The sequence below is a fragment of the Ruminococcus flavefaciens genome, from assembly GCF_900108555.1.
GTDB lineage: Bacteria > Bacillota > Clostridia > Oscillospirales > Ruminococcaceae > Ruminococcus > Ruminococcus flavefaciens_P.
This window is the reverse complement of the sequence record NZ_FNWV01000001.1, coordinates 173,014-230,236: the sequence shown is the minus strand read 5'-3', so window position 1 is coordinate 230,236 and position 57,223 is coordinate 173,014. Positions and strand designations below refer to the sequence as shown.

Annotated in this window: 58 protein-coding genes (2 of these 58 running past the window's edge); 47 read left to right on the top strand and 11 right to left on the bottom strand. The window is 42.3% G+C overall.

Annotated elements, in window-relative coordinates:
• From BLW60_RS00980 to BLW60_RS17080, 3 genes are all read right to left on the bottom strand, one after another.
• Positions 1-383, bottom strand: the 5' portion of a protein-coding gene (locus tag BLW60_RS00980) for a hypothetical protein (protein ID WP_074714043.1). It extends 52 nt beyond the left edge of the window; only the first 383 of its 435 coding nucleotides appear in the window; the start codon lies at positions 381-383; its stop codon lies off the left edge, out of view.
• Positions 384-451: 68 nt separating this feature from the next.
• Positions 452-916 (bottom strand): hypothetical protein, encoded by a 465-nt coding sequence (locus tag BLW60_RS00975; RefSeq protein WP_074714042.1) that lies wholly within the window; start codon positions 914-916, stop codon positions 452-454.
• A gap of 381 nt (positions 917-1,297) precedes the next feature.
• Positions 1,298-1,951, bottom strand: a complete 654-nt coding sequence (locus tag BLW60_RS17080) for a hypothetical protein (RefSeq protein ID WP_242872798.1) — start codon at positions 1,949-1,951, stop codon at positions 1,298-1,300.
• A 426-nt stretch (positions 1,952-2,377) separates the two neighbouring features.
• Here BLW60_RS17080 and BLW60_RS00965 point away from each other — a divergent pair, with 426 nt between their 5' ends.
• From BLW60_RS00965 to BLW60_RS00860, 23 genes are all read left to right on the top strand, one after another.
• Positions 2,378-2,626 (top strand): TM1266 family iron-only hydrogenase system putative regulator, encoded by a 249-nt coding sequence (locus BLW60_RS00965; protein WP_074714041.1) that lies wholly within the window; start codon positions 2,378-2,380, stop codon positions 2,624-2,626.
• A gap of 14 nt (positions 2,627-2,640) precedes the next feature.
• Complete coding sequence (locus tag BLW60_RS00960) at positions 2,641-3,108, top strand: pyridoxamine 5'-phosphate oxidase family protein (protein ID WP_074714040.1); 468 nt, start codon at positions 2,641-2,643, stop codon at positions 3,106-3,108.
• A 17-nt stretch (positions 3,109-3,125) separates the two neighbouring features.
• On the top strand, positions 3,126-4,577 hold the full coding sequence (gene hydG, locus BLW60_RS00955) for a [FeFe] hydrogenase H-cluster radical SAM maturase HydG (protein ID WP_074714039.1): 1,452 nt from the start codon (positions 3,126-3,128) through the stop codon (positions 4,575-4,577).
• 100 nt (positions 4,578-4,677) lie between these two features.
• The gene (locus tag BLW60_RS16365) at positions 4,678-4,845 is read left to right on the top strand and encodes an LPXTG cell wall anchor domain-containing protein (RefSeq protein ID WP_139283346.1); all 168 of its coding nucleotides are present in this window, start codon (positions 4,678-4,680) and stop codon (positions 4,843-4,845) included.
• Positions 4,838-5,845, top strand: a complete 1,008-nt coding sequence (locus BLW60_RS00950) for a leucine-rich repeat protein (RefSeq protein WP_207645899.1) — start codon at positions 4,838-4,840, stop codon at positions 5,843-5,845. The genes BLW60_RS16365 and BLW60_RS00950 overlap by 8 nt, the downstream gene beginning before the upstream one ends.
• Positions 5,846-5,884: 39 nt before the next feature.
• Positions 5,885-6,184 carry a YlmC/YmxH family sporulation protein gene (locus BLW60_RS00945; RefSeq protein ID WP_074714037.1) on the top strand — a complete coding sequence of 100 codons (300 nt, stop codon included), beginning with the start codon at positions 5,885-5,887 and terminating at the stop codon, positions 6,182-6,184.
• A 160-nt stretch (positions 6,185-6,344) separates the two neighbouring features.
• Positions 6,345-7,094, top strand: coding sequence for a 30S ribosomal protein S2 (gene rpsB, locus BLW60_RS00940; protein ID WP_074714036.1), 750 nt, complete (start codon positions 6,345-6,347; stop codon positions 7,092-7,094).
• A 170-nt stretch (positions 7,095-7,264) separates the two neighbouring features.
• Complete coding sequence (gene tsf, locus BLW60_RS00935) at positions 7,265-8,182, top strand: translation elongation factor Ts (protein WP_074714035.1); 918 nt, start codon at positions 7,265-7,267, stop codon at positions 8,180-8,182.
• A 65-nt stretch (positions 8,183-8,247) separates the two neighbouring features.
• Positions 8,248-8,940, top strand: coding sequence for a DUF6709 family protein (locus BLW60_RS00930; RefSeq protein WP_207645898.1), 693 nt, complete (start codon positions 8,248-8,250; stop codon positions 8,938-8,940).
• A 303-nt stretch (positions 8,941-9,243) separates the two neighbouring features.
• A complete protein-coding gene (locus BLW60_RS00925; protein WP_074714033.1) occupies positions 9,244-10,179 on the top strand; it encodes an AAA family ATPase in 936 nt (311 codons plus the stop codon).
• Positions 10,179-11,351, top strand: a complete 1,173-nt coding sequence (locus BLW60_RS00920) for a DUF58 domain-containing protein (protein WP_074714032.1) — start codon at positions 10,179-10,181, stop codon at positions 11,349-11,351. The genes BLW60_RS00925 and BLW60_RS00920 overlap by 1 nt, the downstream gene beginning before the upstream one ends.
• 2 nt (positions 11,352-11,353) lie before the next feature.
• Positions 11,354-13,663: a transglutaminase family protein gene (locus BLW60_RS00915; protein WP_074714031.1), complete on the top strand. Its 2,310-nt coding sequence runs from the start codon at positions 11,354-11,356 to the stop codon at positions 13,661-13,663.
• Positions 13,664-13,683: 20 nt separating this feature from the next.
• Positions 13,684-14,931, top strand: a complete 1,248-nt coding sequence (locus BLW60_RS00910; protein ID WP_074714030.1) for a dockerin type I repeat-containing protein — start codon at positions 13,684-13,686, stop codon at positions 14,929-14,931.
• 15 nt (positions 14,932-14,946) lie between these two features.
• Positions 14,947-15,912, top strand: coding sequence for a 50S ribosomal protein L11 methyltransferase (gene prmA / locus BLW60_RS00905; RefSeq protein ID WP_074714029.1), 966 nt, complete (start codon positions 14,947-14,949; stop codon positions 15,910-15,912).
• Positions 15,913-15,959: 47 nt separating this feature from the next.
• Positions 15,960-17,156, top strand: a complete 1,197-nt coding sequence (locus BLW60_RS00900) for a DUF6348 family protein (protein WP_074714028.1) — start codon at positions 15,960-15,962, stop codon at positions 17,154-17,156.
• A 177-nt stretch (positions 17,157-17,333) separates the two neighbouring features.
• Positions 17,334-17,645 carry a 50S ribosomal protein L21 gene (gene rplU / locus BLW60_RS00895; protein WP_028516473.1) on the top strand — a complete coding sequence of 104 codons (312 nt, stop codon included), beginning with the start codon at positions 17,334-17,336 and terminating at the stop codon, positions 17,643-17,645.
• A 2-nt stretch (positions 17,646-17,647) separates the two neighbouring features.
• Positions 17,648-17,959 (top strand): ribosomal-processing cysteine protease Prp, encoded by a 312-nt coding sequence (locus tag BLW60_RS00890; RefSeq protein ID WP_074714027.1) that lies wholly within the window; start codon positions 17,648-17,650, stop codon positions 17,957-17,959.
• 2 nt (positions 17,960-17,961) lie between these two features.
• Entirely contained in the window at positions 17,962-18,246 is a 285-nt protein-coding gene (rpmA, locus tag BLW60_RS00885; RefSeq protein WP_019678572.1) for a 50S ribosomal protein L27, read from the top strand.
• 67 nt (positions 18,247-18,313) lie between these two features.
• A complete protein-coding gene (obgE, locus tag BLW60_RS00880; protein WP_074714026.1) occupies positions 18,314-19,591 on the top strand; it encodes a GTPase ObgE in 1,278 nt (425 codons plus the stop codon).
• Between the two features lies 1 nt (position 19,592).
• A complete protein-coding gene (locus BLW60_RS00875) occupies positions 19,593-19,997 on the top strand; it encodes a Mini-ribonuclease 3 (protein ID WP_074714441.1) in 405 nt (134 codons plus the stop codon).
• A gap of 17 nt (positions 19,998-20,014) precedes the next feature.
• Positions 20,015-20,749: a YebC/PmpR family DNA-binding transcriptional regulator gene (locus BLW60_RS00870; RefSeq protein ID WP_028516477.1), complete on the top strand. Its 735-nt coding sequence runs from the start codon at positions 20,015-20,017 to the stop codon at positions 20,747-20,749.
• A gap of 62 nt (positions 20,750-20,811) precedes the next feature.
• The gene (locus BLW60_RS00865) at positions 20,812-21,312 is read left to right on the top strand and encodes a GNAT family N-acetyltransferase (RefSeq protein ID WP_074714025.1); all 501 of its coding nucleotides are present in this window, start codon (positions 20,812-20,814) and stop codon (positions 21,310-21,312) included.
• 230 nt (positions 21,313-21,542) lie between these two features.
• Entirely contained in the window at positions 21,543-22,112 is a 570-nt protein-coding gene (locus tag BLW60_RS00860; protein WP_074714024.1) for a manganese efflux pump MntP, read from the top strand.
• Positions 22,113-22,146: 34 nt separating this feature from the next.
• On the opposite strand, the gene BLW60_RS16635 is transcribed toward BLW60_RS00860, so the two are convergent.
• A complete protein-coding gene (locus tag BLW60_RS16635; protein ID WP_074714023.1) occupies positions 22,147-24,246 on the bottom strand; it encodes a dockerin type I repeat-containing protein in 2,100 nt (699 codons plus the stop codon).
• Between the two features lie 54 nt (positions 24,247-24,300).
• Positions 24,301-24,477, bottom strand: coding sequence for a DUF4250 domain-containing protein (locus tag BLW60_RS00850; RefSeq protein WP_074714022.1), 177 nt, complete (start codon positions 24,475-24,477; stop codon positions 24,301-24,303).
• 602 nt (positions 24,478-25,079) lie between these two features.
• Between BLW60_RS00850 and BLW60_RS00845 the strand changes: the two genes are divergently transcribed.
• The 5 genes from BLW60_RS00845 to BLW60_RS00825 all read left to right on the top strand — a co-directional run bounded on the left by BLW60_RS00845 (position 25,080) and on the right by BLW60_RS00825 (position 30,323).
• On the top strand, positions 25,080-25,574 hold the full coding sequence (locus tag BLW60_RS00845) for an NADH-quinone oxidoreductase subunit NuoE family protein (RefSeq protein ID WP_019678580.1): 495 nt from the start codon (positions 25,080-25,082) through the stop codon (positions 25,572-25,574).
• A gap of 70 nt (positions 25,575-25,644) precedes the next feature.
• A complete protein-coding gene (locus BLW60_RS00840) occupies positions 25,645-27,507 on the top strand; it encodes an NADH-quinone oxidoreductase subunit NuoF (protein ID WP_074714440.1) in 1,863 nt (620 codons plus the stop codon).
• A gap of 14 nt (positions 27,508-27,521) precedes the next feature.
• Positions 27,522-29,270, top strand: a complete 1,749-nt coding sequence (locus BLW60_RS00835; protein ID WP_074714021.1) for an NADH-dependent [FeFe] hydrogenase, group A6 — start codon at positions 27,522-27,524, stop codon at positions 29,268-29,270.
• Between the two features lie 118 nt (positions 29,271-29,388).
• Positions 29,389-29,610, top strand: a complete 222-nt coding sequence (locus BLW60_RS00830) for a hypothetical protein (RefSeq protein ID WP_074714020.1) — start codon at positions 29,389-29,391, stop codon at positions 29,608-29,610.
• A 95-nt stretch (positions 29,611-29,705) separates the two neighbouring features.
• Entirely contained in the window at positions 29,706-30,323 is a 618-nt protein-coding gene (locus BLW60_RS00825; RefSeq protein WP_074714019.1) for a rubrerythrin family protein, read from the top strand.
• 72 nt (positions 30,324-30,395) lie between these two features.
• Here the strand turns inward: BLW60_RS00825 and BLW60_RS00820 are convergent, their stop codons facing one another.
• Both BLW60_RS00820 and BLW60_RS00815 read right to left on the bottom strand, forming a co-directional pair.
• On the bottom strand, positions 30,396-31,757 hold the full coding sequence (locus BLW60_RS00820; protein WP_074714018.1) for an MATE family efflux transporter: 1,362 nt from the start codon (positions 31,755-31,757) through the stop codon (positions 30,396-30,398).
• Positions 31,758-31,829: 72 nt separating this feature from the next.
• The gene (locus BLW60_RS00815; RefSeq protein WP_074714017.1) at positions 31,830-32,465 is read right to left on the bottom strand and encodes a glycerol-3-phosphate acyltransferase; all 636 of its coding nucleotides are present in this window, start codon (positions 32,463-32,465) and stop codon (positions 31,830-31,832) included.
• Between the two features lie 569 nt (positions 32,466-33,034).
• Here BLW60_RS00815 and BLW60_RS00810 point away from each other — a divergent pair.
• The 6 genes from BLW60_RS00810 (at position 33,035) to BLW60_RS00785 (ending at position 39,295) form a co-directional block, all read left to right on the top strand.
• On the top strand, positions 33,035-33,595 hold the full coding sequence (locus BLW60_RS00810; RefSeq protein WP_074714016.1) for an RNA polymerase sigma factor: 561 nt from the start codon (positions 33,035-33,037) through the stop codon (positions 33,593-33,595).
• 13 nt (positions 33,596-33,608) lie between these two features.
• Positions 33,609-35,576, top strand: coding sequence for a hypothetical protein (locus tag BLW60_RS00805; protein WP_074714015.1), 1,968 nt, complete (start codon positions 33,609-33,611; stop codon positions 35,574-35,576).
• A gap of 278 nt (positions 35,577-35,854) precedes the next feature.
• Positions 35,855-37,252 (top strand): pyruvate carboxylase subunit B, encoded by a 1,398-nt coding sequence (locus BLW60_RS00800; protein WP_074714014.1) that lies wholly within the window; start codon positions 35,855-35,857, stop codon positions 37,250-37,252.
• 12 nt (positions 37,253-37,264) lie between these two features.
• On the top strand, positions 37,265-37,657 hold the full coding sequence (locus tag BLW60_RS00795; protein ID WP_074714013.1) for an OadG family transporter subunit: 393 nt from the start codon (positions 37,265-37,267) through the stop codon (positions 37,655-37,657).
• Positions 37,658-37,659: 2 nt separating this feature from the next.
• A complete protein-coding gene (locus tag BLW60_RS00790) occupies positions 37,660-38,064 on the top strand; it encodes a biotin/lipoyl-containing protein (RefSeq protein ID WP_074714012.1) in 405 nt (134 codons plus the stop codon).
• A gap of 13 nt (positions 38,065-38,077) precedes the next feature.
• A complete protein-coding gene (locus BLW60_RS00785) occupies positions 38,078-39,295 on the top strand; it encodes a sodium ion-translocating decarboxylase subunit beta (RefSeq protein WP_074714011.1) in 1,218 nt (405 codons plus the stop codon).
• Between the two features lie 49 nt (positions 39,296-39,344).
• On the opposite strand, the gene BLW60_RS00780 is transcribed toward BLW60_RS00785, so the two are convergent.
• The gene (locus BLW60_RS00780) at positions 39,345-40,004 is read right to left on the bottom strand and encodes a DNA alkylation repair protein (protein WP_074714010.1); all 660 of its coding nucleotides are present in this window, start codon (positions 40,002-40,004) and stop codon (positions 39,345-39,347) included.
• Between the two features lie 286 nt (positions 40,005-40,290).
• Between BLW60_RS00780 and BLW60_RS00775 the strand changes: the two genes are divergently transcribed.
• The 8 genes from BLW60_RS00775 to BLW60_RS00740 all read left to right on the top strand — a co-directional run bounded on the left by BLW60_RS00775 (position 40,291) and on the right by BLW60_RS00740 (position 46,535).
• Complete coding sequence (locus BLW60_RS00775; protein ID WP_074714009.1) at positions 40,291-41,511, top strand: phosphoglycerate kinase; 1,221 nt, start codon at positions 40,291-40,293, stop codon at positions 41,509-41,511.
• 62 nt (positions 41,512-41,573) lie between these two features.
• A complete protein-coding gene (locus tag BLW60_RS00770; protein ID WP_074714008.1) occupies positions 41,574-41,804 on the top strand; it encodes a hypothetical protein in 231 nt (76 codons plus the stop codon).
• A gap of 17 nt (positions 41,805-41,821) precedes the next feature.
• On the top strand, positions 41,822-42,598 hold the full coding sequence (gene tpiA, locus BLW60_RS00765) for a triose-phosphate isomerase (protein WP_074714007.1): 777 nt from the start codon (positions 41,822-41,824) through the stop codon (positions 42,596-42,598).
• Between the two features lie 52 nt (positions 42,599-42,650).
• A complete protein-coding gene (gene gpmI / locus BLW60_RS00760) occupies positions 42,651-44,171 on the top strand; it encodes a 2,3-bisphosphoglycerate-independent phosphoglycerate mutase (RefSeq protein WP_074714006.1) in 1,521 nt (506 codons plus the stop codon).
• Between the two features lie 198 nt (positions 44,172-44,369).
• The gene (locus BLW60_RS00755; RefSeq protein ID WP_074714005.1) at positions 44,370-45,419 is read left to right on the top strand and encodes an FAD:protein FMN transferase; all 1,050 of its coding nucleotides are present in this window, start codon (positions 44,370-44,372) and stop codon (positions 45,417-45,419) included.
• The gene (locus tag BLW60_RS00750; protein ID WP_074714004.1) at positions 45,412-45,768 is read left to right on the top strand and encodes a NusG domain II-containing protein; all 357 of its coding nucleotides are present in this window, start codon (positions 45,412-45,414) and stop codon (positions 45,766-45,768) included. The genes BLW60_RS00755 and BLW60_RS00750 overlap by 8 nt, the downstream gene beginning before the upstream one ends.
• A 1-nt stretch (position 45,769) precedes the next feature.
• Positions 45,770-46,282 (top strand): Gx transporter family protein, encoded by a 513-nt coding sequence (locus tag BLW60_RS00745; RefSeq protein WP_074714003.1) that lies wholly within the window; start codon positions 45,770-45,772, stop codon positions 46,280-46,282.
• Positions 46,283-46,313: 31 nt separating this feature from the next.
• The gene (locus BLW60_RS00740) at positions 46,314-46,535 is read left to right on the top strand and encodes a hypothetical protein (RefSeq protein WP_074714002.1); all 222 of its coding nucleotides are present in this window, start codon (positions 46,314-46,316) and stop codon (positions 46,533-46,535) included.
• A 27-nt stretch (positions 46,536-46,562) separates the two neighbouring features.
• Here BLW60_RS00740 and BLW60_RS00735 read toward each other — a convergent pair whose 3' ends face one another.
• A complete protein-coding gene (locus BLW60_RS00735) occupies positions 46,563-47,078 on the bottom strand; it encodes a cob(I)yrinic acid a,c-diamide adenosyltransferase (RefSeq protein WP_074714001.1) in 516 nt (171 codons plus the stop codon).
• 113 nt (positions 47,079-47,191) lie between these two features.
• On the opposite strand from BLW60_RS00735, the gene BLW60_RS00730 reads away from it, so the two are divergent.
• Positions 47,192-47,980: an HAD family hydrolase gene (locus BLW60_RS00730; RefSeq protein ID WP_074714000.1), complete on the top strand. Its 789-nt coding sequence runs from the start codon at positions 47,192-47,194 to the stop codon at positions 47,978-47,980.
• A 190-nt stretch (positions 47,981-48,170) separates the two neighbouring features.
• Complete coding sequence (locus BLW60_RS00725; RefSeq protein WP_074713999.1) at positions 48,171-49,388, top strand: 6-phosphofructokinase; 1,218 nt, start codon at positions 48,171-48,173, stop codon at positions 49,386-49,388.
• Positions 49,389-49,468: 80 nt separating this feature from the next.
• Here BLW60_RS00725 and BLW60_RS00720 read toward each other — a convergent pair whose 3' ends face one another.
• A complete protein-coding gene (locus BLW60_RS00720) occupies positions 49,469-52,366 on the bottom strand; it encodes a glycoside hydrolase family 9 protein (protein WP_074713998.1) in 2,898 nt (965 codons plus the stop codon).
• Between the two features lie 78 nt (positions 52,367-52,444).
• Positions 52,445-52,747: a YerC/YecD family TrpR-related protein gene (locus tag BLW60_RS00715; protein ID WP_019678660.1), complete on the bottom strand. Its 303-nt coding sequence runs from the start codon at positions 52,745-52,747 to the stop codon at positions 52,445-52,447.
• 456 nt (positions 52,748-53,203) lie between these two features.
• Here BLW60_RS00715 and lon point away from each other — a divergent pair, with 456 nt between their 5' ends.
• The 3 genes in view from lon to lysA are tightly spaced (at most 28 nt apart) and all read left to right on the top strand, a layout consistent with a single transcriptional unit that may run on beyond the window.
• Positions 53,204-55,546: an endopeptidase La gene (gene lon / locus BLW60_RS00710; RefSeq protein ID WP_074713997.1), complete on the top strand. Its 2,343-nt coding sequence runs from the start codon at positions 53,204-53,206 to the stop codon at positions 55,544-55,546.
• A gap of 28 nt (positions 55,547-55,574) precedes the next feature.
• A complete protein-coding gene (gene yihA, locus BLW60_RS00705; RefSeq protein WP_074714439.1) occupies positions 55,575-56,177 on the top strand; it encodes a ribosome biogenesis GTP-binding protein YihA/YsxC in 603 nt (200 codons plus the stop codon).
• Positions 56,178-56,201: 24 nt separating this feature from the next.
• On the top strand, positions 56,202-57,223 hold the 5' portion of the coding sequence (gene lysA, locus BLW60_RS00700; protein WP_074713996.1) for a diaminopimelate decarboxylase. 277 nt of this gene lie beyond the right edge of the window; the window shows 1,022 of its 1,299 coding nt (coding positions 1-1,022); its start codon is at positions 56,202-56,204; its stop codon lies beyond the right edge, outside the window.

Genomic DNA, 57,223 nt, shown 5'->3' with positions numbered 1-57,223 from the left:
ATGGTGCTTCCGAGTAGATGTTTATACGTTCTATGATAATACTCTGCAAGTGATTCTTTTTTCTTTGGGTGATTAGCTTTAAACATAACTATGTATTTAGTATAAGAACCTTTCAGTAAAGACATAAAGAAAACAGCTTCATTCAAGGTACGAATTTTAGCGCTTGGGACGTTACCTGTTTCTGTCCAAGTGTATCTTTTACATTCAATAACTATTTTAGATTCTTTATTTACAATATCGAAAAAATGATTCTTTTCAGGGCTACCAATTGGAAGTCCAACTTCCATTTCAAAACTACCTTTATACTCAGGCTTTGATGCGAACCATTCACAAACTGCTTCTTGAAATTCCTTTCCGCGAGGAGTATTATCACTATTGCTCATTTTAATCCTCCAATGACGTAGCGCAAACGAAATTAGGTGCGTATGCCAATTTCACCACACCCGCATTATTATTTATCGCAATAAATTATTGCTTGTTTTACATAGCTGTATATATAATTTTCTCCATTGACAACACAATGTGCCCAACGTGGGGAAGTAAAGTCATAACCGCTTATTTTTACTTTTTTATCAGTTTCATTAAGCATAGCCTCAACAAGTTCTCTAACCTTTTCAGATATACTTTTTTTGCAAACTACACCGAAATTTATGACATCTAACTGATCTGTTGGATCTTTGTAAAGGTCAAAGACAATGCAATTTTTTGCGTGATTACCATATACTAATATATCTCCTTTATTGCAAGGTGTATTGTTATATATGGAATTTATTTCTTTTATATCAATAGTTAATCCAAGGATTTCCATGATTTTTTTAAGATTAGGATTTATATCTGATGGATATGGGTAACCATACAATATTATCCAAATAGGAGATGCAATTCCAAATGTACATATTTTATTAATACCAAACATATGAATCTACCATTACAAAAGCAATTAAAATCCAAGGATTATGCCAATAATTCATATTAATGCATAAATTATTGATTTGGAAGGAAGCGGCATATCATTATTAATCCATATTTTCGAAATTGTTTGATAGTTTTCATTTCCTCATAATTTTACTGATACAGCTCCTTGATATTCCATTGTACACTGTCAATTTTCTAATATCTGGAGATTGTATTGAAGTACGGAAAATGTTCAGCTGTCAAGACGTTATTTTTTCTGCTGACTATGAACTTTGTCCTTTTAGCGGACAAATAATATTATAACCTGTAAACCGGATTTTGTCAAGTAAAAAAGGAAAATAAAAAAGAGGAGTACAATAAGCACTCCTCTTAATATACATAATTATTTCTTCTGCATTGTCTGCTGAGCTTGCTGTGCAGCTTGTTGAGCTGCCTGCTGAGCTGCCTGAAGTGCAGTCTGCGGAGCCTGTGGCGTTGGCTGAGGCTGAGCCTGCGGCTTAGGAGCTTGTGCAGGAGCAGATGCTTCCTTCTTTTCATTATTTGGAGCAGCTTTTTCCTCTTCCTTCTTGGCAGGCTGTTCATTGTTTTCAGCAGGGGAAGCTGCTGGCTTTTCAGCATTCTGAGGCTTTGGAGACTCTGGCTGCTTAGCCGGTTCATTGTTCTTAGCAGGCTCTGCTTTCTTTTCAGGTTCAGCCTGTTTAGCAGGAGCAGTCTGTTTCTTGTCGTTTTTGGACTTATCGTCCTTTGCAGTCTGCTTTTCTGCTTCTTCCTTTTCAGTGCGATCGCCCTTTGACTCTATGTAAAGGTCATCATCAGCGATGCTTCCGACAAATCTAAGCTGTTTAACAGGTATTCTCTTTAACGGAGAATAGATGAAAGCTTTACATGAATAGTTCTGTTCAACGAGACCCCTTTTTTCACAGAGGACTCTGTTTCCGTCCTTTGTTCTTTTTCCGTACGTACAGTAATCGCATTTAGGGTCGATCTTTTTATCGAAATATTTAGCTCCACCCTGGAAAAATGAGAATAAACCCATTAATAATCACCTCAAAAATAAATCTATAAATAAGTATATCACAAATAAAAGAATTTGTCCAGTGATTTTTGAAAAATTATATATTTTTTTGAAATAATACTGTTTTGATTGTTTGAAATGCACAATAATAGGCTATAGCAGTACATATGAAGAAAATATCAATAAATATAAAGCATAAACCACGGATATCAACACTTAGGTCGTGCTAACAAAGTAACATTGACAATAATGTAACAATGTGATAAGATATAAATAGCGGAAGGCAGGATTTATTCTGGTTTTGGCTGTAAAATTTTATTGTTTTCGGGCATCAGGGTGAAAACTCTGTTATCGGATGGCAGTTTGTATAATACTATGCAGATATTCTCCGTCCATGCTGGGCGGATTTTTTATTGACTGCTTTTCCAGCCTTTAAAGGAGGAGAGAATGGAAAACAAACGTATAGCGGTAACGGCGATAGTTATTGATGAACAGTCGGCGGCAGTGGAAGTCAATAACGTACTTCACGACTACAGCGATATAATTATCGGTCGTATGGGACTCCCATACAAGGCGCGAGGCATATCACTTATATCTGTTGCTCTTGATGCTGAGCCTGATGTTATAAGCAGTCTCACAGGCAGGCTTGGACAGATAAACGGTGTTTCTGTCAAAGCAGCTATCTCAAAAAAGTAAGAACGGAGTATGATATGAGAAGAGCTGACAGAGAAATAACTGATAAAAAAGCAATAGAGAAATTCATTGCTAAAGAGAAGTTGATCCGTATAGGCTTCTGTGATAATGGTGAGGTTTATATAGTCCCTGTGAACTATGGTTATTCTGTTGAAAACGGAGAATATACATTTTATTTTCACGGAGCAGTTGCAGGCAGGAAATATGAGCTTGCCAAGTCAGAGCCGTCAGTAGGATTTGAGATCGACGGCAACTATGAGCTTTTAGGTGCTGATACAGCCTGTGGTCATTCAGCAAAATATATGAGCGTTGTCGGTAACGGTATACTTTCTGTTATAGAATATAACGATGAAAAGAAAGCTGCTCTTGAATATATCATGTATCAGGCTGCCGGCAGGACAGGACTTGAGTATGATAATGATGTACTCGGAAGAACTGCTGTGTTTAAACTTAAAGTAAAAACAATGTCTTGTAAGGCAAAATAAAACTGGAGGAAATAAATATGTATGATGTAAAGTCGATGAATGCGGACGATTTTATAAATGACGAGGAAATAAAGGCTACCCTTGAGTATGCCGAGCAGAATAAGCATAACCGTGAGCTTATCGAGCAGATACTCGAAAAGGCAAAGCCGAGAAAGACAGGCAGGGGAGTAGAATGTGCAGGTCTTTCACACCGCGAAGCAAGTGTGCTTCTTGCCTGTGATATCCCTGAGATGACTGAGAAGATGTATGACCTTGCCCGTGAGATAAAGGAAGCTTTCTACGGAAACAGAATAGTTATGTTCGCTCCTCTTTATCTCTCTAACTACTGCGTAAACAAGTGCGTTTACTGTCCTTATCATTTCCAGAACAAGGAGATCCCACGTAAGAAGCTGACACAGGAAGAAGTACGTCAGGAGGTTATCGCACTTCAGGATATGGGACACAAGAGACTTGCTATCGAGTCAGGCGAAGATCCTGTAAACAATCCTATCGAGTATATCCTCGAATGTATCAACACTATCTATTCGATCAAGCACAAGAACGGTGCTATCCGTCGTGTTAATGTAAATATCGCAGCTACTACTGTTGAGAACTACCGCAAGCTCAAGGAAGCAGGCATCGGAACTTATATCCTTTTTCAGGAAACATACCACAGGGAGAGCTATGAGAGACTCCACCCCGCAGGACCAAAGCACAACTATGCATACCACACAGAGGCAATGGACAGAGCTATGGAGGGCGGCATAGATGATGTCGGTCTCGGAGTTCTCTTTGGACTTGATCTGTATAAGTACGAGTTTGCAGGACTTCTTATGCACGCCGAGCACCTCGAAGCTGTTCACGGTGTAGGACCTCACACAATAAGTGTTCCTCGTATAAGAAGAGCTTCCGATATTGACCCGAGCGTATTTGATAACGGTATTGACGATGATACATTTGCAAAGATCGTAGCTTGTATCCGTATCGCTGTTCCTTATACAGGCATGATAATCTCTACCCGTGAGAGCGAGGAATGTCGTGCAAAGGTCCTCGAACTCGGTGTATCCCAGATATCGGGCGGTTCGAGAACATCTGTAGGCGGTTACGCAGGATATACTTCCGAGGAAAGGCCTCACGACACAGAACAGTTTGACGTATCAGACCAGCGTTCACTTGATGAAGTTGTAAAGTGGCTTATGGATCAGGGGCATATCCCGTCATTCTGTACAGCCTGCTACCGCGAGGGACGTACAGGCGACCGTTTCATGGCACTCTGTAAGGTGGGACAGATACAGAACTGCTGTCACCCTAATGCTCTTATGACGCTCCAGGAATACCTTACAGACTACGCATCACCTGAGACTAAGAAGGTGGGCGAAGCACTTATTGCTAAGGAGATACAGAATGTTCCCGATGAAAAGCGCAGACAGCGTGCTATCGAATATCTTGACGAGATAAAGAACGACGGCAAGCGCGATTTCAGATTTTAATATAAAAGCCCTGCATAAAGCAGGGCTTTTCATTTGACAAAGTGTTCGTACTGTGATACAATAAAAAAGTATTTTACTTATTTTAAAGGAGGACAATAAAATGACATACGCATTAATGCTTATTGCAGCAAATTCTCCGCAAACAGGAGATACATTCCCGAGAGGCGTTATTTTGATAATAATTATTGCAGCACTTATCCTTGCAGTAGGTACAGCAGTATTTGCCAAGAAAAAAGGCGGCAGTGATGATGAAGATGATGATGAATAAGAAAATCACAGCGATTTTTACAGCCATAGGAGTCTTGTTCTGTTCTGTTCCTGTAAGGGCTAATGCAGACTTAATGACTGAAAATGATGTTGTTTATGATGTGGACGATGAAAGCGGCACTTGTTCCGTCACAAAATATAACGGTAATGCTTCTAAAGTCGAAATACCTGCTGCTTTTGGCAAATATAAAGTTGTAAGTATTGATAGGGAAGCGTTTCGCGATAATCCTGATATCGAGTATGTTACCTTACCCTCAACTATCAGTAAAATAGGTGAATCGGCTTTTAGTGAATGCAAAAAACTTAAAAGCATTAATTTTCCGTCGTCACTTGAAAGTATCGGTGGATATGCTTTCAATACCAATCATTCTCTTGATGGTATAAAGCTTAACAGTGGACTCAAGGAAATAAAAAGGGACACCTTTCAGCTCTGTATTTCGGCAAAGACGATCACTATACCGCCTCTTGTTGAAACGATTTGCGATCACGCTCTGCATGGAATGCACAGTCTGGAAACGCTGCGCTTCTGTGAAGGAGTGAAAAAAATTGAAAAAACTGCGGCGTTGAATTCATATAAGATCTCGAGAATTATAATCCCTCCTTCTGTTGAAGAAATACAGGAATACGCTGTAGGGTATCGTTACTATTCACCTGATTATAACCTTTGTTCCGATGTTGAAATATATGGCAAAAAAGGTACGGAAGCAGAACGATATGCAAAAGATAACGGTATCCCGTTCAATGAATTTGATTTCGGGTACGGTGATGTGAATAGTGACGGAAAAGTAGATTCTGTTGATGCATCGGCTGTGCTTACAGAGTATTCGAGAAGATCTACTAAAGATGGAAAATCGAAATTTTCTAAAACAGATGATGTTAAAGCAGATGTAAATGATGATCTTATTGTTGATGCTGTTGATGCATCACTGATCCTATCGTATTACTCACACGCTTCAAGCGGTGATATGAGAACTCCCGAGGAATACTTTTTCCTTGCATGATATAATATAATGTATAAATAGATCATACGGGGTGACGATATGCTTCTGAGCTTTGAAGAGCTGTGCAGGAAGGAAGTCATAGATATCGCAACAGGAGAAAGACTCGGATTTATAGACGATATAGAAGTCGATATTGAAAGCGGCAGTGTAAGGTCACTTATCATATATGGCGGAGCAAAGCTTCTGGGACTTTTGGGCAGGGAAGATGATACGATCATTTTCTGTAAGGATATAAAGGTCGTCGGAGAAGATGTAGTGCTCATTGAACGTGACAAGTCGTCCGAAAGTGCAAAATCAACAAAATCTCGAAAAACTAGTTTTTTAAGTTTGTTGAAATAGCGGCTGTAAAAAGTCTTGCAAAAATTGACAGAAAATGATATAATATTAAGGCAATTCGCACGCCTGTACTTTCAGTGGTTGGTGCGCAGATGTCTGCGTTGCTGCTGAGCTAAGTATGGCGGAGGATTAATAATAACCAATTTTTAAGGAGGACTACACCATGGGAGTAGTATCAATGAAGCAGCTTCTTGAAGCTGGCGTACACTTCGGACACCAGACAAGAAGATGGAACCCGAAAATGGCACCATACATTTTCACAGAAAGAAATGGAATTTACATCATCGACCTTCAGAAGACAGTTAAGAAGCTTGAAGAAGCTTATATGTTCGTTCGTGACATTGCAGCTCAGGGCGGCGAAGTACTTTTCGTAGGTACAAAGAAGCAGGCTGGAGACTCTGTTAAGGAAGAGGCTACAAGAGCCGGCGCACACTACGTAAATGCAAGATGGCTCGGCGGTATGCTCACAAACTTCAAGACTATCCAGACAAGAATAAAGAGACTTGAGCAGCTCCACACAATGGAAGAGGACGGTACATTCGCACTTCTCCCTAAGAAGGAAGTTGTTAAGCTCAACCTCGAGATCGAAAAGCTCGAGAAGTTCCTCGGCGGTATCAAGACAATGAAGAAGCTTCCGGCAGCACTCTTCATCGTTGACCCACGCAAGGAAAAGATCGCTGTAGCAGAAGCTAAGAAGCTCAATATCCCGATCGTTGCTATCGTTGATACAAACTGCGATCCTGATGAAGTTGATTACGTTATCCCAGGTAACGATGACGCTATCAGAGCTGTAAAGCTTATCGCAGGTTCTATCGCTAACGCTGTTATCGAAGGCAGACAGGGCGATGACGCTGTAGCTGCTGTTGAGGCAGAAGAGGAAACAGCTGAGGCTGCTGAAGCAGAGGCTGAATAATAACTGATAATTCATAATTCGGAATTAGGAATTAGGAATTGCGGAGTCTGCCTGACGGCAGATATATCTGAATGATTTGTTCTTAGTGATCGTTGTTAAGCGATACAATAATTCCGCATTCTGCATTCCGAATTCCGAATTTTTTAATATTAATTTAGGAGGTAATTACAATGGGTAAGGTATCCGTTGCTGAAATTAAAGAACTCATGAAGTCCACAGGCGTTGGTATGATGGACTGTAAGAAGGCTCTCGAAGAGAACGATGGCGATATGGACAAGGCTATCGAGTTCCTCAGAGAAAAAGGTCTCGCTACACAGGCTAAGAAGAGCGGCAGAGCTGCTGCTGAGGGCGTAGTTACTGCTGTTGTTAAGGGCGAAGTTGGTGTTCTTCTCGAAGTAAACACAGAGACAGACTTTGCTGCTAACACAGACGATATCAGAAACTTCGTTGCTAACGTAGCAAACACAATCATCGAAAAGAACCCTGCTGATGTTGAAGCTCTCAAGGCTATGCAGATCAGCGGCGGCAGCAATACAGTTGGCGAAGTTCTTACAGAGCTCGCCGGCATGAAGATCAGAGAGAATATCGTTATCCGTCGTTTCGTAAGACTCGAGGGCAAGCTTGCTTCTTATATCCACAATGGCGGCAGCATCGGTGTTCTCGTAAAGATGGATACAGACCTTTCAGCAGATCAGGTAGCTGTTATCGGTAAGGACGTTGCTATGCAGTCCGCAGCTCTTAATGCTGCATATCTCTGCCGTGAGCAGGTTCCTGCTGAGGTACTTGAGAAGGAAAAGGAGATCATGCTCGCTCAGATGGCTGAGGATCCTAAGATGGCAAGCAAGCCTGAGCAGGTTCGCGTAAAGATCGTTGAAGGTAAGGTTGGCAAGTACTACAGCGAGAACTGCCTCCTCGAGCAGGCATTCGTTAAGGATGACAAGCTCTCAGTTCAGGGCTATGTTGATGCAGAGGCTAAGAAGCTCGGCGGTTCTATCAAGGTTGTTGATGTTATCCGTTACGAGCGCGGCGAAGGTGTTGAAAAGAAGGAAGATAACCTCGCTGATGAAGTAGCTAAGATGATCAAGTAATTATAAGTACAAACATAAGCGGCAGTCCCTTTATAAGGCTGCCGCATTTTTATTAAAGGGTGGTTATGATGAAGAAAAGTTTTATATATAAGCTGATGGCTGTCGTTTTGGGCATTGCTATCGTTGTTCTTGGTATGAAAGATGTGAAAATGTACCTTAGCGGTAAGGTGCTCGATCTTAACACGGCTACAAAGGACGATTTCAAAAAGGAATGTATAGTAGAAGGTGATATAAACTACGTTGTCGGCTCTTTTGCGGTATATGAAGAGAAGGAAAAGACTCTCGGAATTACAACAAGTAAGCGTGAGACAAACTATTACATAGTTGAAAATCTTTCAATGGACTATCTGAAAGATCTCTTTACAGATGAGGATGTTGCAGAACCTGATAATTACTTTACTTACGTAGTTTCGGCAGGCTCGGATGATATGAAGGCTGCTCTTGACGCTAACGCAAATGGTTGGATCAAATATTTTGACGGCAAGACCGATAAAATGCCTGAGCCTGTTCATTTTGAGGGAAAGCTCTGGAGCGAGCCCACAGAGAAAAAGTATGCCAATTATAAAAAGCAGGCTCTTGATGAATGGGGCTTTGATGGATCGGAATTGGCTGACCTAAAGGCAATGGACAGCCGTCCTGGAAAATCTTCTATACTTGTAGTTGTTCTCGGTGCTGTATTGGCTCTGGGCGGACTTGCTTTTCTCATTGTTCCTCTTATTTTGGGCAGAACTAAGAAAAGTGACGTTGAGTACTACTAATAAATATAAAAAGCAGGAATATGCTTAAAAAATCCCGAAAATATTTTTCGGGATTTTTTATATACTTTTACAGATCAATTATTATTTGCACTGCTCCAAGCTGCCTGTTACGTTGCTGATACCGCCTGATACAGGAGATTCGGGAACAAAAATATATATTTTTCCACATATGTTAGTGTAAGTTATTGTAAGATGTTACAATAATACAGTTCTTTTTTCGTATGGTTTTCCCTTGCAGTAATTTGTGAAATATGTTATAATAGTTTTAATTGGATAATATTCAAGATTATGAGGTAAGAATTTATGAATAGTAATGTCAGCAGACTTGCAGGCTCTGTCGGAAGAGTTATCGTTGGAAAGCAGCAGACGGTTGTAAAGCTTATAGCCGCACTTCTTTGTGAAGGTCATGTACTTCTCGAAGATGTACCTGGTGTGGGAAAGACTCAGCTCATAACTGCACTTTCTCGTTCTATAGGTGGTAAGTTCAACCGTATACAGCTTACACCTGACGTAATGCCTTCTGATATAGCAGGTTTTACAATGCTTGATTCAAATAAAGGGGAGTTCGTTTACCGCGATGGTGCGGTAATGTGTAATTTTCTCCTGGCTGATGAGATAAACCGAGCTTCGCCAAAGGTCCAGTCCGCACTTCTTGAAGCAATGGAAGAGCGTCAGATAAGCCTTGACGGAGTTACACATAAGCTTCCGCGTCCATTCCTTGTAATGGCAACGCAGAATCCTGTTGAAACATATGGTACTTTCCACCTCCCCGAGGCTCAGATGGACAGATTTTTCATGAAGCTGTCTATGGGCTATCCTTCAATGGAAGAAGAATTTGAAGTGCTCGGAAGGACAGAGAATTATAATCCTATCGCAAATATCACCGAACCTGTAATGACTGTTGAGGATATTGCAGCAATGCAGGAAGCAGTCAAACGTGTCAGAGTTTCTGACGGTGTTAAGCAGTACATCATAAATATAGTTTCATCGACTCGACAGGACAGAAATACCGTTCTTGGAATCAGTCCGAGAGGAAGTATCGCGCTTTTCAAGGCAGCAAAGGCTTTTGCTTATATCTTTGACCGCGACTATGTAACTCCCGATGATGTAAAATGTACAGCTGTATCCGTACTTGCTCACAGAATAATCCTTTCTCCTCAGGGAAAGACGACATTCGGAACAGGTGAGGCATATATCGAAAACGTTATCAGGAACTGTCCTGTTCCTTCAATGAGCTGATGGTTAAGCATATAAAAAGCATTGTAAGTGTTATTGCTGTTGCTTTTCTTGTATACATTTTCACCTTCTATGTTGACGGTGAAATGGGCATCATATTGCTGGCTTTTGTTGTATTTGCACCGCTTGTATCTCTGTTTTTTGCTCTTTATGCGCAGAAAAGAGTCAAGGTCTCATTTGACTGTGATGCATATGTACTTAAAGGCAGCTATCTCGAAGTAACAGTTACCGTAAGAAAAACAGGTGCTTTTCCACTTGCGATACTTGAGGTTTGTCCCTATGCAAGCGAAACATTCAGGCAAAAGGTGAAAAAACGCAAGCTTACGATGTTTAATGAAGAAAAGAGAACTTTTACCTTCAGGCTTGACGCTGTTGTGGGCGGAAACGGTGAGGTAGGCATATATGCCGTATACTCCTGCGGATTTCTTGGATTTATGAGGTTCCCCATGAAGGCGAAGCTGCCTGATCCTGCTTCTGTAGGTGTTATACCGCCGCTGCCTGACATCAAATCGTCGTCCGAACTTTTCCGTTCTATCGCTGATACTGTACTTACAAGCGATGAGGAAGAGGAAAATGACACAGCTATGCTCTTCTCTGCAAATACTACACCGGGATATGAGCACCGTGAATACGTGCTCGGCGATCCTATGAAGCGTATCAACTGGAAGCTTTCTTCTAAAAAGGCAAAGCTTATGGTAAGACTTGATGAGGCTGTGGCTTCGGTACAGCCTGTTATAGTGCTTGACCTTTTCCGCAGAAGCAGTGTTCCTGCTGAGAATGCAGTAAGGGGAGAGGAACAGCTCATTCGTGCTGTGTTCGGGCTTTTATTCTTGCTTGTAAAGCAGGGTATTGCTTGTAATTTCGTTTATCGTGACGCATCAGGAAAATCTGTTATGGAAAGCGTGGATAATCCCGATTATCCTAATCAGCTCCTTCTGAAAGTACTTTCGATAAGGGTCATACCCGATAAAAGAGTTGATCTTTCGGAGGTCGGTTCATCTGTATGTTCGTGTGTTATTGCAACTACAGATGCCGGTGCAGGTTTTTCGGCTGTGACCGATAAGTTGGAAAATAAAGAAAATGTAAGTTTGATCGGTCTGTCCGTAGCGTCTGCGAATTCCACATCGCTGCCGCTGTGGTATCTGGACGAAGAAAACAACTTTAAAATGGTATAAATATGAATGAAATCAAAAAGACAAAATCCGGTCTTAGATCATTTCTGTTAAGAACTCTTCTTGATCCTGTCCTTTGGTATACTGTACTTATCATGGTATCACTGATGTTTCATTACCGTGATCGTGTAAATGAGGACAGTCAGGGATATTTCTTTGCTGCAAAATGGGGAGTTGCTGCGTATATAGTCGGCTGGCTGTTGTTCAGGATATTTGACTATATGCAGAAACACCATATTATCGGCTTTGGTATATACGGAGCTCTTATGGCGTTATTCGGTTTCGGTGTCCGTGCATCTATTGATAAGGGTGCGGAAGAATATCCGATCTCGTGGCTGCTCTGGTTCCTTACACCTCAGGATTCGGTAGAATATAACAGCTGGTATACCCTCGGATTTTTCATTCTTTTCTTCCTGTTCATGGCTTCGGTAATATATTATTTCACTCATGTGAGATACAGGATATTCATGAATTTCCTGATTTTTATTATACCGTTTGCTATTTATGGTAAGGAATATGAGAAGATGCCTACATTGTTCATAATCTTTCTTGCAGTCGGTTATATACTCCTCATGGTGTATTACAGGCAGCTGAAAGACAATGAAACAACTGAATTTGTTGGCAGAAACCGCTCATGGAAGGTAATTGCTGCATATGCTATGGCATTTGCAGCTTTAGCAGCGATCTGTCCAAAGCCTAAGATCACAGCAAACAGGACTTATCTCGAAACCCTTATTAACGCAGATAAGCTGACTGACAGGCTCGATGCTATGCTGAATGTTTTCAGAAACACATCTTCGGGACAGCAGTTCAGATCGAGTCAGGTCTGGGGAGTATATAACGCTGTAGCTGACGGACCTCTTCGCTTGAAAACGGAGACGTTTACAACATATAGTTTTGAAAAAGATGAATGGCACACCGAACTGGTTGACCGTTCCTACAGTGACAATACAGAAGGTTCTCCGATCGATGTAGGTTCAAGAATGGGACTGGCTGATGCTTTCCTTGAAGCTGCAAGACTTGACAGTTCTTTTGCTGATAAATACGGTCTTGAAGAATATGTTGAAAAAGGGCTTAATGTTCCCGAACTCAAACACGCAAAGTTTTACAGTATGGCCGGTATCATAGGTGCTTCAAAGGGCGGAGATACCGCTCCTGTTCCTCAGTTTGCTGTAAAGATGACTGAATGTACGCGAAAAGGATTTATAGGAAGACTGCGCGGCGGAGTTATCGACGCAGGAAATAATAAGTCGTTTTCATCTACCGAACGATTTGAGTTTGACTATAGCGATGATACATTTTTTGAGAGTTCTTACAATCGCGATTTTATAGAGCAGATAAACAGAGCGGATTACGAAACACTTCTCAATGATACAAAGGATATCCTTGACTGGTATTCTCAGGAGGATTCTCCTGAGAAAAGTGAAGAATTCGATCAGATATACAAGTATTTTGCATCGGAATATGTGGTATATGAGGAATACCGTGCAGCTCTCCTTGATTATGGCGGCAAACAGCGTATAAAGGAGCTTGCGGATCAGATAACCGCAGGATGCGAAACAGAGTATGAAAAGGCATTCAGGCTTGAGCAGTATTTTTATAACAATGATTATATATATGATCTCAGTTATAAAAAGAAAAAAGGCGAAAACGCCGAGAACTTCCTCTTTGATACTCATACAGGCGTATGCTATGAATACGCGACAGCAATGGTACTTCTCGCAAGAGCAGCAGGTATACCTGCAAGGTACTGCGAAGGATACAATATGACAAATCGTGAAAGCGATCTTACGTTTGCGGACGCGAATTATTATGTCACAACACAGGACGCTCACGGTTTCCCCGAGCTTTACATCAAGGGATATGGCTGGGTAAGTTTTGAGCCGACTATCACTGATGAGGTAATAACGACCAAAGACGGTTCGGCTACAGAGATGCTTTCAAGAGCAGGTCTTGTGATCCTTTTGATTGGATTGCTTGCAGTTCTGTTCCTGTTTGTATATCCTTGGCTGACACATAAAATATTCGTTTTCAGAAGCAAAAAGCGTTCACCAAAGGAACTTGTCATGGCTGTAATGCACAGGATATGCAAGGTCTACGATATCGAAGATGTCAATACATCACGAGAGGTCTGCGGTCTCGTACATGAGGCAACAGGCGTTGATATCGAAGAGACCGCAATGTTATTCGACAAATCTGTTTACGGTGAAAAGCCGATAAATGAAAACGAAAAACAAAGAGCTCTGGAGGATTACATAAGGGCGTATGAAGCTTTCAGAGAATCAAGAAAAAGAAAGGGCATAACAAACCGATAGTCTGAAACGGAGGTTATATTATGCAAAAGGCAAAAGAAACAGGAATACGATGTCTCCTGCTTGCACTTCTTATGGTGATAGGAGTGTTTGCAGGTGTGTTCACTCCGCGCAGATATGCCTTGGCGGCAGAAGATTTCCGTACTTGGCGTCAGCTTGATGAACGCTGGGGGAATACTGCTATGGGCGGTACGACTGTGCGCAAGTCAGGCTGTTATATCACTTCGATCGCTATGGCAGCTGTAGCTTCCGGAGCTTGTGATACCAAGGATTTTGATCCAGGTGTGTTCGCCAAGAAACTCAACGATATGGGAGCTTTCAGCAGCGGCGGTGCGCTTATAGCGTGGGCGTCGGTGAATAAGGCTATTCCTGATATAAGTATTGCAACTGCTAATCTTTACTTCAAATCTTCAGATCAGAAGGGTAAAGCTGCTGAAATGAAGGAATACCTTGATAAAGGTTTGTATGTCATATGCAATGTAGGCGGACACTGGGTATACGTTGACGGCATCATAGGCGATGATGTTTATATGGCTGATCCTGCCAAAGACGAGATAATGATGTTTAAAGCCTACAATAACGCAAGTATCACTTGTTTTCAGGCATTGAAAGGTAAAAATCCGTACAGCGGTTTTACTCCGCTGACGATAAAGGAAGAAGTGTCCGAAACTTCTTCGATCACTGCACTTTCAAGCACAACAACTACTGCAACTGCCACAGTAACAACAGCTAAAGCTGCTGCTTCTTCAAGCAAAACAACGACTGCAACAAAGGCGGCTGTAACTTCAAAGGCAACATCTGTTTCTGCTGTAAAGAATTCAGCAGCAGTAAGTACTGCAAAGACTGCACCAAATGAATATATGGCAGGAGAGTATTACTGCACGGCAGCTGAGAAAGTTGACGTATTTGCGGATATGAAAGATCAAAAGACTTCAATAGCTGCTCTTGAGTATGGAAATATCGTTAACGTTGTCAGCGTCAGCGGAAGCTACGGAGAAGTTAAGATAGGTGGAAAGAAAGGCTGGATAGACCTCTCAAAGTTTGAATACGCAGGTACAGCTCAGGATCTCGAAGCAGGTGATATAAACAGTGACGGCTCGGCAGATAAATACGACCTCGCACTTGTAAACGAATATATCACAAAGAGCGAAAAACTTCCCGAGGGAGTTTCTGTACTTACAAGCTGGGAAATAAAAGCTGCCGATCTCAGCGGCGATGGAGTAATAAATAATACAGATGTGCTGTTATATCTCATGCACATCTGCAATTAAGGAGAAATATAATTAATGGAATGGACAGAAGTCAATATCTACACTACTACGGAAGGAATTGAACTGCTTTGTTCAAAACTGACCGACATCGGAATAAAAGGCTTTTCTATAAAGGACTCCGAGGATTTCAAGGAATTCCTTGAAAACAAAAACGGTCAGTGGGACTACATAGATGATGATCTCATGGGACTGTCTGAATGTGAGACCTGCATAACAGTTTATATCCCTTCAAACGGACAGGGAGCAGAGATGCTCCTTGCAATAAAGTCTATGCTTGCTGACATGAAGTCAAACGACAAGGACGGAGCTTACGGCCGTCTCGAAGCAGAAATGTCAAGTATCCGCGAAGAGGACTGGGCTAATAACTGGAAGCAGTATTTCAAGCCTTTCAAGGTAGGCGAAAAGCTCGTTATCAAGCCCTCGTGGGAAGAGTATGACAATACCGACGGCAGGATAATACTTGAAATAGATCCTGCATCAAGCTTTGGCACAGGCAAGCATCATACCACAAGGCTTTGTCTCGAAGTGCTTGAAAAGTACCTCAACAAGGGTGATAAGCTTCTTGATATGGGCTGCGGAAGCGGAATACTTTCGATAGGAGCTATGCTTCTCGGTGCAAAGAGTGCCGTAGCTGTGGACATCGAAGAAAATGCCGCTGTTACAGCTCTCGAAAATGCAGTTAAAAATCACATCTCACCTGATGTTTACAAGACTTATTTCGGCAATATCCTCACAGACAGCGAGCTTGCCGATAAGATAGACGATAAGTACGATATCATTGCGGCAAATATAGTTGCAGATGTGCTTATCGCAATGAAGGACAGCTTCCGCAGATACCTTAAAGACGGAGGAATACTTATAGTTTCGGGTATCATCGAGGAGCGTATGGACGAAGTCATAGACGCTCTTGTGTCAGCAGGCTTCAAGGAGCCTCAGCCTGAGGTAAGAGAAGGCTGGGCTGCCGTAAAATTAACAGTTTAATATTATGCAGAGCATATATTGATAATTATATTTAAGGAGAATAGAAAATGGGACTTTTTAAGAAGAAGAACAACCAGAAGGAAGAAAATACAACAGTTGCAGATCCAAGAGCCGAGATCAAGCAGATGGTGCTTAAAGCTCTTAATGCAAAGCTGAACGGTACTCTTTATGATGACTGTGTTATCATGCCAAAGGGCTTCACAATAGATGTTCAGATCGGCAGAATGGAAGAGACTGATGGTATAAAGATACTTCAGACTATTTTTATCATCACTAATGATGAGTTTGATGAACCGCTCATCGAGCCTGTAGACTCACAGGGCAAAGATGATGAAGAAGCAGCAAACATGGCTGTTGAGATATTCAACGGCGGTGTATGGCACCCACTCGACCAGTCCATGACAAAGAAGAATCCTCACCATATCTCTGTTGACTTTCTCAGACAGCACTACGATTTCGATATGTATGCTCAGTCTGTAGTAAGAATAGGCGTAAAGAACAAGCAGCCTACTATGCTCATAAACTTCATAATGAACGAGATACCAAAGTATCTTGGCTCAAAGAAGTATTACTGGCTCAGAGTATATCTTGCAAAGTTCAAGGAGAAGAAGATCATCGAAGTTCGTGTAAACGGCTCTGTATGCGTAGAGCTTGCAAAGTACTTTGAACCATATGTAGAAAATGAAATGGATGCGGAAGAGGCTTTCGTTTCCGAAAAGCAGTATGCTATTTTTGTTCAGCGTGAAGACGATCAGTGCCCGTTCAAGAAGGACTTCGTTATGAACGCTGCAAAGGAAACTATAAAGATGATGTCAAATATCAATTCTCAGGAGGATTACAAGAATATGCTTACTAAGCTCGAAGAGCTTACAGAAGGTAATATGAACCTTGCTTCCGAGATAAGAGTATTTATCCCTGAGATATTTGCTAAGCTCACACTGGGCTACAGAGAAGGCGACAGCCTTTTCCTCCTCGAAGGCGACGGTGAGGAGCAGCAGAGCATAGAGTTCAAGAAGACTCAGCTCCGTTCATATTTCTATATGCAGCAGGCAGTTCTTGAGTACCTCGGCGGCAAGCCAACTCAGGAGGAGGTATCACGCATCGTGACTAACAGCGTGGCTTTCAGAGAACTGAGAAAGGCTATCGATGCTGCTAAGGAGCAGGGCAATGAGATCAAACCTGATGATCTTTATGTTCCGGGAACTTCTTACAAGATAGGTCATGAGGGCTACAGAGTCTGGTAAACTTAAAAATTCTTCCCCTGTGTGATGCAGGGGAAGTTTTTTAGGAAATATTGCAAAAAATGCTTGACAAAAAGCAGCGTTTGTGATAAAATATTATTGCCGCTTGTAAACAGGCTTTAAAGTTGTGCTGCAACGCCTGTAACAGCGAGTTTATTGAAAAGGCAGGTGCCACACAATATGTACGCAGTTATTGAAACCGGCGGAAAGCAGTATCAGGTAAACGAGGGAGATATCATCTTCATCGAGAAGCTCGCAGTTGAGGCTGATGAGACAGTTACTTTTGACAAGGTAGTTGCTCTCGGAGCAGACGATGGACTTAAGATCGGTACACCTTATGTTGACGGTGCAGCTGTAAGCGCAAAGGTTCTGAAGAACGGCAAGGCTAAGAAGATCACTGTTTTCACTTACAAGCCTAAGAAGGGTGAAAAGAAGAAGCAGGGACACAGACAGCCTTACACTCAGGTGAAGATCGAAGCTATCAAGGCTTGATCATGATCCGCGCAGAATTTTATGAAAAGAAGGGGCTTCTTACAGGCTTTAAATTCAGCGGACATTCGGGTTATGCCAATGCAGGTGAGGATGTAGCTTGTGCGGCTGTTTCTTCGGCTGTTCAGCTTACAGCAAATATTCTTGACGAATTGGGCTGTTCACCTGATGTAAAAGTCGGCGATAACGTTATCGAATGTATCTGCGGAAACGGCGGAGATGTTCCGTCAGGAGTGCTTAATGTATTAAAGCAGCACTTTGAAGCAATACTGGAAGAATTCCCAAACACGATCAAAATCATTATTTCGGAGGTGTAAGTATGTTAAAGATCAGTATGCAGTTCTTCGCTCATAAGAAGGGTGTTGGTTCTACAAAGAACGGTCGTGACTCTGAGGCTAAAAGACTTGGTGTCAAGAGAGCTGACGGTCAGTTCGTTAAGGCAGGCAATATCCTCGTTCGTCAGAGAGGTACACATATCCATCCCGGTAACGGTGTAGGTATCGGTTCAGATGATACATTATTCGCAACAGTAAGCGGTAAGGTTAAGTTTGAGCGTTACGGCCGTGACCGTAAGAAGGTTTCTGTTTACGAGATTGAGCAGTAACAGCCATAACGTGACAATAAATCCCGAGCTTATGCTTGGGATTTTTCATTAGAAACGGAGGTCAGAAATGTTCGTTGATCAGGCGAGGATAAAAATCAAAGCAGGAGACGGCGGCGACGGTGCGGTATCATTCCACCGTGAAAAGTATGTAGCGGCAGGCGGACCCGACGGCGGCGACGGCGGACGAGGTGGAGATGTGGTCTTTCAGGTCGATGATAATTTCTCGACCCTTATTGACTTCAGATATAAAAGAAAATACGTGGCTCAGCGCGGCGAAAACGGCAGCGGAAGGAACTGCACAGGCAAGAGTGCTCCGCCGCTTGTAATCAAAGTGCCGAGAGGAACTGTTATCCGTGAAGCCAAGAGCGGCAGGATAATGGCGGATATGTCAAGCGATGAGCCAAAGGTCATCGCAAGAGGCGGTCAGGGCGGCAAGGGCAATGTTCACTTTGCTACTTCTACCCGTCAGATACCTAAATTTGCGAAGCCCGGATATCCCGGAGAAGAGTTTGAAGTAACTCTCGAACTGAAGCTTCTTGCAGATGTAGGACTTGTGGGCTATCCGAATGTGGGCAAATCAACACTTATCTCAGTAGTAAGTGCTGCCAAGCCGAAGATAGCAAATTACCATTTTACAACATTAACGCCCGTTCTGGGAGTTGTCAGAGTTGACGAGGAAAGATCATTCGTCATGGCTGATATCCCAGGACTTATCGAAGGTGCAGGTGACGGCGTAGGACTCGGTCACGAGTTCCTCAGACACGTTGAAAGATGCCGCCTTATCGTTCATGTAGTCGATGTTTCGGGAATAGAGGGACGCGATCCCTGTGAGGACTTTGAGGTCATAAATGCAGAGCTTGCGAAATTCAACGAGGAGCTTGCAGAGCGTCCTCAGATAGTAGCTGCCAATAAATCGGATATGGCTACAGAGGAGCAGATCGAGAAGTTCCGCAAATATATCGAGGATAAGAATATACCATTTTTCTGTATTTCAGCTGCAACTACTCAGGGAACAGCTGCTCTTATGGACAAGGTTTCGGAGGTGCTCGATACACTTCCGCCTATAAGAGAATTTGAGGCAGAGCCTATCCCGCAGGCAGAGCTTGACGAGATGCTTGGCGTTGATAAGAAGTTTGAGGTAACTGTTGAGGACGGTATCTACTTTGTAGATGCTCCGTGGATACAGCCTATCATGCGTACTGTTGATCCTGACGACTATTCGTCGCTCCAGTATTTCCAGCGTGTACTTATCAACAGCGGTATCATTGCTAAGCTTGAAGAAATGGGAATTCAGGAGGGCGACACCGTAAACCTTGAAGGTTTCGAGTTCGACTTTATCAACTGATATGAGTACAGAAAAATTAACTGAGCGTGAAGCTAATACATATAGTCCGCTGACACTTGCATTTTTAGGTGACAGCGTTTACGATACACTTGTGAGAGAGTATCTGCTCCGACAGGCTAATATGCCTGTTGCGAAGCTCCATTCGGCAAAGATAAAGCTTGTGTGCGCAGAGTTCCAGTCAAAGGCGTATGACCTTGTTGCTGAGCAGCTCAGTGATCATGAGCTTGCGGTGCTGAAAAGGGGAAGGAATGCCACGGGTAATACCGTGCCAAAGCACGCAGATGCTGCGGAATACCGCAGAGCAACTGCTCTGGAATGTCTTTTCGGATATCTCTATCTCACAGGCGGAAACCAGCGTATAAGGAAACTTTTTGAACTTATAATAAATTCTGATATCAATGTATAGATAGGAGTGTAAAAACAATGTCAGGTCATTCAAAATGGAATAATATCAAGCGTAAGAAGGAAGCGACCGATGCTGCAAAGGGTAAGATCTTTACAAAGATCGGACGTGAGATCACAGTTGTTGTAAAGGAAGGCGGTCCTGATCCCAACAACAATGCAAAGCTCCGTGATCTTATCGCTAAGGCAAAGGCAAACAACGTGCCTAACGATAATATCGACCGTATCATCAAGAAGGCAGCTGGCGACGGCGACAAAAACAACTACGAGAATATCACTTACGAGGGATATGGTCCTAACGGCGTAGCTGTTATCGTTGAGTGTCTTACAGACAACAGAAACAGGACAGCAGGCGAGGTACGTCACTATTTCGATAAGTTCGGCGGCAACCTCGGCACTATCGGCTGTGTATCATTTATGTTCACTAATAAGGGCGTAGTTATCCTTGAGAATACAGGACTCGATGAGGACAAGGTAATGGAAGACGTATTCGAGTTCGGAGGCGAGGACTTTGATATCAACGATGAAACAGTTGAGATCGAGTGCGCTCCCGAGAGCGTTCATGCTCTTCGTGAAGGACTTACAGAAAAGGGCTACAATGTAATTTCTGCTGAGTCTGAGATGATCCCTTCAACTTATACAACTCTTACAGACGAGGATCATATCAAGAAGATGAATCTTCTCCTTGAGCATCTCGAAGAGAACGATGACGTTCAGAACGTTTATCATAACTGGGAAATGCCCGACGAAGAATAATGACATACAATGGAGAATAGAGAGGATATCTTTATTCTCCATTTTTCATAAGGAGAAGATATATGGCTGTAACAATAAACAAGGTGAGCAGCGATACGGAGCTGAAAGAATTGGCAGTACTTGCTGACAGCATATGGCATGAGTGTTTTGTTGATATAATAAGCACGGGACAGATAGATTATATGGTTGAGAAATTCCAGTCATATGAAGCTATGACAAAGCAGATAAGTGAACAGGATTACAGCTATTATGCTGTTCGTGAGGATGGGGAGCTATGCGGCTACATAGGCGTGAAGCTCGAAAAAGATGAACGCTTCTTTCTCAGCAAGCTTTACCTCAGAAGTGACAAGCGCGGAAAGGGAATTGCTTCAAAAATGCTTGAAAAGGTGTTTGAAGAGGGGAGAGCCTTCGGAAAGAAACAGGTCTATCTCACTGTAAACAAGCATAACGATCACGCCATTGCTGTGTATAAAAAAACAGGCTTCAAGGTCATAGATGAAGTCGTTACCGATATCGGAAACGGTTATGTTATGGACGATTATATCTTCGGGTATGATCTATGATGTTTTTATATGCTAACAGTAATATGTTGACTTAATGCTCGGTATAATGTATAATAAAGTTCGTTATATGAGGGAGTAGTTAACATACGACGTATGCGGCAAGCCGACATACTGACCGATAAGGTCCGGTTTTGCCTTAAATAATGAGACTCATGTACGGCTTTTTTGCTGTACCTGAGTGTAGGTTCGGGTACGCAGGTATCCGAATTTTTTTATGAGAGGACGTTTCTATGACATTAACTGAACTTTTATTGATCTCTGTTGGACTTGCAATGGACGCATTTGCAGTATCAGTCTGTAAGGGGCTGAGCATGAAAAAAATAGACCTGAAAGGCGGAGTTATAACAGCTTTGTTTTTCGGTGTATTTCAGGGAGTAATGCCTGCGATAGGATATTTCCTCGGAAGCCGTTTTGCCAATGTGATAAGCTCCTTCAGCCACTGGGTATCATTCGGACTTCTTGCATTTATCGGCGGCAAAATGGTATTTGAAGCTATAAAAGGTGATGACGAGGACGAAAGCGGCAAGGAGTACCGACTTGACATAAAAGAGCTTCTGCTGCTTGCAATAGCTACAAGCATTGATGCTCTTGCTGTAGGAATAGTATTTGCTGCGGAAAAGACCGACTTGTTCTTCTCCGTGACTATGATAGGCGTTATAACATTTGCACTTTCACTGGCGGGAGTATTTATCGGACACAAGTTTGGAAGCAGATACGAAAAGGGTGCAGAGATAGCAGGCGGCTTTATTCTTATAGGTATAGGCGTAAAGCTTCTGCTTGAGGGACTTGGTGTTATATAAAGAAAAAGGACTGCTTTTGCAGTCCTTTTTATCATTATTCGGGCGAAGCAGTCACTTCAACTTTAGCTGTTATCTCGCAAAGACCGAGGAGATATTTCTGTATATGGAGTGCGTCCTGTGTTGTAACACCGTCGCCCGAATTCCATACATCGGCATTGGTTCTGCCTATAGCAGTGATGTGATTTGCGTCAGTACCGTTTACATCGTACTTGTTTGGATTAGCAAGAGCCTGCATGATAAGTACAACATCGGACATATCAATAGTTCCGTCGCAGTTTGCATCGCCGTATGCGACCTTGGCAGGAGTTACCTTGATAGTGTATGAGGTGATCTCTGTTTCCTTGTCTTTTTCAGCAGTAACATCGTTTTCGGTAAAAGTATATCTGCCGTCCTTTGAAGTGAAATTGCCGAATGTATAAGACTTGGCACTCTTTGGTATCGCGGGGATAAATACGTAAGGATCGTATTTTGATGTATCGATATCCACATTGCCTGTGAATTCTCTGCCATCATCTAATATGATAGTTTCTTTTCCTACGATAGCAGCATCGTGTACAGCCTTGCCTGTTTCCTTGTCTACCACTGTTACGGTATATGAACCGTTAGGTATCTCAGGCTTAGCTCTTTTAGTAAGCTTTACAGTGTAATAATGGATATTTTTTACGTCATCGTTTTCGTATGAAATATCATTTTCATCGAATGTATAATATATATGCTGACTCATGCTTCTTACAGCGAGAGATACGACCTTAGCGTCCTTATACTTTTCAAAGCTTATTACAGCAGGGTTTGCATCTGCGGTGTTTATAGCCTGTAAAGGACCTGATGTTATTACCTCACCGTTAAGCTCATATCTGATGTCCCATGAAAGAATAAAGTTTGCATCGTTTACAAGTTCGCCTGTTTCCTTATCGACAGCTTTGACAACGTATGAATAAGGAGATATCACAGTTGTAGTTACTGAAGGTGAAGAAGTAGTTGAAGTTGTAGTGGTCGAAGTAGTAGTAGTAGTTGTTGTTGTTGTTGTAACTTTTGAAGTCGTAGTAGTTGTTTCGCCTTCGTTTTCGGAAGCCCATACAGCAGTGAATGCAATACCCATACCAGGCTCTGCCCCCGGGATAACGTACTCTTCGCCAGGCTGTATGATAAGGTCGCCGCGCTGCCAGCCTTTGAACTTTGAATTTCCATTTGCAACTGTACACTCAGGAGCAACGATAGCAGTATCTGTATAACCGGGAACTTTGATATTGTCGGAAGAATTTGAGTTCTGCTTGAATACTACCACATATCTGATAGGCTCCCATATAGGCATCATAATAACATCGTTTCCCGGCATTTCAAAATAAGAATTAGGATCGTAGTCTTTGCCGTCAGTCTCGCAGTGCCATTTTGACATCTTGAAACCGTTTCTTGAGAAACGTGTATTGCTCTGGATATTTGTTGAGTCGCCCTCAGCGATCTCGAATTCAAGTTTTGTTACACCGTTTATTCTGTCAGCGTCACCGACAGTGTAGATAAGATTATACATCTTTTTGTAGTTAGGATAAAGAGTTATATCCTTATCATTGACAACGAGTTTGGTTTCGGGCAGAAACTCGTTAACACCGTCTGTCCAGCCTCTCTGTTTGTATCCCGGATTATTGAAAACGTCCAGCGGCACTTTGAATATACGTCCTGAGAGTAATTTTTTATCAGGAACTCTCAGTTTTGCCTCCTCATCTTCAACGCCGTCGATTATGACTTTGTATGAGATAGTATGGAATTCCTTGTCGTTCTTATCTACCCATACAGGGTGAAGAGTTACGTCTTTATCACTTATGCGGAATACATCAGAAGCTTCATATCCGCGTATGTAGTCCTCGGTCCAGCCTGAGAAAGAGTAACCTTCCTTTTCCGGGATTATATCCGTTAAGAAAACACTTGAGTTAGGTGATAAACTGATGTCTTTGAGTTCCTGTACGTTTCCGTCCTCGTCTTCGGGAATAGTAACTCCTTCTTCACTAAGGTCATAGTGGAGCGTGTAGGAGTTTTTTTCTTCCGTTTCAGCTATGCAAGTCAGACCAGATGTCATCGAGCATACAGCTATCGATGCAGAAGCTGTAAATGCTGATAATGATTTCAATAATTGTTTCATATTGCCCTCCCAACTGATGCAGAAGCATCATTATGTATCCGATATCGGCGGATACTACCTGAATGAATTGGTTTTCGGATCATAGACATAACCGATTCGGCTCAATTTTGAACGGATATCCTCCTCGGGTGTGCAGAGACTCTTGCAGAGTTCCTCAAATGTCGGGTACTCATCACGAAGAAGAGTGTTGATATAACTAAGTAAGATCACGGGGTCGTTAGGTAAACTCATAAATGCTCCTTTGCCGTAATGGCGGTGATATCGTTTGGAATGCAGTGCAGAACATTCCTTGAACTGAGCGGAAACAGCGTTGTTCCGCTGATTATGTATATGCTATAAAAATAATATACAATAATAAAGTCGGTTTGTCAATAAATATTCTAAAAAGTAAAGTGTGAATTTTATGTAAATATGTTTTATGAAATAATGTATAGCTGGCAGTATATAATAACGCAAAAATTGCACAGACCATAACGGCAAAAAGGCGAAAATCACGATTTGACAACAATAAATAATAAGAAAAGCTTTAAACAAATTAAAAAACAATCAAAAACTTGACAAAGCGTAAGTTATTGCCGCTGCATTACTATGCCTATACGTATGGTCAGAGCATTGACAGTTGTAAATGTTTGAAAAGACTAAACATAGATGATTATGCAGTATTGTGCAAAATGTACAGTAAAAAAGAATTGAATTAGGCTAAAATGGAGATAGAAATTTGTCTTTATATATGATATAATGTTAAGGATATGTGAGATGTGGTATGTCATCTCATATTATTTATGTGTGACATTGTTACATTTTTCACAGCTAAATTTAAGGAGGTCCATTTAATGAATTCAGCTAAATCAACTGTTCCCTTTAAGGGTACTCCCGAGCAGGAGGCTGAGCTCCTCAAGGTCATCGAAGAAAAGAAGAACGATAAGGGTTCTCTTATGCCGATCCTTCAGAAGGCTCAGGAGATTTACGGCTACCTTCCGATCGAGGTTCAGGCAATTATTTCCGACAATACAGGTATCCCTCTCGAGAAGATATACGGTGTTGTTACCTTCTACGCTCAGTTCTCTCTTTATCCAAAGGGCGAATACACAATTTCAGTCTGTCTTGGTACAGCTTGCTATGTAAAGGGTTCCGGAGATATTTACAATAAGCTCCAGGAAAAGCTTGGAATAGGCGGAGGCGAGTGCACTCCCGATGGTAAGTTCTCACTTGACGCTTGTCGCTGCATCGGTGCTTGCGGACTTGCACCAGTACTTACTGTCAACGAGGACGTTTACGGAAGACTCACTGTTGATGACGTTGACAAGATCATCGAAAAATACGCTTAATTCCAAACATTACCATTTAGGAGGTTAACTTATGAAAACTCTTGAAGAACTCAAGGTTGTCAGAGACAGCATGAAGGGCGAGGTTGCTCTCAGAACTAAGGATGGCAATGCTTCTTCAAAATATGAAAGACACGTTCTTGTCTGCGGCGGTACAGGCTGTACATCTTCAGGCTCACCAAAGATCATTGAAGAGCTCGAAAAGGAGTTCGCAGAAAAAGGACTTACAGATAAAGTACAGATCGTTAAGACAGGCTGCTTCGGTCTTTGCGAGCGCGGTCCTATCATGATCGTATATCCGGAGGGTTCATTCTACTCACGCGTTAAGGTAGAAGAGATCCCACGTATCGTTGATGAGCACCTCATCGGCGGCACCCCTGTTAAGGAATTCCTCTATGAGGAAACAGTTGTTGGCGACGAGATCAAGTCACTCGACGATACATCATTCTACAAAAAGCAGCACCGTGTAGCTCTCAGAAACTGCGGTGTTATCAATCCTGAGAATATCAACGAATACATAGGTCGTGACGGTTATGAGGCTCTTGGTAAGGTCCTCACAAGCATGACTCCTGAGGACGTTATCCAGACTATCCTCGATTCAGGTCTCCGTGGACGTGGAGGCGGCGGATTCCCAACAGGTATGAAGTGGAAGCTCGCAAGAAACATCGTTCCTAACGCAGATCAGAAGTATGTTTGCTGTAACGCTGACGAGGGCGACCCGGGTGCATTCATGGACCGTTCAGTTCTCGAAGGTGACCCACACGTTGTACTCGAAGCTATGACTATCGCTGGTTATGCTATCGGTGCTTCACAGGGTTACATCTACGTTCGTGCAGAGTATCCTATCGCTGTTGAGCGTCTTAATATCGCTATCAAGCAGGCTCGTGAAGCTGGTATGCTCGGCAAGAACATCTTCGGTACAGATTTCTGCTTCGACATCGACCTCCGTCTCGGTGCAGGTGCGTTCGTTTGCGGTGAGGAAACTGCTCTTATGACTTCTATCGAAGGTAACCGCGGTGAGCCTCGTCCAAGACCTCCTTTCCCAGCAGAAAAAGGTCTTTTCCAGAAGCCAACTATCCTCAATAATGTTGAGACATATGCTAATATCCCACAGATCATCCTCAATGGTGCACAGTGGTTCGCATCAATGGGTACTGAGAAGTCAAAGGGTACTAAGGTATTCGCTCTCGGCGGTAAGATCAAGAACACAGGTCTTGTTGAAGTTCCTATGGGAACAACTCTCCGTGAAGTTATCGAAGAGATCGGCGGCGGTATCCCGAACGGCAAGAAGTTCAAGGCTGCTCAGACAGGTGGTCCTTCAGGCGGATGTATCGATCCTTCAAACTTCGATATCCCGATCGACTATGATAACCTCATCGGTATCGGTTCAATGATGGGTTCAGGCGGACTTATCGTTATGGACGAAGATAACTGTATGGTCGATATTGCTAAGTTCTTCCTCGAATTCACTGTTGACGAGTCATGCGGTAAGTGTACACCATGCCGTATCGGTACAAAGAGAATGTGGGAGATCCTTGACCGTATCACAAAGGGCAAGGGAACTCTTGAGGACCTCGACAAGCTCGAAGAACTTGCTTACCACATCAAGGCTAACTCACTCTGCGGACTTGGACAGACAGCTCCTAACCCTGTTCTCTCTACACTCAGATGCTTCCGTGACGAGTATATCGCTCACGTTGTTGATAAGAAGTGTCCTGCAGGCGTATGTAAGGACCTCCTCAGCTTCGAGATTGAAAAGGATAAGTGTATCGGCTGCGGTATGTGTGCTAAGCAGTGTCCTGCTTCCGCTATCACAAGAACTGACTATATCGCTCCAGGCAAGAAGCTTGCTGCAATGGAGATCGACAAGACTAAGTGCGTGAAGTGCGGTGCTTGTATCGCTACATGTAAGTTCAAGGCAATCATCAAGAAGTAAGCGGAGGATTAGTAATGGAAAATATTACAGTAAAAATCAACGGTGTTGAATTAGAAGTCCCCAAGGGCACTACTGTTCTTGAAGCTGCTCACATGGCTGGATTTGAAATTCCTACACTTTGCTATATGAAGGAGATCAACGAGATCGGTGCCTGCCGTATCTGCGTTACAGAAGTCAACGAGGGCAGAGGCTTCCGTCTTGTAGCAGGCTGCGTATATCCATGTTCAAACAATATGGAGATACTCACAAGCTCACCAAAGGTTATCGCTGCAAGAAAGAAGACACTTGAGCTTATCCTTTCAACACATGACAGAAAGTGTCTCTCATGCGTAAGAAGCGGTAACTGTGAGCTCCAGAAGCTTGCTAAGGACTACGGCGTTGAGGACGCTACATTTTATGACGGCGTAAAGAACGAGTACGAGGTAGACAATTCAGCTCCTCATATGTACCGTGACAACAATAAATGTATCCTTTGCCGCCGCTGCGTAGCAGTATGTGCAAAGACACAGGGCATCGGCGTTATCGGTGCTAATGAGAGAGGCTTCAAGACATATATCGGTTCTGCATTTGACATGGGACTCGGCGAAACAAGTTGTGTATCATGTGGTCAGTGTATCGCAGTATGTCCTGTCGGCGCACTCTCTGAAAAGGATTATACTAAGGAAGTTATGGCAGCTATCGCTGATCCTGAGAAGACAGTTCTCGTTCAGACAGCTCCTGCTGTACGTGCTGGTCTCGGTGAGTGCTTCGGCAATCCTATCGGCACAAATGCAGAAGGCAAGATGGCAGCAGCTCTCCGCAGACTCGGCTTCGACAAGGTATTCGATACAGACTTTGCTGCTGATCTTACTATCATGGAAGAAGCTACAGAGTTCCTTGATCGTTTCTCAAACGGCGGAACACTTCCTCTTATCACATCTTGCTCACCTGGATGGGTCAAGTTCTGTGAGCACTACTATCCTGATCTTCTCGATCACCTTTCATCATGTAAGTCACCACAGCAGATGTTCGGTGCAACTGCTAAGACATACTATGCTCAGAAGATGGGCATTGATCCTAAGAATATCGTTATGGTATCTATCATGCCATGTACAGCTAAGAAGTTCGAGATCGGCAGACCTGACCAGAGTGCAGCTGGCGTTCCTGACGTTGACTATGCACTTACAACTCGTGAGCTCGGCAGAATGATCGAGCGCGCAGGTATCCTCTTCAACTCACTTCCTGAGGAGAAGTTCGATGATCCGCTGGGAATCTCAACAGGTGCAGGCGTTATTTTTGGTGCTACAGGCGGTGTTATGGAAGCTGCTCTCAGAACAGCTGTATACACACTCACAGGCGAGAACGTAACAGATCTTCCTGAGGTTCGTGGTACAAAGGATATCAAGGAAGCAACATATGACGTTGCAGGCAACAAGGTCAAGGTTATCGTTACAAGCGGTCTTGCTAACGCAAGAAAGGTTCTTGACGATATCAGAGCAGGCAAGTGCGATGCTCAGTTCATCGAGATCATGGCTTGTCCCGGCGGCTGTGTAAACGGCGGCGGTCAGCCACAGGTTCCAATGGGCGTTAGAAACTTTGTTGACATCAGAGAAGAGAGAGCTAAGGTCCTCTACAACCTCGATAAGTCAATGCCTCTCAGACAGTCTCATGAGAACCCAGCTATCAAGAAGGTTTACGAAGAATTCTTTGAGAAGCCGGGCAGCCACAAGGCACATGAGGTTCTCCATACAACATATGTAAAGAGAAAAGTTAACGAAATATAATGAATAGCTGAATTCATTAAGAGCGGACTTTATGTCCGCTCTTTTTTATGCGAGTTTTATTGACATTGACCTAATAAAGTGATATAATTAGGTATAATAAAAAAATGGGGGGAAGTACATGGATAAGGTGTGTGAATTCTGTGCCGCAAAAGTGGTAACAGGTATACTGACAACTCCATATGCTGTTCAGTTTTATCCTGAGGGCGAGGAGAAAAAATTAAAGCCCAAAAGAAGTCAGGTGATCTGTGATGCTTGTCCGCAGTGCGGACATATTCAGAACCTTCGTCTGAAGGATCCTGAAAACATAATGAAGTATCGTTATACTATTCTCGACGACTGATCAAGTCAGTTTTGCATTAAAAGCGGAAATAAAGCTTATTTGATGAATAAAATAAATCTGCATGAGCATACTACTTCCAAAAGGAGGTAATCATCATGCAGACTAATTTTAACGACAGTCAGACAAAAGTAAATCTTATGCGAGCCTTTGCAGGTGAATGTCAGTCCCGTCAGCGTTACTATCAGGCAGCGTTGAAAGCGCAGCAGCAGAACCTTGTGGGACTTGAGAGAATGTTCCGCTTTACTGCTGAGCAGGAGGAACGTCATGCAATGGTATTCTGGAAACTGATGAAGGAAGCAGCAGGGCAGAGCATTGATATAAGTGCAGGATTTCCTGCGGACGTATTCGATGAAGTACAGCAGCTTCTTGATGCATCAGGTAAGGAAGAGGAAAAGGAGTTTTCTGTGGTTTATCCTGATTTTGCACGAATTGCAGCAAATGAAGGATTTCAAGATACAGCCTCTAAATTCAGAATGATCGCCGAGATCGAGGACAGTCACCGCAAACGTTTTGCTTACTATGCCAAGCTTTACCGCGAGGATAAACTTTTTCGCAGTGACGATACTGAGCAAAGATGGATATGTCTTAATTGCGGACATATCCACACAGGTACAGAGCCTCCGAGGGATTGCCCTGTGTGTAATGTACAGCAAGGGTATTTTATACGTGAAGCAGAAGCGGCTTTTACGTCATGTGATATCATAGGAAAATAGTTTATACCCTGTGTGTATAAAAACAAGCCCGAAAGCAGTTCAGAGACTTTGCTTTCGGGCTGTTTATTTGTATTACTGTTTAAGACGCTGCTTTTTTATCTTATTCATAATAACAAAGAATACGATTATTTCGACGGTGAATGTCATCGCCCATGATATTAGGTATGAGAGATACAGGCTTTTTAGAGTGTGATACTGCGGTATCCTGAAAACTATATATATCCAGCCGAGTCTCATTCCCACAACACCTGCTACAGTTATAAGCATAGGCAGTACGGAGCGTCCCAGACCTCTTATAAGACCTGTTGCAACGTCCATAAGACCGCACAGGAAATATGGTATCATGATATATGTCATACGAACGATACCGTAATCAATAGCTTTTTCCGAGTCGGTTATATATATGGAAAGAAGAGGTCTGCCGAAGAAAAGTGCTGTTAGACCTAATACAAGTCCCGTGCAGAAAACGGATATAAGACATACCCATGTTATCTTGCGTATCCTGTCGATCTTTCCTGCACCGTAGTTCTGACCTGTGAAGTTAAGCGCAGTCTTACTGTATGAGTTCATTGAAGTATAGACAAATCCTTCTATATTCTGTGCAGCTGCATTTCCTGAATTGACAATAGGTCCGAATGAGTTTATGGAGGACTGTATTATTACATTGGATATTGCAAACAGAGAGGACTGTATACCTGCGGGGAAGCCTATCTGTAGTATTCTTTTCAGCTGCCTTCCGTATATGTGCATCTTTTTCAGTTCAAGCTTGCAGGCATCATCTCTTTTCATCAGTGCGCGTATTATCAATGCAGCCGAGAGAGCCTGAGATATAACTGTTGCAAGGGCAACTCCCGAAACATTCATTTTGAAACCGATAACAAATATTAGGTTCAATACGACATTGAGTATTCCAGCGGCAGTAAGATAGTACAGCGGACTTTTTGTGTCACCGGCGGCTCTTAAAATAGCAGAGCCGAAATTATAGAGCATACTTGCAATAGTGCCGCAGAAGTATATCCTCATATACGAAACAGCAAGATCAAGCTGATCAGGGTGAGTATGCATAAGGCGGAGAAAAGTCTCGGAAAAGACAACGCCCACGACGGTCAGTACAGAACCGCATATCAGAGCAGTCGGTATGGCTGTATGAACTGTCCTGCGAACATCTTCACTTCTTCCCGAGCCTATGCCGTGTGCAACAGTTACGCCTGCACCAACGGAAAGACCTATAAAAAGGTTGACCATGAGATTGATGAGTGCACCTGTAGCTCCCACAGCTCCAACGGAATTGCTGCCGTTGCACTGTCCTACAACAACAAGGTCAGCGGCATTGAATAAGAGCTGAAGGATACCCGTGAGGATAATAGGTATGGTATAGAGTATGACTCTGCTTACCAGAGGTCCCTCGCACATATCATAGGATTTGCTTTGCATAAAAACTCCTAACTGCCGCATACGTTGCGGCGATATAAAAAACGGCGCAAAAAAGCCCCCGAAGGGACTTTTTTAATCATTGGTGTTTTTTCTTATTCTTGCGATCTCCTGATCTTTTTTCCACAGGAAGCTTATATGTGCTTCTGTACCGTTCTGGATACGTTTGAAGTTTTCAATGTGCTTGAATAGTATTACAAGTGATATGACTGAAAGGATAGAAGTACCTATTGGATCGCCCGTCATAAGAGCATAGGCAAGGGTGAATATCACCGAGCCTGTTATAGGGACTACACATACATAGTCCAGTGAGAATCCGAGAAAGATCTCGAACATGAGCATAGTAATAAAGAGTATGGGATTAAAAGCAAGGATAGTACCGCCAAGAGAGGCAAGGCCTTTTCCGCCGTGGAACTTCATGAGCACAGGGAAAATGTGACCGAGTATGCAGCAGGCTCCTGACAGTATCTTTGCGAACTTTATCTGCGGAAACAGATAATAGGCGATAAGAGAAGCCGCAACAGCTTTTGCGATATCGAAAAGTGCCACAAAAAGACCTGCTTTTTTTCCTATTGTAATAACAGCATTTGAAGCACCCGCATTACCTGATCCTCTTTGTCTTATGTCAAAGCCTTTAAACTTCGAGAGAATGAATGCGGGATTGATGTTACCAAAGAAGTAACCCAGTAAAGCGCAGAGCATGATCTGCATAGATGATCCCCCCCTATAAGTGCCGTAGTATATAAATCCCTTGTTAAAAAAATATCTATTGACCTTTATTCAATATTATATTACCATATTTTTTAGAAAAAGTAAATACCCTGAAAGAAATCTGAGTTCTGCATAAAAAATTTTTGAAAAAGTTGTTTCGGTTTGAAAGAAATATACGATTAGAGTATATGAAGGGACAAAAAACAATGCGCATTGAAAAATAATACCCTGAAAAATCCGAGTTCAAAAAAATTTGAAAAAGTTGTTTCGGTTTGAAAGAAATATACGATTAGAGTATATGAAGGGACAAAAAACAATGCGCATTGAAAAATAATACCCTGAAAAATCCGAGTTCAAAAAAATTTGAAAAAGTTGTTTCGCTTTGAAGTAAATTTACGATTAGAGTATATGAAGGGTGAAAAAATGATGCGCATTGAAAAGTAATACCCTGAAAAATCCGAGTTCAGCAAAAAAATTTTGAAAAAGTTGTTTCGGTTTGAAAGAAATATACGATTAGAGTATATGAAAGGGAAAAACAATGCGCATTAAAAGAAATAGGAGAATTAATTATGAATGATAATGAATTACGACAGTTGATCAAGTCGTATCCCGAAAAAGGACAGAGAGCATTTTATGATAAATACTTCAACTATGTTTATACGATCGTCTTTTCATATTTGAAAAACTGCGGAAGAACAGAGGACGTAGATGAATGTGTGGGAGATGTATTTGCACAGTGTTTTCTGTATTTTGACAAGCAGGAAACAATTGAAGGCGATATGAAAGCTCTTGCAGCATCAATAGCTCGTCGCAGAGCAGTGGACGCATACAGAAAGCTTGTAAAGCACAGCGGAAATATTTCCATAGAAGAATGTGAAGAGGAGCTTCGCTCGTCCGAAGATGTTGTTGAAACATCGGAAACGTCTGAACTCAGACAGATATTATACAGCAAAGTCAAAGAGCTTGGTGAACCTGAGAGTACTATAATCATACATAAGTACTATTACGGCAGAACATCTACTGAAATAGGTGAGATAGTATCAATGTCGGGAGATGTTGTGCGTGTAAAGTGCAGCAGGGCAATTAAGAAATTACGCGAAATGCTTGTAAAAGTAGGCATAAATGGATAAGGAGGAAAATACTATGAAAGATGAGTTTGATATTATGTTCAGCAGAGAAGAAAGTGATATTGAGAAAATTGCCAATAACTATCCTGCGGCAGGACAGAGAGAAAAAGAAAAGATATATGAAATATGCAAAAGAAAGTATAATATACTGAAATCAGAGGATAAAGAGTCAGAGAGTGACGGCTTTATAAAGCAGGCAGAGGGCGTTGAGGTGTATAAGCGTCCTAAGTTATACCGTTTCCTCAGTGTGGCAGCAGCAGTTGCTATCGTTGCAGGCGGAGTCGGCGGTTATGCATTCATGAAGAACAGAAATTGGAACAATTTCGGAGCAGGCACTACTAATCCTGTGCAGATAGAGCCGGGAGTACCGCAGGAGCTTATCGACGAGCTGAATGCTGTAACAGATGAAATGCTTAGCAAGCTCGAAAGATATGAAGCTTTTCATTATGGCGTTGGAGTTGATATTGAGGATTGTTTTAGCGGTTCTGTTGCGTTGACTGGTGATCCTGCCTTAGATGCTGAAAAGATAGAGCTGAGGTATTGCAGAGTCACAGATGAAGAGCTGAACAGTATTGAGAAAATGGAAGCTTTCAGCAAGTCTTTCCTTACAGCAGATCTGCGTTCTAATGATTTTGTCTCAGTAAAAGATGATGGAAACGATGAAGAAAACATTTCTTTGATATATCCTGACACATTTTTAGAAAATCACACTTGTTTTGATTTCGTAAGCTATAATGACTCATTATACAGCAGAGACAAATCATTTGAGGAGCACTCTGTAAATTTAACTGAATTCAGCAGGTATGAACTTGTAAGCTCTGAATTCTATGATGAGAACGATGCAGGCGAAAGAACGTCCTTGCTCGGTTACGGCTCTGATGTTATCAAGTGCGAGCGTATATATAAAATGAGCGATGACAGGTTCGTTACGATCGTTCTGGATATTGTTAAGGAAGACGATGAAAACGGCGCAGTATGGAAGATAAACAAATGGGACATAATAGAGAAAGACAGCGAAGGTGAAGTGCTGACACGTAAGAAATCAAAGAACAGCTTTAATCCTGAGAATATTGAGAATGTTACAAACGCTGATGCTGAAGGTGAGTTTGCAGAGTTACAGCTCCATGAAATGAAGATATATCATTCAAAAGATGAAGCAGAGCAGGCTTTTGTAGAGTATCAGGATGCATGGAAAAATCATACATACGAATTCAAGAAAGTCGATGTTGAAAAGTATGCAGACCAGTTGCTTTCAGCAGCAAATGCAGAGGAACTCAACACACTTGAAAACAAGAGCTATCTGTATCATATTTGCGCAAATGTGTTCCATTATTATGATACAGCAGAGGTGAAATTCGTCATTGACGGAGAACAGCAGGCACTTAATTACCACGAAGAGTATGAACGTGTTTTAGATAATAAACAACTCTATTTTTACAATAAGATCACAAGCAGAAGTGATAACGAAAACGAAAAAGTAAGTGTGTATGTTCGTGACGGAAATGAGGGTGTAGATTATTATCCGACAGATAAAACATATAGTAAACAAACTTATTCTGAAGATGATATAAAAATGGCAGGAGCATATATCCCTGATAATTTCAGAGTAGCTTACTGTGATGATTATGAGAAGGCTGGAGTACAAGAAGCTTGGGAATTCGGCAATACATTCGGAGAATTTAGTAATCTGGATAGCTTTGTATTACTTAGTGATTTTGACCAGTGGCATATTGAGGGCGTAGAAAATATCCTCGGAAGAGACTGTGCTCATGTAAATCTCGTTTATAATGACGGTTTTAATGAAAATACCGTCGATAGATGGATAGACATAAGAACAGGTCTGGTATTGAAGTCATCAACAAAGAGTGATGTTTTATCACAAACTACTGAGGTCACTGAATTAAAGCTCAACGAACCTGTTGAGAAAGTAGATTATGATCTTACAGGATATACTTTCGTAGAGAATGAAAGAGGAGGCTTCTGATACTCAAAAATATCCCCTTTGCGTTATGCAAGGGGGATTTCTTATGCTCTGAATAAAAGAGCTGGACCCTGTGATCTTATTAATATATATGTCGTATTTTGTATAAAGAAAAAAATAAATAGAAATCCTTTAAAAATAGTAGCTTTTTATTTTGAAGTGTGATATAATTAATCTGATTTGGGATTTTTTACAGAAAAGCATTTCACTATAAAAAATCCATATAAATCACTATGTATATTATATCTGCTTTGCAGATTTATTTTTGAGGAGGCTTGTACATGAAAAAAGTGCAACTGACAGAAACCGTTTTACGTGATGCTAATCAGTCACTGATGGCTACACGTCTTCCTTATTCAGATTATGAGGGTATTCTCTCAGATATGGATAAGGCTGGATACTATTCTATCGAGTGCTGGGGCGGAGCAACATTTGACTCATGTCTCCGTTATCTCGGCGAGGATCCGTGGGAGAGACTCAGAAATCTGAGAAAAAATCTTCCTAACAGCAGACTTCAGATGCTTCTGAGAGGTCAGAACCTTCTTGGATATAAGCATTACCATGATGACGTTGTTGAGAAGTTCATCGAGCTTTCAATAAAGAATGGTATCGACGTAATTCGTATTTTTGACGCTCTTAACGATTTCAGAAATATCGGAACAGCTCTTGAAGCTACAAAGAAGTATGCAACAGAGAAAACTATCGCTTCAGGCTGTATCTCATATACACAGAGCCCTGTACATACAGTTGATAAGTACATCGAGATGTGTAAGGAACTCAAGACTATGGGCTTTGATACTATCTGCCTCAAGGATATGGCTGGTACTATGTCTCCATATGAGGCTGAGCACCTTATCAAGGGCATCAAGGACGCTATAGGTGATATGACACTTATCCTCCATACACACTGCACAACAGGTATGGCTTATATGACACTTACCAAGGCTATCGAGTCAGGCATCGATGTAATCGATACAGCTACATCATGCTTCTCAGGCGGTACATCACAGCCTGCGACTGAAACAATGTTCTATGCTCTCCAGCAGTATGGCATTGAGTCAGGTCTTAATGAGGATATCATCAATAAGGTAAACGATTACTTCAAGCCTATCAAGCAGAAGTATATCGACAACGGTCAGCTCAATCCAAAGAGCCTTGGAACAGACGCTCAGGCACTCGTTTATAAAGTTCCCGGCGGTATGCTTTCAAATATGATCGCTAACCTTACAGATATGCACGCTATGGACAGATTTGACGAGGCACTTGCTGAGATCCCGAAGGTAAGAGCTGATATGGGTTATCCTCCGCTTGTTACACCTCTTTCTCAGATGGTTGGTAATCAGGCAGTTACAAATGTGCTCGTTGGTGAAAGATATAAGAACATTTCCAAGGAGATCAAGAACTATATCAAGGGCGAGTACGGTAATCCTCCTGCACCTATTGCACAGGAGCTTGTTGACAAGGTACTCGGCGACAGCGAAGCAGTAGACTGCCGTATCGAGGACCAGAAGCGTACAGGCGAGGAATTCGCAGCTGCAAGAGAAGCACTCGGTGATCTTTGCAGAAGTGAAGAAGACGCTATGAGTTATATCTGCTATCCTGATCAGACTATCAAGTTCCTCAATGACCGTAAAGCTAAGGAAGAGAACGAAGCTGTTTACACTATCGAGGAAATGTAAGGGGGCAGAGCTATGTTTGATAATATCTTAGTTTCTGCCGCTGTAGAAAAGGCTGAGGATATATCTATCGGCGATGCTGCTGTTACAGCGGTATTCGGCTACGCTGTCGTATTTGCAGGTCTTGTTATCCTTATGATCGTACTTTACTGTACAGGCGCATATTTCAAATCCAAGGACGCTAAGGCTAAGGCTGCTGCTGATGCAGAAGCAGCTAAAAAGCAGGCAGCTGCACCTGTTGTTGCTGAAACAAAGCCTGAGCTCCCACTTGCACCCGGTTCAGCCGGTCATGTCAAGCTCTTTGACGTTCCTGATAAGGAAGCTGCTATGATAATGGCTATCGTTGCCGAAAAGATGCAGAAGCCGCTCAATGAGCTGCACTTTATTTCCATTAAGGAGGTCAAATAATCATGAAGTATAAAGTTACACTTAACGGTAAGACTTATGAGGTCGAAGTAGAGCAGGGAAAAGCTGTTCTTCTTGATGAATATGAGGCACTTGCTCCTGCACCGGCAGCAGCTGCTGCACCTGTTGCTGCTGCTCCTGCTGCACAGGCACCGGCAGCTGCACCTGCACCTGCTGCTCCAGTAAACCTTGCAGCAGGCGAGACTGTTACAGCTCCTATGCCTGGTAATATCATCAGAGTTGATGTTGCACAGGGCGATACAGTAAAGGCTGGACAGATACTTGTTATTCTCGAAGCTATGAAAATGGAAAATGAAATAGTAGCTCCTAAGGACGGTACAGTTGCTCAGGTAGTTACAAGCAAGGGTTCTGTAGTTGACACAGGTGCTCCTCTTGTTGTTATTGCATAAGGAGGGCACGTAAATGGATATTCTTGAGACCCTGAAAACTTTGTGGAACGATTCGGGTTTCCAAAGCTTTTTCGTAAACGGGGGCTGGAAGAACCTTATAATGATAATTATTTCATGTGTTCTTCTTTACCTCGGTATCAAGAAGAAGTTTGAACCGCTTCTTCTTGTTGGTATCGCATTCGGCTGTCTCCTTGTAAACCTTTCTTACTTCGGCAGCGGATCAACTGATGCTCTTTATCATCTTGATCTTTGGGATAACTTCCTTAATCCCGAACATGAAGATTATCACAGCTACGGAGCTATAATGGCTCACGGCGGACTTCTTGATATACTTTACATCGGCGTAAAGGCAGGTATCTATCCTTCACTCATCTTCATGGGCGTAGGTGCTATGACTGACTTCGGTCCGCTTATTTCCAACCCTAAGAGCCTCCTCCTCGGAGCTGCTGCTCAGATGGGTGTATTCCTTGCATTCTTCGGAGCTGTTTGTCTCGGATTTACTGGAAACGAAGCTGCTTCTATCGGTATCATCGGCGGTGCCGACGGTCCTACAGCTATCTTCCTTACAACAAGACTTGCTCCTCATCTCCTCGGACCTATCGCGATCGCAGCTTACTCCTATATGGCTCTTATTCCTATGATACAGCCGCCTCTTATGAAGCTCCTTACAACAAAGAAGGAGAGAGAGGTAAAAATGGAGCAGACTCGTGTAGTTTCAAAGACAGAGAAGATAATCTTCCCGATCATTGTTGCAATGTTCGTTATCCTTCTTCTCCCTTCAACAGCTCCGCTCGTAGGCTGTCTCATGCTTGGTAATCTCTGGAGAGAATGCGGAGTTACAGAGAGACTTTCAGATACAGTTCAGAATGCTCTTATGAACATCGTAACTGTATTCCTCGGTATTTCTGTTGGTGCTACAACAGCTGCTGAGCGTTTCCTTTCACTGGAGACAATCAAGATCATCGTTCTTGGTCTTACAGCATTCTGCTTCTCAACAGTCGGCGGACTTCTCGTCGGAAAGATCATGTATAAGCTCTCAGGCGGCAAGATCAATCCGCTTATCGGTTCAGCCGGTGTTTCAGCTGTTCCTATGGCAGCCCGTGTATCTCAGATGGAAGGTCAGAAGGCTAATCCTTCAAACTTCCTGCTCATGCACGCTATGGGACCGAACGTTGCAGGCGTTATCGGTTCTGCTATCGCAGCAGGCTTCCTTCTTGCAGTATTCAAGTGATAAAAAAATACCCGAAAGCGGTCATAACGACTTGCTTTCGGGTTTATTTTTATATGTATTTGCTTGCTTCCTTTATGCTCAGAGCAGAAAGTTCATTTTTGTATTTACTGATAAAGTTTCCGACCCATTCGGGAACTGTTTTGGAATACTCTCTTAGAGCCCAGCCGATAGCCTTATTTATGAAAAATTCATCGCTGCCGAGACAATTGCATATTACTTTTTCCAATAATTCCGTATCTGTTTTGCGTTTGTAAGCTAATTGGTGCAGGATAGCTGTTCGTTTGAGCCAGATATTATCACTTACAGACCATTTTAGCATTAGTTCGCTGACTCTGTTATCTCTTAAACCGATATCGCCAATGATTTTACACAGGAAATCAATAGTGTCCCACCATGACCTTGTAATTATAAACAGCTTTATCTTGTCAATATCTTCAAAAGCAAGATATTTCTTTAAAGCGAGTAGATAGTCATAAACAAGATACTGCATTTCTCTGTGGTCGTCTTTATAGCATTTATCAAGGAAGTCCCAATCAACATTTTTTGATGCCTTTTCACTTTTCAGGAAGTCTTTATTCAGCTCTTTTCGCTCGGGAGAGGGGATACCGTAAAAATTAAACTTGTTTTTCATGTATGCCGACATTGCAGCAGCGTTTTCTGGATTTTGCGCATTTTCAAACATTTCTTTTACTAAATTGAATTTATACATTTTTATTACCTCATTTTCCCGTATTTAAGAATTTAATTTATAAAGATTATACTTTACAAAAAGTGCTTTGTCAATAGAGAAATTGTTGTTTTTAAGTATCAGACAGCATATCAATATGGCATTTTTTCTATATAATGGCTTGTCATAAATATTTTTCATGTTTAACATGAAAAATATTACGGAAAGACTTGCAAAATTTCTCAGAATAGTGTAAAATAGAAATGTACGTTGTTAATATTATAACAACAGGTTAGAATGTATTTTATTACGAAAGGATGTCATACCCATGGCAGGATTAAACAAGGTTACTGTAGAAGACATTAACGTTAAGGGCAGAAAGGTACTCGTAAGAGTTGATTTCAACGTTCCTATGAAGGACGGCGTTATCACAAACGATAACAGAATTCAGGCTGCTCTTCCGACTATCAATAAGCTCGTTGAGAATGGTGCAAAGGTAGTTCTTTGCTCACACCTCGGCAAGCCGAAGAATGGTCCGGAGGCTAAGTTCTCACTTGCTCCTGCAGCAAAGAGACTCGGCGAACTCGTTAAGACAAACGTTATCTTTGCAGCTGATGATACTGTTGTAGGCGACAACGCAAAGAAGGCAGTTGCTGCAATGAAGGACGGCGAGATCGTAGTTCTTGAGAATACACGTTTCCGCGGCGACGAAGAGACAAAGAACGGCGAGCAGTTCTCTAAGGAGCTTGCTGATCTTATCGACGGCGAAGTATTCGTTATGGACGCTTTCGGTTCAGCACACAGAGCTCATGCTTCAACAGCAGGCGTTACAAAGTTCGTTAAGGAAACTGCTGTTGGTTACCTCATGCAGAAGGAGATCCAGTATCTCGGTAATGCAGTAGAGGTTCCTGAGAGACCTTTCGTTGCTATCCTTGGCGGTGCTAAGGTTGCTGACAAGCTCAACGTTATCTCTAACCTCCTTGAAAAGTGTGATACACTTATCATCGGCGGCGGTATGGCATATACATTTATAAAGGCACAGGGCGGTTCTATCGGTAAGTCACTGGTTGACGAAGAGAAGCTCGACTACTGTAAGGAAATGCTCGCTAAGGCTGAAAAGCTCGGCAAGAAGATCCTTCTCCCTGTTGATACAGCTGTTGCTGATTCATTCCCTGATCCAATCGACGCAGAGATCAGCGTAGATTATGTTGACGCTGACAAGATCCCTGCTGACAAGATGGGTCTTGATATCGGACCTAAGACAGCTGCTATCTTTGCTGAGGCTGCTAAGAACGCTAAGACAGTTGTTTGGAACGGACCTATGGGCGTATTCGAGAACCCAACTCTCAAGAAGGGTACTGTAGCTGTTTGTGAGGCTCTTGCACAGGCTGATGCAACAACTATCATCGGCGGCGGTGACTCTGCTACAGCTGCTATCCAGCTCGGCTTTGCTGACAAGATGAGCCACATCTCAACAGGCGGCGGTGCTTCACTTGAATACCTCGAGGGTAAGGTACTCCCGGGCGTTGCAGCTATCGCTGAAAAGTAATCATACAAACGATAGGGCGGATAGAGATATTCGCCCTTATTGTGATACATGAGGATACTGCTATGAAAAAATGTAATTGTAAATGTAAATTTACTGAGGAACTCAAAAACAGCGGCACAGCAATATGGCTGTTTGCTGTATGCAGCTTCCTTGCAGGCATCATCTTGGGATTTTTCCTTTCTCCCATAAAGAAAGGCGTAAAGATCGGCTGTAACAATGGTAACAATACTTATGATACAAGCCATGATATGCTTCCTTATTACGATGATGACGAAGATGAAATTAAATTCTGATAAAGGAGTTAAATAACATGAACAAGTCTTTAAGAAAGGCAATTATTGCCGGAAACTGGAAAATGAACAAAACTCGTCCCGAGGCTAAGGCACTTCTCGAGGCTATCAAGCCTCTCGTTGCTAATGCTGAGGGCAAGATCGAGGTAATCGCTTGTGTACCTTTCACAAACCTCGAAACAGCTATAAATACAACAGCAGGCAGCAATGTGAAGATCGGTGCTGAGAATGTACACTTTGAGAAGAGCGGTGCATTCACAGGTGAAATTTCTGCTGATATGCTTACAGAGCTTGGCGTTGAGTATGTTGTTATCGGTCACAGCGAAAGAAGACAGTACTTCGGCGAGACAGATGAGACTGTAAACAAGAGAACAATTGCTGCTCTCGAAGCTGGTCTCAAGCCTATCGTTTGCGTTGGTGAGCTCAAGTGGGAGCGCGAGTGCAACATCACTGAGGAAGTTATTGCTCGTCAGATCAAGCTTGATCTCTGGTCACTCACAGCAGAGCAGGTTAAGAACGTTGTTATCGCTTATGAGCCTGTATGGGCTATCGGTACAGGTCTTACAGCTACACCTGATCAGGCTGAGGAAGTTTGCGGATTTATCCGTGCTCAGCTTGCTAAGCTCTTCGACAAGGCAACAGCTGACGCTGTAACTATCCAGTACGGCGGTTCAATGAATGCAAAGAATGCTGCTGAGCTCCTTGCTAAGCCAAACATCGACGGTGGTCTTATCGGCGGTGCTTCACTCAAGGCTGAGGACTTCAACGTTATCGTTCAGGCAGCTGTAGAAGGCTAATAAAACTAATGGGGCGGATATCATCCGCCCTTACCCATGAAAGGAAATAGATATGTCAAAGAAACCTGTAGCACTTATAATCATGGACGGCTTCGGTTATAACCCTGATACATACGGCAACGCTATCGCTGCTGCAAAGAAGCCTAATCTTGATAAATATATGGCTGAGTGCCCTAATACAATCATCGGCGCAAGCGGACTTGATGTAGGTCTGCCTGACGGACAGATGGGCAACTCAGAGGTAGGACATACAAATATCGGTGCAGGACGCATTGTTTATCAGATGCTCGTTAAGATATCAAAGGATATCAAGGACGGCACATTCGAGAGCAACAAGGCTATCCTCGGAGCTATGAACAACTGCAAGGAAAAAGGAAGTGCTCTTCACCTTATGGGACTTCTTTCTCCAGGCGGCGTTCACAGCCATATGGAGCATCTTTTCGGTATAGTTGAAATGGCTAAGAAGAACGGTCTCGACAAGGTTTATATCCATGCATTTCTTGACGGAAGAGACGTTCCTCCTTCATCAGCTGCCGAGTATATGGAAGAAACTGTAGCTGAACTCAAAAAGATCGGTCTTGGCAAGATCGCTACTATCTCGGGACGTTTCTATGCAATGGACAGAGACAACGCTTGGGACAGAGTTGAAAAGGCTTATTCTGCTCTTGTTTATGGCGAGGGCGTTCAGGAGACAGATCCTGTACAGGCTATAAAGAACTCTTATGCTAACGAAGTAACAGATGAGTTCATGCTTCCTACAGTAATTGCAGGCGGCGCACAGATAAAGGCTGATGACAGCGTTATCTTCTTTAACTTCCGTCCTGACAGAGCAAGACAGATCACTCGTTCATTCGTTGATCCTGATTTTGCAGGATTTGAGAGAAAGAATGGATTTTTCCCTGTTAACTTCGTATGTATGGCTCAGTATGATGCAACTATGCCTAATGTATCTGTTGCATATCCGCCTGAGCAGCTTACAATGACAATGGGCGAATACCTTGCAAAGCTTGGAAAGACTCAGCTCCGTATCGCTGAAACACAGAAGTATGCACACGTTACATTCTTCTTCAACGGCGGTGAGGAGAAGCAGTTTGAGGGCGAGGACAGAATACTTATAAAGTCTCCTGATGTTCCTACATTTGACCTCAAGCCTGAAATGAGTGCATATGAAGTATGCGATGCAGTATGTGAAGCAATTGATTCCGATAAGTATGATGTTATCATACTTAACTATGCTAACTGCGATATGGTCGGTCATACAGGCATATTTGATGCTGCTGTAAAGGCTGTTGAGGCTACAGATAACTGCGTTGGACGTATGGTAGATAAGATACTTGCAAAGGGCGGTGCTGCTCTTATCACAGCAGATCACGGTAATGCCGACAAGATGATGGAATCTGACGGAAGTCCGTTTACTGCGCATACAACAAATCCTGTTCCGCTTATTGCTGTTGGTGTTGAGGGTACTCTTACAGAGGGCGGCGTACTTGCTGACCTTGCTCCTACAATGCTTGATATTATGGGAGTTCCACAGCCTGCTGAAATGACAGGAAAGAGCTTGCTTAAAAAGTAAAATAAAGCGGATCGTTGATCCGCTTTTCTCATGATATGGTGTTTGTTTGTGATAACAAGTAAGCTTTTTAGTTCTGATAACTATATAAAAGGCTTTATATTGGCTATAGAGAAAAAACAGGACAGTTTTATCGGCAGGGTGTTGCTGTTTTCTTGAAAATATGTTATAATATTTTTAGTTTGTTTTAGGAGATTAAATATGTCTGGTAAAATAAAGAGTCTGACATTGATATTTTTTTCGTGCTTCTTATTATATGGCTGTAGTGAAAGCAGCAGCACAAAAATAAAAGAAAATAAAACCGATCCTGCTGTACGCGATGTATTTGCAATGGATACATTTATGAGTTTGAAAGCTTATGGAAGTGATGCTGAAAAAGCGGTCGATGATGCTGAAAAACGTATTTATGAGCTTGAAAATGAGCTGTCTGCAACATTGGAAGAAAGTGACATATGGAAGCTTGATAACTCTGACGGAAAAGCTGTAGATGTATGTGATGATACGATTACTCTTATAAAAAAGGCTATGGAGATCGGCGATAAGACAGGCGGAGCACTTGATATTACAGTTTATCCTGTCCTGAGAGAATGGGGCTTTACAACAGGCGAGTATAAAATACCCGAACAAGGCAGGATCGACGAACTGCTTGCAAATGTGGATTACCGTAATATCACCGTAAAAGATAACAGCGTGGCTCTACCCGAAAATGCACAGATCGACCTGGGAGCACTTGCCAAAGGCTATACAGGCGATGAAATAATGAAGATAATGGAGTCTCACGGTGTAACATCTGCTATAGTAAGTCTTGGCGGAAATGTTCAGTCACTCGGAAGCAAGACTGACGGTTCTCCGTGGAAAGTCGCTGTAAGAGATCCGTTTTTAGAAGATAAAGATATGTGCGTAGTAGATATAATCAACAAGGCAGTTATCACATCGGGAAATTATGAGCGTTTCTTCTATGGAGAAGACGGTAAAAAATACTGGCATATAATTGATCCAAGTGACGGATATCCTGCTGATAACGGAATTGTATCGGTCACGGTGATAGGTGATAACGGTCTTGAATGTGATGCACTGTCAACAGCTTTTTTTGTCCTCGGATATGACAAAACAGTTGAGTACTTACGTTCAAATCCTCAGTATGACGTTATAATGGTGACTGATGATAAGAAGATATACTATACAAGCGGTATTGGAGACTCCTTTCAGAATATAAGCGATATGCCTGCGGAGGTGATCTCCGTTGACTAAAGGTGTCAAAATACTTATTATTATAGTAGCTGCTTTATTTATCGGTTCTGTAATATGGGTAATACTGAGTCACAGGACATCGGACAGCACTTATGTGGAGATAGTACAGAACAATAAAGTATTATATACTCTTGATCTTTCTAAGGAAAAGGACAGAACTTTTCGTATAGAGAGCAATGACGGCGGCTGGAACGAAATAAAAATAGAAAATGGAAAGATAAGTATTTCCGATGCGGATTGTCCAGACCATACCTGCGTTAAGACTGGTGTTTTGAGATCAGAGACAATGCCGATAGTTTGTCTGCCGCACAAGCTTGTTATACGATTTGCAGAGAAGGAGCAGAGTTGATATGAAAACAAAAAGGCTCACTGAACTTGCGCTTCTTACTGCTATTGCGCTTATCATATTTATAATAGAACTGCGCATACCTAATCTTGTTGCTATTCCCGGAGTCAAGCTCGGACTCGCAAATATCGTAACAGTTTATGCTGTGTACAAATACAGCGCAAAAGAAGTAGCAATGGTAGTATTTGTGCGAGTTATGCTTGGTTCGATATTCGGAGGAAATGTTTCCGCTATAATTTATAGTATGGCAGGTGCTGTATTCTGTCTTATAGGTATGCTCGGTGTAAAGAGGATAGTACCTGTAAACTTCATATGGCTGAGCAGTATTATTGGTGCGATATTGCATAATACGGGACAAATTACCGTAGCGATCATTATTATGAGATCGTTTGCGGTCCTTTATCATTATCCCTACCTTATAATATCAGGCTGTATAGCAGGTGCTTTTACGGGAATATGCGCACAGTTACTGATCAAAAGAGGATTTACTGGTAAAAAAGTTGAGAAAAATAAGTAAATATGGTATAATACATATTGAGGTGAAATAAATGAATCCAATGAATGTATTTAAGCTGAAATCGCTTCTTGAAAGATTTAAAGAAAACCATCCTAAGGTACCGCTATTTTTCAAAGCGGCAGTTGGCAGTGTTCAGGAGGGGAGTATAATTGAAATAAAGGTCATAACTCCCGAAAACAAATCAATAGTAACCAATATGAAGATCAATCAGGAAGATCTTGCTTTGATCGAAGAATTAAAGAATATGCAGTAAAAAGGCTGCCGCATTATATGCGGCAGCCTAATATTCTATCCCCTTACGGGCGGTGATACCTTTTTCATACGGGTGTTTAACAGCAGTCATCTCAGTAAGATAGTCAGCTTGGTTTTTCAGCCATTCGCTTGGCATTCTTCCTGTCATAACGATCTCACATTTATCGGAACAGTTATTAATAAAGTCGTCAGCAAGCTCAGTATCAATGAGCTTTTTATTATATGCATCAAGAAATTCATCAAGCACTATGAGCTGAACAGCTCCGTTTTCAAGCATAGAAGAAGCTTTTTTCAGCATTTCGGTATGGCAGCGTTCCACATTTTGCTTTTCTGCGTCATTCATCTGGAATGTGAATTTATTACATTCTTCGCAGCACATAACAGTTATATTCTCTAATGATCTGAGTACATTTATCTCTGATGAACTTCCGTTTTTCAGAAACTGTAAAAAAGCAGCTTTCATTCCTGCGCCGCAGGCTCTTACAGCAAGTCCTACTGCTGCTGTTGTTTTGCCTTTTCCATTACCATAATATATGTGCAACATTTTCATCAGCCTCCAAAAATAATTATAGCATCTTAAACTTGTTTAATCAAGACTTGACAGCGTTTTTTCAAGGGATTATAATATAAAAGATGTAAATTTCAAGGAGTGTTTTAATGAGTTCAATAATTTTTTTCGATATCGACGGTACTCTTGTTACAGAGGACGAGAGAGCCATAATTCCCGACAGTACACGAGAAGCTGTCAGAAGAACAAGAGAGAAGGGAAATCTGACTTTTATAAATTCCGGCAGAACGGCATTCAATATCAGTCCGAGGGTGAAGGAACTGGGATTTGACGGATATATCTGCGGCTGTGGAACTTATATAGAGTATAACGGAGATGTTATTCTTTCGCGTACGATTGAAAAAAGCAAATGCAGAGAGATAGCCGAGCTTATGCGCGAGTGCAATGTGACCCCTGTTTATGAACATTCAGCAGGCTATTTCTTCGATGATAAGGCTCCTATGACTGACGGTTTAAAGTACTTCATGGAGGTTTTTGTTGATTCGGGTATCGACGTAAGTGGCAGGGTAGAGGACGATAACTTCGGCTTTGATAAGTTTGTTATTTGGGAAAATCCCAAAAGTGATATGGAAAAATTCAGAAACGAGATAGGTAAAGAATTTTCGATAATCGACAGAGGCGGCGGATTTTATGAGAATGTACCGCTGGGATTTTCTAAAGCTACAGGCATACAGCACATTCTCAAAAAGCTTGATATCCCAATGGAAAGAGCATATGCAATAGGTGACAGCATGAATGATCTCCCTATGCTTGAAGCTGTTCCAAACAGTATAGCAATGGGCGGAGCAGAAGTAATATACCCCTATGTTTCCTACATAACCACACCTATAGAGGAGAACGGCATAGCAAATGCGCTGACTCATTTCGGGCTTATTTGATTTCAATATGTCATTATATTGGGCGTTTATTGCTATTCTGGTCAAATATTGCGATTTTTTGATAGTTTTTTTTGGATTTTATTTGAATTGAAAAGTATAAAGTGCTATGTTATAATAATATTAAAGCCGTATGGCAAATATTATGAGAGGGTATGACTGAGTTCGGGATATACTCAGTCGAAAAAGTATTATGAATATAGCGGTTGCACAGTCAGGAGGACCTACTTGCGCTATAAACGCTTCATTGGCAGGTGTTTACAGTGCTGCACAGCGTACCGATGAGATCGACAAGGTGTTTGGAGTCCTTAACGGTATAGAGGGTATCATCAATGAAGAATTAGTTGATCTCTCGGAAAAAATCACAAGTGATGTAAGCTATCAGCTGCTGCTCAGGACTCCGTCAGCTGTACTTGGTTCGTGCAGAAAAAAGCTTCCCGATCACAGGGAAAAAAGTGATATATATGAACGTATAACAGAAGTTCTGCGGAAGTATGAGATCGGTATGTTCTTTTATATCGGCGGAAATGATTCAATGGATACGGTCGCAAAGTATTCAGCATATCTTAAAGATATGGGAATTGACGATATAAAAATAATAGGTATCCCTAAAACTATAGATAACGATCTTTGTGAGACAGATCATTCTCCGGGATTTGGCTCTGCTGCAAAATATGTCGCAGCGACTGTGCAGGAGATCACAAGAGACAGTAACGTTTACAGTATCCCGTCAGTTACTATAATCGAGACTATGGGACGCCATGCAGGCTGGCTTGCAGCAGCATCATGCTGTATAAGAGCAAACGGAGAGTCTGCGCCCCATCTGATATATCTGCCTGAGACAACATTCAGTATTGAAGGATTTTTAACAGATGTTAAGGCTGAGATGAAGAAGTACAGGGCGGTTATAGTCGTTGTATCAGAAGGAGTAAAGACTGCCGAGGGTAAGTTTGCTGCCGAAGAATATCAGTCTGGGCAGAAAGATGTATTCGGACACAGCTATCTTTCGGGAATAGGCAAATTCCTCGAAAAGCTTGTAGCTGCTGAGATAGGCTGTAAAGTCCGTTCTATCGAGCTTAACGTAATGCAGAGATGCAGCTCGCATATTGCTTCTCTTGAGGATATAAGATCATCAGAAGCTATTGGAATGGCAGCAGTAAAAGCAGGTCTTGACGGACAAACAGGCTGTATGATGACATTTATCAGAGAATCGAATATGCCTTATAGCTACAGGATCGGCACTGTTGAAGCTGCAAAGGCTGCAAATTCGGAAAAATTCTTCCCGCGCGAATGGATAAACGAAAAGGGAAATAACGTCTTGCCGCCTGCATATGACTATCTTATGCCACTTATACAGGGCGAGCTCCATGCTATAATGAAAAACGGAATGCCTTTGAATTTTGTAATATAATATTTATCAAAAACGCCCTATGTAACACATAGGGCGTTTTCATGCGCAAAAAAGCGGCTCAATTGAGCCGCTTTTTACTATTAAAGAGATTTTACATTGCCAAGCAGGAATTCCTGAATTCTGAGTGCGTCGTTTGAAGTAACGCCCTTGCTTGATGTATCAACGTCAGCATTCTTTTCGCCCTGCGCTGTAATGTGGTTCTTGTCTGAACCCTTTAAGCCGTACTTATCAGGATTTGCAAGTGACTGCATGATAAGAACGATATCAGACATATCTACCTGACCGTCGCAGTTTGCATCGCCTGCTGAAGGATTAGGTGCAGCCTCATCTGTCTTAGATTGGTTAGCCTTTGTAGTAGTTGTGGTTGTTGTTGAACCACCTGTTTTATTTGTTGTAGTAGTTGAAGCTACCGGAGCTACATCTTCAGCAGTTGTTCCGTCAGGCTCTATACCCCAGATAAGTTTATCATCTGCATAAAGTGTAACCTTATTTGTAATAGCTGAAGCAGCGTTATCGTCCTCGAAGCTTACGAGATCATCGTAGCTGTAGTCGTTTGAAGAATCCCACTCTGGGTAGATGTTTGTCTCGGGATCCATCTTTGTTGTAAGAGCGAACTGATATACACGGCTGCCGTAGAACTTACAATCCTTCCATGTTACATCAACGTAGTATGTGCCCTTATCGTCGTACTTTACAGGATCTGAAAGTACAGCGTGTGACTTGTTGTTTGTATATCCTGCCTCCTGATCGTAGTCGATACGAGGAACGATATAATCAATGTCGTAGCCTGCATCAAGGAGCTCCTTGATATTGAAGTAATATCTTGCCTTAACGTCACACTCAAATCTTGGAGGATTTGTTGTTCTGTTGTGAAGAACGAGCTTGAGCTGGATACCGTCTTCCTTTTCCTGTGCCTTACCTGCTGATACGAAGTATCCTACAGGAAGCGGATTGCCGTCCTCGTCCACCTGATCGTAGCCGATAGCATTTTCAGACATATTGAAGTCTTCGATTATGTGGTTTTCTTTTTCATCTACCTTGCCCTTAGTACCGTAGTAGTGGTAAAGACCTGCAAGGTCACCGCAGAAGCCTGCGTTATAGTCGTCGGTAACTTCGTTGTAGATATAGTCCTTAGTCTCATCAACGTGGTTATCCTTGAGGTCAGGACCGCCAACGAGAGCACCCCAGAGAGTATGTACCTGAACTATCGGATCGTCCATGCTCTGTGTAGCTGAGCAGTGTGATGAACGGTGATGAGGATGTGAAGCGAAGTTGTATTCATAACCTACTTCGTAAGAATAGCCCATCGGGTTGTTGCCGAGGATGTATTCCATCTGAGCTCTTGCCCATGGGAGGAATGTGTCGTCACCTGTTGTCTTTGCATATACGCAAGCACAGAGACCTGCAGCTGTATTGTAACGAGCTGAACCGTAACCTGAAACAACTGCCCAGCCCTTAGGTGATTTAGCGATAAAGTCGCCGCTTGTCTCACTGTCAGGGAGATCAGCGATCTTATCAGAAGTCATAGGCATATTCCAGAGATAATCGTCTCTGCCGAAATACTTATGACCGTGAACAGGCTCATAGCCCCATTCAGAACAATCAGTTGTCTTGGAACAGCCTGACCAGAACTCGAGGTTGTAACGGAAGATATACCAGTCACGTGCAGTATTTGTTATAGGAGCAAGCTTTGCGAAAACTCCGCCCCAAACTGTATCCCAGCAGTGAACCCAGATGTTCTGCCAGCAGTTACCTGTATCAGTAATGATACGCTTCATATAGCCTGTGTAAGCGTAAGAAGGCTGCTGACCTGTCTGAGCGTCTGCGTCATATGAACCACTGTCAGAAATTGGCTTAGAATCATCAACTGCGATAATATCGTCGATATAATCGTAGTTTTCAGTACAATAGTAGAGCCATACAGCAGCCCATGCAAGTTCATCATAGTCATAGCTTGATGTATAGAAACCACCGTCATAACCAAGGCTTGAGTTGCTTGGTACCATACCCGGCTCCCATTCCTCAATGTGTGTCTTTACAGCGAAATCGTAAAGAGCCTTAGCGTATTTGAGGTTTTTCTCAGCGTACTCGGGATCGGTATCCTTGAAGTTGAGGTAGTTTATAGCCAGTGAAGCGGCAGCACCTGCGCACTGATCTGATGCAGGCATTTCCTCTGTAGCGAAATAAGCAGGACGCTTAACAGCACAAGATGATGAAGCAACCATTGTGTTATCCTGCTGAAGCTCAGGAGGACACCAGTAGTTATGGTCGTTATTACCCTCTCCGACCTGATAACAGTAAGCGATTACGTTTCCGTCATCGTCCATAAATGTTGCTTTCATGAAGTAGTCATTGATCCAGCGAAGTTCATCTTCAACGTGCTTCTGGAGTCCGAGCTCTTCATAAGAGTCACGGAATTCATAATAACCCCAGCCCACAGTAGAAGCTGAATAGCTTCCCGGGAGACCGAACTTTACGTGGTCACCGGCATCGTGCCAGCCGCCTGTAAGATCAAGAGTGCCATTTCCGTCGGGATCGAGGTACTTCTTGTTCTTTTCAATGAATGACTCGCTCATATTTACGCCGACATAAAGATCCGGGTCATCGTCACCGAGATTTGGCTTTGTTTTACCGTCATCGCCTGCGCCAAGTCCCTGATCTGTCTTGAGCTGATCATCAGTCTTGCCCTTGCCGACTGTAGGCATAGGACTCATTGGCTGGAGCGGGATCTCTGCGTCGATAACGTGACAGTTTGAACGCCATGAGTAGTAACCGTCATCAGCTACCTCATCACCGCACTTGTTGGCATCATAGAAACACAGCGCGAGCTGCAATGCCTCTGCGTAGTTGTGATAGTTGTTTGTCTTGCCCTCAGTGATAACTGCGGCATTTGCGCTTGTGATGATACCGCTTGTGAGAATTGTAGCGGTAGCAGACAAGCAGGCTAATGATTTTTTGAGTATCTTCGCCTTTTTCATGTCAAATCTTCCTTTCGAGAGTAATTATTTCATGGGATTTTTCCCGTGCCTCGGAGAAAAAACCATTATAACCACATATTACTTGAGCAGATTTTTCTTTTTAAGTCTGTCAAAAACAATATTATATCCATCGTTTCCGTCTTTCAAAGAACGGTTCACTCTGCTGATCGTAGCAGTACTTGCACCTGTTTCTGTCACGATGCTGTTATAGACTCTGTGTTCGTCAAGGAGTTTAGCAACGTGAAGACGCTGAGCAAAAGCTTTCAGTTCGATGCTTGTGCAGAGATCATCAAAAAATTTATAACAGTCATCTACTGAGTCAAGTGTAAGAATAGCTTCAAAGAGCAGATCCATGCTTTCTGATTTTATTTTATCGATCATATTAATTCTCCAATCTGCCAAAAGGCGTATCAAACGATTTCCTACTTTACATTTTAACACATTATTCCGTAAAAGTAAAGCTTTTTTGCGTAAAAAATACGGCATAAAAATGCTAATATATTAAATAAGAAACTACACCTTCGTGTATATGATAGCACATTCTCAACAAAAAGTAAAGAATATTTCTCGAAGTTCGCAAAATTTGGTTGAAAGCGCTAATATTCCGCAAATATTCATATGCAATATCAATACTCCCGTATTAAAGCATAGCTTAAATTATAGCAATAATAATTTATTTAATTACAGTGAGTATGATTTGGATTATATATTTTTCCTTAGTGATATCAAAATAAAACAAGGGGTTGAATTTTTTATTAAGATATAGTATAATGATAAAGTAATGAATTTTTCGTTATTTGAGGATAAATATGATACCTACAGAAATGCGGTGATTTTATGGAACAGACCATTAAGAGTGATAAAAATATAGAAGAAGCGAATATCCTTTATACTGTTGCAATGAGAGGACTTGTTGCTTTCCCGAAAATGGTAATGCATTTTGACGTTTCGCGCAGCAAATCAGTGGCTGCTGTTGAACGTTCGCTGAAAGAGGGCGGCAAGCTTTTCCTTGTTACACAGCATGAGGCATATGTTGAAAATCCAAAGGCATCTGATCTTTACAAAGTCGGAGTTGTTGCGGAAGTAAAGCAGGTGCTGAAACTTCCGGACAATATCATGAAAGTCCTTGTAGAGGGCGTATATAAGGCAAATCTTGTAAGACTTATCGACGACGGAGAAGTGCTTAAAGCCGAGGTCAAGCGCACTCCCACATATTCAAGGGCTAAGCTTGATGAAGTTGAAGCAGAAGCACTTATGCGTTCAGTAAAGGACGTTTTTGAGCGCTATGCTTCATTCTTCCCGAGAATGCCAAAGGAACTGCTCACTTCGATAGTTACACAGGATTCACCTGTAAAGCTTTTTGAGACAGTAACTTTCAACTGTAATCTCAATTATCGTGACAAGCAGACTCTTCTTGAGGAGACTAATGTTATAAACAAGCTTTCTGTTCTTTTTGCCTGCCTTACATCGGAGGTAGAGATATTAGAGCTTGAAAACCTTATAAACGAGCAGACGAAAAACAGTATCGACAAGGGACAGCGTGAGTTTTACCTGCGTGAGCAGCTCAGAGTTATCCAGGAGCAGCTCGGTGAAGACGAGGGCGAAGAAGCTTTCGGCTATATAAATGACATAATGGATCTGAAGATAGACGAGAAGAGCAAGGAGAAGCTCCTTAAAGAGGCTGACAAGCTTACAAAGCTCCCACCGTCATCTCAGGAAGCCTTTGTTATCAAGAATTACCTTGATACTGTACTTGATCTGCCGTGGGGAAAATACACCAAGGCTAAGCTTTCTATGGACAAAGCGCAGGCAGTTCTCGAAAAGGATCATTATGGACTGAAAAAGGTCAAGGAACGTATCCTCGAATTCCTTGCAGTTCATATGCTCAATCCCGAGATAAAGGGACAGATAATCTGTCTTGCAGGCCCTCCCGGTATAGGTAAGACTTCTATAGCAAAGTCTATCGCAAAGGCTATGGGAAGAAAATATGCCCGTGTTTCACTGGGCGGCGTTCGTGATGAAGCTGATATAAGAGGTCATAGAAAGACCTACGTTGGAGCTATGCCCGGACGTATCATAACAGCTATATCTCAGGCAGGCTCTGCAAATCCGCTTATCCTGTTTGACGAGATAGACAAGCTTTGCAGCGATATCAAGGGCGATCCTTCGTCAGCAATGCTTGAAGTACTTGATGCAGAACAGAACAATGCTTTCCGTGATCACTTCATAGAAGTACCTTTTGATCTGAGCAAAGCAGTATTTATTACAACAGCAAATAATGTAGGAGCTATACCTGCTCCGCTTCTTGACAGAATGGAGGTTATCGAGCTCCCAAGCTATACTGCTGAGGAGAAATTCCATATTGCCAAGGAACATCTTATCCCGAAGCAGCTCAAGGAACAGGGATTAAAGGCAACTCAGCTCAAGATAAGCGATGATGCTATTGATGAGCTTATACAGTACTACACCAAAGAAGCAGGTGTACGTTCTCTTGAAAGAAGCATAGCTTCACTTTGCAGAAAAACTGCCAAGAAGATAGCCTCAGGAGAAGCTAAGCGAGTTTCCATAAAGGCTAAGGATATAAATGGATATCTCGGCATACGCAAATATCTTGGTGATCTTTCATCACAGAAAGATCAGGTCGGTGTTGTGAACGGTCTCGCATGGACATCTGTGGGTGGAGTTCTCATGCCTATCGAAGTTCTTATAATGAAAGGAACAGGCAAGATCGAGGTAACAGGCTCTCTTGGCGATGTTATGAAAGAAAGCTCAAAGATAGCTGTCAGCTATGTCCGCAGCATTGCCGATAAATACGGTATTTCTCCTGATTTCTATAAGGAGAACGATATCCATATCCATGCTCCCGAAGGAGCTGTTCCAAAGGACGGTCCTTCCGCAGGCGTTACTATGACAACTGCACTTGTTTCCGCACTATCTGGAACTAAGGTAAGATCAGATGTTGCTATGACAGGTGAAGTTACACTTCACGGAAAAGTTCTTCCTATAGGCGGACTCCGTGAAAAGACTATGGCTGCATATAAATCAGGCATAAAGACAGTTATCATACCTGTAGCCAATAAGCCTGATCTTGAAGAAGTAGACAAGGTTGTAAAGGACGCTATTGAATTTGTATACGCAGAAGATCTCAAAGATGTTCTTGATACAGCACTTATAAAATAAATTCAGATAAGGAGGAAACGCCGTGAAGCTGAATTACAACAAAGCGGAGTTTACCGCCGCATATGGAAAGTTCTCTCAGATCCCTGCACCTGAGAGGATAGAGATAGCATTTGCAGGACATTCAAATGTGGGAAAATCAACACTCATAAATAAGCTTTTCAACAGGAAAAATCTTGCGAGAGTAAGCTCTGTTCCGGGAAAAACAGCGACCATAAATTTTTACGGTCTTGAAAATATATATTTTGTAGATCTTCCGGGATACGGCTATGCAAAAGTAGCGAAGTCGGAAAAGGAACGTTGGTCGGGGCTTATCGAAGGATATCTCAGCTCCGACAGAGATATCAGACTTGTATTCATGCTGGTGGACATGCGCCATGCTCCCACAAAAGACGATGTTCAGATGATAAATTACCTTATAGACACGGAAATGCCCTTCGTTCTTGTACTTACAAAGGCAGATAAGCTCAACAAGACAGAGAGAGCAAAGCGGCTTGAAGCCTTCAAGGACGAAATACCGTGCTTTGAGGATATTCATGTTATACCTTTTTCTTCTCAGACATTTGAAGGTGTTGAGGAGTTAAGGCAGATCGTTGAGGATATCGCAGATGACAATGACGTCTCTGACGAATAAATTATACCTGAAAGGATGTTAAAAATGTTTGTATCCGAAAATCTCGGTGTCAACAGCGCAGGTAATCTTACTATCGGCGGAGTTGACACGGTGGAGCTTGCAAAAGAATACGGCACTCCGCTTTATGTTATGGACGAACAGCTTATAAGAAAAACTCTTCGCCGTTTCCATGACAGTATGAAAAAGTATTATGACGGAAAAGGTGAAGTTCACTATGCAAGCAAGGCTTTTTCCTGCATGGAGATGTGCAGAGTAGTTGCAAGTGAAGGCGACGGTCTTGATGCAGTTTCGATAGGTGAGCTTTATACAGCTTATAAAGCAGGCTTCCCTATGGATAAAGTCGGCTTCCACGGCAACAATAAGACCGATGAAGAACTGAGTTTTGCATTGAAGGTCGGCGTTGGACATATCATAGTCGATAATATAAGCGAACTTCACAGACTTGAAGCTATTGCAGCAGAAATGAACGTGAAGCCTGATATTATGTTCCGCATAAAACCCGGCATAGACGCTCATACTCATGACTTTGTAAAAACAGGTCAGATCGACAGCAAATTCGGCTTTGCTCTTGAAACAGGAGAAGCATTTGAAGCTGTCAAAGAGGCTGTAAACTGCAAAAATGTAAATTTAAGCGGACTTCACTGCCATATAGGTTCACAGATATTTGATATCGCACCATTTGAGGAAGCTGCAAAGGTAATGCTCGGATTTATCGCAAAGATTAAGAATGAACTCGGTTTTGAGATCAAGGGACTCAACCTGGGCGGCGGCTTCGGAATAAAGTATCTTGAAGAACATGATCCTGCTCCGTTTGAAGTATATCTCGAAAGAGTATCTTCCGTTGTCAAGGCTGAATGTGCAAGGCTGAACATAGAGCTCCCGAAAATGTTCATCGAACCCGGTCGTTCTATAGCAGCTCCCGCAGGTATAACACTTTATACAGTCGGCGCTCGCAAGGAGATACCTAACATAAGAACTTATATCTCTGTAGACGGCGGTATGGCTGACAGCCCGAGATATATCCTTTATGGTTCTGAATATGAAGC

What these genes read in the sequence shown, in the direction of transcription:
- BLW60_RS00945 (WP_074714037.1), top strand. Translation starts at nt 5,885, where the DNA reads ATGCTTCTGAGCTTTGAAGAGCTGTGCAGGAAGGAAGTCATAGATATC.
- BLW60_RS00870 (WP_028516477.1), top strand. Translation starts at nt 20,015, where the DNA reads ATGTCAGGTCATTCAAAATGGAATAATATCAAGCGTAAGAAGGAAGCG.
- tpiA (WP_074714007.1), top strand. Translation starts at nt 41,822, where the DNA reads ATGAACAAGTCTTTAAGAAAGGCAATTATTGCCGGAAACTGGAAAATG.
- BLW60_RS00785 (WP_074714011.1), top strand. Translation starts at nt 38,078, where the DNA reads ATGGATATTCTTGAGACCCTGAAAACTTTGTGGAACGATTCGGGTTTC.
- BLW60_RS00805 (WP_074714015.1), top strand. Translation starts at nt 33,609, where the DNA reads ATGAAAGATGAGTTTGATATTATGTTCAGCAGAGAAGAAAGTGATATT.
- BLW60_RS00720 (WP_074713998.1), bottom strand. Translation starts at nt 52,366, where the DNA reads ATGAAAAAGGCGAAGATACTCAAAAAATCATTAGCCTGCTTGTCTGCT.
- BLW60_RS16635 (WP_074714023.1), bottom strand. Translation starts at nt 24,246, where the DNA reads ATGAAACAATTATTGAAATCATTATCAGCATTTACAGCTTCTGCATCG.
- BLW60_RS00780 (WP_074714010.1), bottom strand. Translation starts at nt 40,004, where the DNA reads ATGTATAAATTCAATTTAGTAAAAGAAATGTTTGAAAATGCGCAAAAT.
- BLW60_RS00960 (WP_074714040.1), top strand. Translation starts at nt 2,641, where the DNA reads ATGAGAAGAGCTGACAGAGAAATAACTGATAAAAAAGCAATAGAGAAA.
- BLW60_RS00715 (WP_019678660.1), bottom strand. Translation starts at nt 52,747, where the DNA reads ATGATCGATAAAATAAAATCAGAAAGCATGGATCTGCTCTTTGAAGCT.
- hydG (WP_074714039.1), top strand. Translation starts at nt 3,126, where the DNA reads ATGTATGATGTAAAGTCGATGAATGCGGACGATTTTATAAATGACGAG.
- BLW60_RS00725 (WP_074713999.1), top strand. Translation starts at nt 48,171, where the DNA reads ATGAATATAGCGGTTGCACAGTCAGGAGGACCTACTTGCGCTATAAAC.
- BLW60_RS16365 (WP_139283346.1), top strand. Translation starts at nt 4,678, where the DNA reads ATGACATACGCATTAATGCTTATTGCAGCAAATTCTCCGCAAACAGGA.
- BLW60_RS00815 (WP_074714017.1), bottom strand. Translation starts at nt 32,465, where the DNA reads ATGCAGATCATGCTCTGCGCTTTACTGGGTTACTTCTTTGGTAACATC.
- BLW60_RS00850 (WP_074714022.1), bottom strand. Translation starts at nt 24,477, where the DNA reads ATGAGTTTACCTAACGACCCCGTGATCTTACTTAGTTATATCAACACT.
- gpmI (WP_074714006.1), top strand. Translation starts at nt 42,651, where the DNA reads ATGTCAAAGAAACCTGTAGCACTTATAATCATGGACGGCTTCGGTTAT.
- lon (WP_074713997.1), top strand. Translation starts at nt 53,204, where the DNA reads ATGGAACAGACCATTAAGAGTGATAAAAATATAGAAGAAGCGAATATC.
- BLW60_RS00865 (WP_074714025.1), top strand. Translation starts at nt 20,812, where the DNA reads ATGGCTGTAACAATAAACAAGGTGAGCAGCGATACGGAGCTGAAAGAA.
- BLW60_RS00915 (WP_074714031.1), top strand. Translation starts at nt 11,354, where the DNA reads ATGAATGAAATCAAAAAGACAAAATCCGGTCTTAGATCATTTCTGTTA.
- BLW60_RS00975 (WP_074714042.1), bottom strand. Translation starts at nt 916, where the DNA reads ATGTTTGGTATTAATAAAATATGTACATTTGGAATTGCATCTCCTATT.
- BLW60_RS00910 (WP_074714030.1), top strand. Translation starts at nt 13,684, where the DNA reads ATGCAAAAGGCAAAAGAAACAGGAATACGATGTCTCCTGCTTGCACTT.
- BLW60_RS00950 (WP_207645899.1), top strand. Translation starts at nt 4,838, where the DNA reads ATGAATAAGAAAATCACAGCGATTTTTACAGCCATAGGAGTCTTGTTC.
- BLW60_RS00920 (WP_074714032.1), top strand. Translation starts at nt 10,179, where the DNA reads ATGGTTAAGCATATAAAAAGCATTGTAAGTGTTATTGCTGTTGCTTTT.
- rplU (WP_028516473.1), top strand. Translation starts at nt 17,334, where the DNA reads ATGTACGCAGTTATTGAAACCGGCGGAAAGCAGTATCAGGTAAACGAG.
- BLW60_RS00740 (WP_074714002.1), top strand. Translation starts at nt 46,314, where the DNA reads ATGAATCCAATGAATGTATTTAAGCTGAAATCGCTTCTTGAAAGATTT.
- BLW60_RS00820 (WP_074714018.1), bottom strand. Translation starts at nt 31,757, where the DNA reads ATGCAAAGCAAATCCTATGATATGTGCGAGGGACCTCTGGTAAGCAGA.
- BLW60_RS00800 (WP_074714014.1), top strand. Translation starts at nt 35,855, where the DNA reads ATGAAAAAAGTGCAACTGACAGAAACCGTTTTACGTGATGCTAATCAG.
- BLW60_RS00790 (WP_074714012.1), top strand. Translation starts at nt 37,660, where the DNA reads ATGAAGTATAAAGTTACACTTAACGGTAAGACTTATGAGGTCGAAGTA.
- BLW60_RS00930 (WP_207645898.1), top strand. Translation starts at nt 8,248, where the DNA reads ATGATGAAGAAAAGTTTTATATATAAGCTGATGGCTGTCGTTTTGGGC.
- obgE (WP_074714026.1), top strand. Translation starts at nt 18,314, where the DNA reads ATGTTCGTTGATCAGGCGAGGATAAAAATCAAAGCAGGAGACGGCGGC.
- BLW60_RS00835 (WP_074714021.1), top strand. Translation starts at nt 27,522, where the DNA reads ATGGAAAATATTACAGTAAAAATCAACGGTGTTGAATTAGAAGTCCCC.
- BLW60_RS00810 (WP_074714016.1), top strand. Translation starts at nt 33,035, where the DNA reads ATGAATGATAATGAATTACGACAGTTGATCAAGTCGTATCCCGAAAAA.
- BLW60_RS00755 (WP_074714005.1), top strand. Translation starts at nt 44,370, where the DNA reads ATGTCTGGTAAAATAAAGAGTCTGACATTGATATTTTTTTCGTGCTTC.
- BLW60_RS00860 (WP_074714024.1), top strand. Translation starts at nt 21,543, where the DNA reads ATGACATTAACTGAACTTTTATTGATCTCTGTTGGACTTGCAATGGAC.
- BLW60_RS00830 (WP_074714020.1), top strand. Translation starts at nt 29,389, where the DNA reads ATGGATAAGGTGTGTGAATTCTGTGCCGCAAAAGTGGTAACAGGTATA.
- BLW60_RS00770 (WP_074714008.1), top strand. Translation starts at nt 41,574, where the DNA reads ATGAAAAAATGTAATTGTAAATGTAAATTTACTGAGGAACTCAAAAAC.
- BLW60_RS00845 (WP_019678580.1), top strand. Translation starts at nt 25,080, where the DNA reads ATGAATTCAGCTAAATCAACTGTTCCCTTTAAGGGTACTCCCGAGCAG.
- rpsB (WP_074714036.1), top strand. Translation starts at nt 6,345, where the DNA reads ATGGGAGTAGTATCAATGAAGCAGCTTCTTGAAGCTGGCGTACACTTC.
- BLW60_RS00775 (WP_074714009.1), top strand. Translation starts at nt 40,291, where the DNA reads ATGGCAGGATTAAACAAGGTTACTGTAGAAGACATTAACGTTAAGGGC.
- BLW60_RS00730 (WP_074714000.1), top strand. Translation starts at nt 47,192, where the DNA reads ATGAGTTCAATAATTTTTTTCGATATCGACGGTACTCTTGTTACAGAG.
- BLW60_RS00925 (WP_074714033.1), top strand. Translation starts at nt 9,244, where the DNA reads ATGAATAGTAATGTCAGCAGACTTGCAGGCTCTGTCGGAAGAGTTATC.
- BLW60_RS00875 (WP_074714441.1), top strand. Translation starts at nt 19,593, where the DNA reads ATGAGTACAGAAAAATTAACTGAGCGTGAAGCTAATACATATAGTCCG.
- BLW60_RS00890 (WP_074714027.1), top strand. Translation starts at nt 17,648, where the DNA reads ATGATCCGCGCAGAATTTTATGAAAAGAAGGGGCTTCTTACAGGCTTT.
- BLW60_RS00840 (WP_074714440.1), top strand. Translation starts at nt 25,645, where the DNA reads ATGAAGGGCGAGGTTGCTCTCAGAACTAAGGATGGCAATGCTTCTTCA.
- BLW60_RS00795 (WP_074714013.1), top strand. Translation starts at nt 37,265, where the DNA reads ATGTTTGATAATATCTTAGTTTCTGCCGCTGTAGAAAAGGCTGAGGAT.
- BLW60_RS00745 (WP_074714003.1), top strand. Translation starts at nt 45,770, where the DNA reads ATGAAAACAAAAAGGCTCACTGAACTTGCGCTTCTTACTGCTATTGCG.
- BLW60_RS00735 (WP_074714001.1), bottom strand. Translation starts at nt 47,078, where the DNA reads ATGTTGCACATATATTATGGTAATGGAAAAGGCAAAACAACAGCAGCA.
- tsf (WP_074714035.1), top strand. Translation starts at nt 7,265, where the DNA reads ATGGGTAAGGTATCCGTTGCTGAAATTAAAGAACTCATGAAGTCCACA.
- BLW60_RS17080 (WP_242872798.1), bottom strand. Translation starts at nt 1,951, where the DNA reads ATGGGTTTATTCTCATTTTTCCAGGGTGGAGCTAAATATTTCGATAAA.
- prmA (WP_074714029.1), top strand. Translation starts at nt 14,947, where the DNA reads ATGGAATGGACAGAAGTCAATATCTACACTACTACGGAAGGAATTGAA.
- rpmA (WP_019678572.1), top strand. Translation starts at nt 17,962, where the DNA reads ATGTTAAAGATCAGTATGCAGTTCTTCGCTCATAAGAAGGGTGTTGGT.
- BLW60_RS00825 (WP_074714019.1), top strand. Translation starts at nt 29,706, where the DNA reads ATGCAGACTAATTTTAACGACAGTCAGACAAAAGTAAATCTTATGCGA.
- BLW60_RS00900 (WP_074714028.1), top strand. Translation starts at nt 15,960, where the DNA reads ATGGGACTTTTTAAGAAGAAGAACAACCAGAAGGAAGAAAATACAACA.
- BLW60_RS00965 (WP_074714041.1), top strand. Translation starts at nt 2,378, where the DNA reads ATGGAAAACAAACGTATAGCGGTAACGGCGATAGTTATTGATGAACAG.